Origin of the sequence: Nocardioides sp. CFH 31398, assembly GCF_022436705.1 — a bacterium.
Lineage (GTDB): Bacteria > Actinomycetota > Actinomycetes > Propionibacteriales > Nocardioidaceae > Nocardioides.
This window is the reverse complement of record NZ_JAKUHT010000002.1, coordinates 56192-112409: the sequence shown is the minus strand read 5'-3', so window position 1 is coordinate 112409 and position 56218 is coordinate 56192. Positions and strand designations below refer to the sequence as shown.

At 74.5% G+C, this 56218-nt stretch carries 50 protein-coding genes (2 of these 50 cut by a window edge); 19 read left to right on the top strand and 31 right to left on the bottom strand.

What is annotated here, in order from left to right; genetic code table 11:
- Positions 1–263: the 3' portion of a hypothetical protein gene (locus tag MJ876_RS02295; protein ID WP_240234430.1), read on the top strand. It extends 844 nt beyond the left edge of the window; only the last 263 of its 1107 coding nucleotides appear in the window; its start codon lies beyond the left edge, outside the window; it ends in the stop codon at positions 261–263.
- An 84-nt stretch (positions 264–347) separates the two neighbouring features.
- Here MJ876_RS02295 and rsmI read toward each other — a convergent pair whose 3' ends face one another.
- Positions 348–1193, bottom strand: a complete 846-nt coding sequence (gene rsmI, locus MJ876_RS02290) for a 16S rRNA (cytidine(1402)-2'-O)-methyltransferase (protein ID WP_240234429.1) — start codon at positions 1191–1193, stop codon at positions 348–350.
- Positions 1194–1248: 55 nt separating this feature from the next.
- Between rsmI and MJ876_RS02285 the strand changes: the two genes are divergently transcribed.
- A complete protein-coding gene (locus MJ876_RS02285) occupies positions 1249–2949 on the top strand; it encodes a dolichyl-phosphate-mannose--protein mannosyltransferase (RefSeq protein ID WP_240234428.1) in 1701 nt (566 codons plus the stop codon).
- Positions 2950–3017: 68 nt separating this feature from the next.
- Here MJ876_RS02285 and MJ876_RS02280 read toward each other — a convergent pair whose 3' ends face one another.
- Positions 3018–3977, bottom strand: coding sequence for an SDR family NAD(P)-dependent oxidoreductase (locus tag MJ876_RS02280; RefSeq protein WP_240234427.1), 960 nt, complete (start codon positions 3975–3977; stop codon positions 3018–3020).
- Between the two features lie 76 nt (positions 3978–4053).
- Between MJ876_RS02280 and MJ876_RS02275 the strand changes: the two genes are divergently transcribed.
- From MJ876_RS02275 to MJ876_RS02265, 3 genes are read left to right on the top strand one after another with little or no spacing between them, the layout of a single operon-like run.
- A complete protein-coding gene (locus tag MJ876_RS02275; RefSeq protein ID WP_240234426.1) occupies positions 4054–4878 on the top strand; it encodes a TspO/MBR family protein in 825 nt (274 codons plus the stop codon).
- A 38-nt stretch (positions 4879–4916) separates the two neighbouring features.
- Positions 4917–5327, top strand: a complete 411-nt coding sequence (locus MJ876_RS02270) for a TIGR03618 family F420-dependent PPOX class oxidoreductase (RefSeq protein WP_240234442.1) — start codon at positions 4917–4919, stop codon at positions 5325–5327.
- Between the two features lie 4 nt (positions 5328–5331).
- On the top strand, positions 5332–5862 hold the full coding sequence (locus MJ876_RS02265) for a VanZ family protein (protein ID WP_240234425.1): 531 nt from the start codon (positions 5332–5334) through the stop codon (positions 5860–5862).
- Here MJ876_RS02265 and MJ876_RS02260 read toward each other — a convergent pair.
- Positions 5835–7283, bottom strand: coding sequence for a zinc-dependent metalloprotease family protein (locus MJ876_RS02260; protein WP_240234424.1), 1449 nt, complete (start codon positions 7281–7283; stop codon positions 5835–5837). The genes MJ876_RS02265 and MJ876_RS02260 overlap by 28 nt on opposite strands.
- A 159-nt stretch (positions 7284–7442) precedes the next feature.
- Positions 7443–7967 carry a Dps family protein gene (locus MJ876_RS02255; RefSeq protein ID WP_240234423.1) on the bottom strand — a complete coding sequence of 175 codons (525 nt, stop codon included), beginning with the start codon at positions 7965–7967 and terminating at the stop codon, positions 7443–7445.
- Between the two features lie 207 nt (positions 7968–8174).
- Here MJ876_RS02255 and MJ876_RS02250 point away from each other — a divergent pair, with 207 nt between their 5' ends.
- Positions 8175–9437, top strand: coding sequence for an MFS transporter (locus tag MJ876_RS02250; RefSeq protein ID WP_240234422.1), 1263 nt, complete (start codon positions 8175–8177; stop codon positions 9435–9437).
- 107 nt (positions 9438–9544) lie between these two features.
- On the opposite strand, the gene MJ876_RS02245 is transcribed toward MJ876_RS02250, so the two are convergent.
- The 6 genes from MJ876_RS02245 to MJ876_RS02220 all read right to left on the bottom strand — a co-directional run bounded on the left by MJ876_RS02245 (position 9545) and on the right by MJ876_RS02220 (position 18020).
- Positions 9545–10999, bottom strand: a complete 1455-nt coding sequence (locus MJ876_RS02245; protein ID WP_240234421.1) for a hypothetical protein — start codon at positions 10997–10999, stop codon at positions 9545–9547.
- A gap of 91 nt (positions 11000–11090) precedes the next feature.
- Positions 11091–12590, bottom strand: coding sequence for an aldehyde dehydrogenase (locus MJ876_RS02240; protein ID WP_240234420.1), 1500 nt, complete (start codon positions 12588–12590; stop codon positions 11091–11093).
- A gap of 66 nt (positions 12591–12656) precedes the next feature.
- Entirely contained in the window at positions 12657–13394 is a 738-nt protein-coding gene (locus MJ876_RS02235) for a helix-turn-helix transcriptional regulator (RefSeq protein WP_240234419.1), read from the bottom strand.
- A 131-nt stretch (positions 13395–13525) separates the two neighbouring features.
- Complete coding sequence (locus MJ876_RS02230) at positions 13526–15904, bottom strand: pyruvate dehydrogenase (RefSeq protein ID WP_240234418.1); 2379 nt, start codon at positions 15902–15904, stop codon at positions 13526–13528.
- The gene (locus tag MJ876_RS02225; protein ID WP_240234417.1) at positions 15901–17115 is read right to left on the bottom strand and encodes a CaiB/BaiF CoA-transferase family protein; all 1215 of its coding nucleotides are present in this window, start codon (positions 17113–17115) and stop codon (positions 15901–15903) included. The genes MJ876_RS02230 and MJ876_RS02225 overlap by 4 nt, the downstream gene beginning before the upstream one ends.
- Positions 17112–18020 carry a hydroxymethylglutaryl-CoA lyase gene (locus MJ876_RS02220; RefSeq protein WP_240234416.1) on the bottom strand — a complete coding sequence of 303 codons (909 nt, stop codon included), beginning with the start codon at positions 18018–18020 and terminating at the stop codon, positions 17112–17114. The genes MJ876_RS02225 and MJ876_RS02220 overlap by 4 nt, the downstream gene beginning before the upstream one ends.
- Before the next feature lie 123 nt (positions 18021–18143).
- Between MJ876_RS02220 and MJ876_RS02215 the strand changes: the two genes are divergently transcribed.
- Both MJ876_RS02215 and MJ876_RS02210 read left to right on the top strand, forming a co-directional pair.
- Positions 18144–19046 carry a MarR family transcriptional regulator gene (locus MJ876_RS02215; protein ID WP_240234415.1) on the top strand — a complete coding sequence of 301 codons (903 nt, stop codon included), beginning with the start codon at positions 18144–18146 and terminating at the stop codon, positions 19044–19046.
- Positions 19047–19158: 112 nt separating this feature from the next.
- Complete coding sequence (locus tag MJ876_RS02210; protein WP_240234414.1) at positions 19159–20121, top strand: type IV toxin-antitoxin system AbiEi family antitoxin domain-containing protein; 963 nt, start codon at positions 19159–19161, stop codon at positions 20119–20121.
- A gap of 3 nt (positions 20122–20124) precedes the next feature.
- Here MJ876_RS02210 and MJ876_RS02205 read toward each other — a convergent pair whose 3' ends face one another.
- Together MJ876_RS02205 and MJ876_RS02200 are read right to left on the bottom strand one after the other, a co-directional pair.
- Positions 20125–21150: a zinc-binding dehydrogenase gene (locus MJ876_RS02205; protein ID WP_240234413.1), complete on the bottom strand. Its 1026-nt coding sequence runs from the start codon at positions 21148–21150 to the stop codon at positions 20125–20127.
- Positions 21147–21659 (bottom strand): DinB family protein, encoded by a 513-nt coding sequence (locus tag MJ876_RS02200; protein ID WP_240234412.1) that lies wholly within the window; start codon positions 21657–21659, stop codon positions 21147–21149. Before MJ876_RS02200 ends, MJ876_RS02205 begins: the two co-directional genes overlap by 4 nt.
- 147 nt (positions 21660–21806) lie before the next feature.
- Between MJ876_RS02200 and MJ876_RS02195 the strand changes: the two genes are divergently transcribed.
- The 3 genes from MJ876_RS02195 to MJ876_RS02185 all read left to right on the top strand — a co-directional run bounded on the left by MJ876_RS02195 (position 21807) and on the right by MJ876_RS02185 (position 26101).
- Positions 21807–23711: a penicillin-binding transpeptidase domain-containing protein gene (locus MJ876_RS02195; protein WP_240234411.1), complete on the top strand. Its 1905-nt coding sequence runs from the start codon at positions 21807–21809 to the stop codon at positions 23709–23711.
- Between the two features lie 144 nt (positions 23712–23855).
- Entirely contained in the window at positions 23856–25427 is a 1572-nt protein-coding gene (locus MJ876_RS02190; RefSeq protein ID WP_240234410.1) for an NAD(P)/FAD-dependent oxidoreductase, read from the top strand.
- A 47-nt stretch (positions 25428–25474) separates the two neighbouring features.
- Complete coding sequence (locus MJ876_RS02185; RefSeq protein WP_240234409.1) at positions 25475–26101, top strand: isochorismatase family protein; 627 nt, start codon at positions 25475–25477, stop codon at positions 26099–26101.
- On the opposite strand, the gene MJ876_RS02180 is transcribed toward MJ876_RS02185, so the two are convergent.
- Positions 26076–27575 carry a GAF domain-containing sensor histidine kinase gene (locus MJ876_RS02180; protein ID WP_240234408.1) on the bottom strand — a complete coding sequence of 500 codons (1500 nt, stop codon included), beginning with the start codon at positions 27573–27575 and terminating at the stop codon, positions 26076–26078. The genes MJ876_RS02185 and MJ876_RS02180 overlap by 26 nt on opposite strands.
- A gap of 191 nt (positions 27576–27766) precedes the next feature.
- Entirely contained in the window at positions 27767–29515 is a 1749-nt protein-coding gene (locus MJ876_RS02175; RefSeq protein WP_240234407.1) for a GAF domain-containing sensor histidine kinase, read from the bottom strand.
- 328 nt (positions 29516–29843) lie between these two features.
- On the opposite strand from MJ876_RS02175, the gene MJ876_RS02170 reads away from it, so the two are divergent.
- Genes MJ876_RS02170 through MJ876_RS02160 form a run of 3 tightly spaced genes read left to right on the top strand, consistent with a single transcriptional unit; the run spans position 29844 to position 32578 of the window.
- Positions 29844–30971, top strand: coding sequence for a hypothetical protein (locus MJ876_RS02170; RefSeq protein ID WP_240234406.1), 1128 nt, complete (start codon positions 29844–29846; stop codon positions 30969–30971).
- A gap of 37 nt (positions 30972–31008) precedes the next feature.
- Positions 31009–31416, top strand: a complete 408-nt coding sequence (locus MJ876_RS02165) for a YciI family protein (RefSeq protein ID WP_240234405.1) — start codon at positions 31009–31011, stop codon at positions 31414–31416.
- 16 nt (positions 31417–31432) lie between these two features.
- Positions 31433–32578, top strand: coding sequence for an RNA polymerase sigma factor (locus MJ876_RS02160; RefSeq protein ID WP_240234441.1), 1146 nt, complete (start codon positions 31433–31435; stop codon positions 32576–32578).
- Here the strand turns inward: MJ876_RS02160 and MJ876_RS02155 are convergent.
- Positions 32541–32843, bottom strand: coding sequence for a WhiB family transcriptional regulator (locus tag MJ876_RS02155; protein WP_275694269.1), 303 nt, complete (start codon positions 32841–32843; stop codon positions 32541–32543). The two genes, MJ876_RS02160 and MJ876_RS02155, sit on opposite strands and share 38 nt — an antisense overlap.
- Positions 32844–32987: 144 nt before the next feature.
- Here MJ876_RS02155 and MJ876_RS02150 point away from each other — a divergent pair, with 144 nt between their 5' ends.
- A complete protein-coding gene (locus MJ876_RS02150) occupies positions 32988–35984 on the top strand; it encodes a BTAD domain-containing putative transcriptional regulator (protein ID WP_240234404.1) in 2997 nt (998 codons plus the stop codon).
- On the opposite strand, the gene MJ876_RS02145 is transcribed toward MJ876_RS02150, so the two are convergent.
- Both MJ876_RS02145 and fgd read right to left on the bottom strand, forming a co-directional pair.
- Positions 35961–36368: a hypothetical protein gene (locus MJ876_RS02145; protein ID WP_240234403.1), complete on the bottom strand. Its 408-nt coding sequence runs from the start codon at positions 36366–36368 to the stop codon at positions 35961–35963. The two genes, MJ876_RS02150 and MJ876_RS02145, sit on opposite strands and share 24 nt — an antisense overlap.
- A gap of 137 nt (positions 36369–36505) precedes the next feature.
- Positions 36506–37552, bottom strand: coding sequence for a glucose-6-phosphate dehydrogenase (coenzyme-F420) (fgd, locus tag MJ876_RS02140; RefSeq protein WP_240234402.1), 1047 nt, complete (start codon positions 37550–37552; stop codon positions 36506–36508).
- 56 nt (positions 37553–37608) lie between these two features.
- On the opposite strand from fgd, the gene MJ876_RS02135 reads away from it, so the two are divergent.
- Positions 37609–38586, top strand: a complete 978-nt coding sequence (locus MJ876_RS02135; RefSeq protein ID WP_240234401.1) for a TIGR03619 family F420-dependent LLM class oxidoreductase — start codon at positions 37609–37611, stop codon at positions 38584–38586.
- 4 nt (positions 38587–38590) lie between these two features.
- Here the strand turns inward: MJ876_RS02135 and MJ876_RS02130 are convergent, their stop codons facing one another.
- Positions 38591–39580 carry an LLM class flavin-dependent oxidoreductase gene (locus MJ876_RS02130; protein WP_240234400.1) on the bottom strand — a complete coding sequence of 330 codons (990 nt, stop codon included), beginning with the start codon at positions 39578–39580 and terminating at the stop codon, positions 38591–38593.
- A 139-nt stretch (positions 39581–39719) separates the two neighbouring features.
- The gene (locus MJ876_RS02125) at positions 39720–41261 is read right to left on the bottom strand and encodes an AMP-binding protein (protein ID WP_240234399.1); all 1542 of its coding nucleotides are present in this window, start codon (positions 41259–41261) and stop codon (positions 39720–39722) included.
- A gap of 112 nt (positions 41262–41373) precedes the next feature.
- Between MJ876_RS02125 and MJ876_RS02120 the strand changes: the two genes are divergently transcribed.
- Positions 41374–41805 (top strand): pyridoxamine 5'-phosphate oxidase family protein, encoded by a 432-nt coding sequence (locus tag MJ876_RS02120; protein ID WP_240234398.1) that lies wholly within the window; start codon positions 41374–41376, stop codon positions 41803–41805.
- A 29-nt stretch (positions 41806–41834) separates the two neighbouring features.
- Here the strand turns inward: MJ876_RS02120 and MJ876_RS02115 are convergent, their stop codons facing one another.
- From MJ876_RS02115 to MJ876_RS02105, 3 genes are read right to left on the bottom strand one after another with little or no spacing between them, the layout of a single operon-like run.
- On the bottom strand, positions 41835–42149 hold the full coding sequence (locus MJ876_RS02115; RefSeq protein ID WP_240234397.1) for an EthD family reductase: 315 nt from the start codon (positions 42147–42149) through the stop codon (positions 41835–41837).
- Positions 42146–44011: an ATP-binding protein gene (locus MJ876_RS02110; protein WP_240234396.1), complete on the bottom strand. Its 1866-nt coding sequence runs from the start codon at positions 44009–44011 to the stop codon at positions 42146–42148. Before MJ876_RS02110 ends, MJ876_RS02115 begins: the two co-directional genes overlap by 4 nt.
- Positions 44008–44739 carry a response regulator gene (locus tag MJ876_RS02105; RefSeq protein ID WP_240234395.1) on the bottom strand — a complete coding sequence of 244 codons (732 nt, stop codon included), beginning with the start codon at positions 44737–44739 and terminating at the stop codon, positions 44008–44010. Before MJ876_RS02105 ends, MJ876_RS02110 begins: the two co-directional genes overlap by 4 nt.
- Positions 44740–44853: 114 nt before the next feature.
- Here MJ876_RS02105 and MJ876_RS02100 point away from each other — a divergent pair, with 114 nt between their 5' ends.
- Together MJ876_RS02100 and MJ876_RS02095 are read left to right on the top strand one after the other, a co-directional pair.
- A complete protein-coding gene (locus MJ876_RS02100; protein ID WP_240234394.1) occupies positions 44854–47229 on the top strand; it encodes a bifunctional FO biosynthesis protein CofGH in 2376 nt (791 codons plus the stop codon).
- 97 nt (positions 47230–47326) lie between these two features.
- Positions 47327–47584 carry a hypothetical protein gene (locus MJ876_RS02095; RefSeq protein WP_240234393.1) on the top strand — a complete coding sequence of 86 codons (258 nt, stop codon included), beginning with the start codon at positions 47327–47329 and terminating at the stop codon, positions 47582–47584.
- A 204-nt stretch (positions 47585–47788) separates the two neighbouring features.
- Here the strand turns inward: MJ876_RS02095 and MJ876_RS02090 are convergent, their stop codons facing one another.
- The 9 genes from MJ876_RS02090 to MJ876_RS02050 all read right to left on the bottom strand — a co-directional run.
- A complete protein-coding gene (locus tag MJ876_RS02090; RefSeq protein WP_240234392.1) occupies positions 47789–48034 on the bottom strand; it encodes a hypothetical protein in 246 nt (81 codons plus the stop codon).
- A 304-nt stretch (positions 48035–48338) separates the two neighbouring features.
- A complete protein-coding gene (locus MJ876_RS02085) occupies positions 48339–48896 on the bottom strand; it encodes a GNAT family N-acetyltransferase (RefSeq protein WP_240234391.1) in 558 nt (185 codons plus the stop codon).
- A 723-nt stretch (positions 48897–49619) separates the two neighbouring features.
- Positions 49620–51503, bottom strand: a complete 1884-nt coding sequence (locus tag MJ876_RS22070; protein ID WP_240234390.1) for an AAA family ATPase — start codon at positions 51501–51503, stop codon at positions 49620–49622.
- Between the two features lie 203 nt (positions 51504–51706).
- Positions 51707–52075 carry a helix-turn-helix transcriptional regulator gene (locus tag MJ876_RS02075; RefSeq protein ID WP_240234389.1) on the bottom strand — a complete coding sequence of 123 codons (369 nt, stop codon included), beginning with the start codon at positions 52073–52075 and terminating at the stop codon, positions 51707–51709.
- Between the two features lie 160 nt (positions 52076–52235).
- Complete coding sequence (locus MJ876_RS02070) at positions 52236–53057, bottom strand: alpha/beta fold hydrolase (RefSeq protein WP_240234388.1); 822 nt, start codon at positions 53055–53057, stop codon at positions 52236–52238.
- 1 nt (position 53058) lies between these two features.
- Positions 53059–54201, bottom strand: coding sequence for an aminotransferase class I/II-fold pyridoxal phosphate-dependent enzyme (locus tag MJ876_RS02065; RefSeq protein WP_240234387.1), 1143 nt, complete (start codon positions 54199–54201; stop codon positions 53059–53061).
- Positions 54194–54736: an RraA family protein gene (locus MJ876_RS02060; RefSeq protein ID WP_240234386.1), complete on the bottom strand. Its 543-nt coding sequence runs from the start codon at positions 54734–54736 to the stop codon at positions 54194–54196. The genes MJ876_RS02065 and MJ876_RS02060 overlap by 8 nt, the downstream gene beginning before the upstream one ends.
- Positions 54737–54849: 113 nt before the next feature.
- Entirely contained in the window at positions 54850–55560 is a 711-nt protein-coding gene (locus MJ876_RS02055; RefSeq protein WP_240234385.1) for an RraA family protein, read from the bottom strand.
- Positions 55557–56218: the 3' portion of an RraA family protein gene (locus tag MJ876_RS02050; protein ID WP_240234384.1), read on the bottom strand. It continues 94 nt past the right edge of the window; 662 of the gene's 756 nt are visible here — the last part of the coding sequence; its start codon lies off the right edge, out of view — the gene reads right to left on this strand; the stop codon is at positions 55557–55559. Before MJ876_RS02050 ends, MJ876_RS02055 begins: the two co-directional genes overlap by 4 nt.

Below are 56218 nucleotides of genomic sequence, written 5' to 3'. Positions count from 1 at the left end.
AGCAGGTCCTCGACGCGGCGACAGGCGCCGACGTCACGCCGGCCTTCGACTACGACTTCCAGGCCGTCGTCGGGTGGCTCGACACCGACCGCTACCAGGCGCTGGCCCTCGACGTCGTCGAGACCCAGGACGGCGAGGCGGACGGCCCGATCGACTTCCTCGTCTGCTCCGTGTCGGCCGGTGACTGCGAGCTGGTCGCCGACGACGCCGTCACGCCCGACGACGAGGCGTTCGCCCTCCCCGTCGGAGAATCCTTCGGCTGAGCCTTCCGCCCTCCGGTCCGGTCGCCGAGGCCGGAGGCGGAGCGCGGAGGATCCCAGCGCCCCTGGCGCTGAGATCCTCCGCGCTCATCCGTCAGTGCGGTGGACCAGGTCGTACAGGTCCCGCCGACCGACGCCGGTGGCGGCGGCGACGGCCTTGATGGCGTCCTTGCGGGACGACCCCGCGGCCTCCTGGTCGGCGACGGCGGCGCGGAGGGCGTCGGCGTCGTCCGCGATGTCGGCGGGGCCGGGCGGGGTGGCGCCGGCGACGACGAGGGTCACCTCGCCGCGGACGCCGTCCTCGGCCCACGCGGCCAGCTCGGCGAGGCCGCCGCGCCGGATCTCCTCGTAGGTCTTCGTCAGCTCCCGGCAGACCGCACCGGGCCGGTCGGCGCCGAGGGCGTCGGCCATGGCGGCGAGGGTCGCGGCGGTGCGGTGGGGGGCCTCGAAGAAGACCATCGTCCGCTCCTCGGCGGCGAGGCCCTCGAGGCGGCGGGCCCGCTCCCCCGCCTTGCGCGGCAGGAAGCCCTCGAAGCAGAAGCGGTCCACCGGCAGCCCCGAGACGGCCAGCGCGGTCAGCACGGCGGACGGCCCGGGGACGGCGGTCACCCGGATGCCCGCCTCGACGGCCGCGGCGACGAGCCGGTAGCCGGGGTCCGAGACGCCCGGCATGCCCGCGTCGGTCACGAGCAACACGCGGGCGCCACCGAGGAGCTCCTCCAGCAGCACCGGGGTGCGGGCGGCCTCGTTGCCCTCGAAGTACGACGTCACGCGGCCGGTGGTCTCGACCCCGAGGTCGGTCAGCAGCCGCTTGAGGCGGCGGGTGTCCTCGGCGGCGACGACGTCCGCGCCGGCCAGCTCGGCCGCGAGGCGGGGCGGCGCGTCGCCGACCTGCCCGATCGGCGTGGCGGCCAGGACCAGGACACCGCTCATGCGCCGATCCTGTCAGTCACCGGGCACGGTGGGTGGCCGCCGTACCCTCGCCCACGTGACGAGCACCCTCTCGCAGGAGACCGCGGCCCCGGCGCCACCGCCGCGGCCGCCGGCCCCGCGGGGACGACGCGCGCTGCTCGCCGCCCGGACCGGCCGCCAGCGGGCCGCCGACTGGGGCGCAGCGCTCGCCGTCACGGCGCTGGCCCTCCTGCTGCGGCTCTACCACCTCGGCCGCCCCGACGACTTCGCCTTCGACGAGACCTACTACGCCAAGGACGCGTGGTCGCTGCTGAACTTCGGCTACGTCCGCGACCACAAGCAGAACGCCGACCAGCTGATCCTCGACGGCCGGGTCGACGACGTGTGGACCGACGGGCCGTCGATGATCGTCCACCCCGAGGTCGGCAAGTGGCTCATCGCCGCCGGTGAGTGGGCCTTCGGGATGGACCCGTTCGGCTGGCGGATCTCCGCCGTGGTCGCCGGGTCGCTGATGGTGCTCGCGATGTGCCGGCTGGCCCGGCGCCTGACCGGGTCGACCCTCCTCGGGTGCGTCGCCGGCCTGCTGCTCTGCCTCGACGGGATGCAGCTCGTGCTGTCCCGGCTGGGGCTGCTCGACATCTTCCTGGCCCTGTTCCTGCTGGTGGCGGTGGCGTGCGTCGTCGCCGACCGGGACGCCGCCCGCACCCGTCTCGAGCGCCGCGGGCTCGACGTCCCCGTCACCCGCGGCTGGGGACCCGTCCGGGCGCTGCTGTGGCGGCCCTGGCTGCTCGCCGCGGGCGTCGCCTTCGGGCTCGCGGTGGGGACCAAGTGGACCGCGCTCTACCCGATGGCGCTCCTCGGCGTCCTCGTCTGGCTGTGGGGCGCCGCGCTGCGCCGCGGGCTCGGCGTCCGGTGGGCCACGCTGCGCTCCGCCGTCGTGGACGGGCTGCCCGCGTTCGCCTACCTCGTCCTCGTCGCGTCCGTCGTGTACGTCGCCAGCTGGACCGGCTGGTTGATGAACGCCGCCGAGTACGAGGAGTCGCTGTCGAGCACCCAGTACACCCAGTACGTCGCCCCGGCCGCGGACTGCGACTCCGAGCCGGAGTCCGACCCCGACGCCCGGTGGGCGACGGCGACGGAACCCGACGCCTCGGGGCTCGGCGAGGTCACCCAGTCGCTGCGCTCGCTGGCGATCTACCACCGCGACGTCTACGTCTTCCACACGCAGTTCCTGGACTGCTCGGACCACACCTACGAGTCGAGCCCGTGGGGCTGGCCGCTGCTGGGCCGTCCGGTGGGGGTCGACGCGCAGCTCGACATCAAGCCCGGGGAGCAGGGCTGCGACGCCGCCCCGGACAGCGACTGCCTGCGTCAGGTCCTCATCCTCGGCACCCCCGTGCTGTGGTGGGGCGGCGCGGTCGCGCTGCTCGCCTCCGCCGCGCTCTGGGTCGGCCGCCGCGACTGGCGCTACGGGCTGCCGGTGCTCGGCGCCCTCTCGACGTGGCTGCCGTGGCTGGCGAACTCCGACCGCCCGATCTTCCTGTTCTACGCGGTCGCCATGCTGCCCTTCACCGTCCTGGCGCTGACCATGGTCATGGGCGCCCTCATCGGGCCGGGTCGCGGCTCCTCGCCCCGTCGTACGGCGGGGGTCGTGGTCGCCGGGTCGTTCGTGCTGCTGGTGCTCGTGAACTTCGCGTGGTTCTGGCCGATCTGGACCGACGGCCTGCTCACGAACTCCGAGTGGCTCGACCGCATCTGGTTCTCACGGTGGATCTAGACCCCGTCGCCGCCGGTTAAGGTGCGAGGGCCCCTGGGCCCGAGCCTCGAGACCAGAGGGGCGACGACTCAGGGCAGCTGCGTCGCCCGCTTGACGAAGTCCCACAGCAGCTGGCGCTGCGCGGTGGTGGGGCGGGTGGACGGCAGCAGGCTCGTCGGCCGCGGACGGCGGTCGTGCCACAGCAGACCCGACTCCGGCACGGGCGTCGTCGCGGCCAGCCACACCGCCGTCTCGATGCCGCTCCCCGGGGTGCGCAGCACCGGTCGGAGGACCTTGTCGAACGTCGGCAGCGACTCGGTGACCCCGGGCGTCGCGGCCCAGCCGGGGTGCATCGCGGCCACCATCGTCCGCTGCGCCTGCCAGCGCTGCGCCAGCACGGGCAGAAGCTCGACCTGGGCCCGCTTGGAGCGGGCGTAGGCGGTGGTCGGCGAGTAGTCGCCGTCGAGGTAGCCGGGGTCGTCGGCGCGGAGCTTCTGCGGGTACATCCCGCCGGACGTCACGAACACCACCCGGGTGTCGCTCATCCGCGGCGCGAGCAGCTCGCTCATCAGCACCGGCCCGAGCACGTGGACGGCCATCGACAGCTCGTGGCCCTGCGGCGACTCGGTCCGCTCGGGCGGCATGACGCCCGCGTTGTGGACGAGGACGTCGACCGCGTCCCCGTCGTACGCCTCGACGAAGCGGCGGACGTCGTCCAGGTCGCCGACGTCGCACCGCTCGACCCGCAGGTCGGCGCCGGGGACGGCGCGGCGGACCTCGTCGGCCGCCTGCTCGCCCTTCTGCGGGTTGCGGACGACGAGCCGCACCTGCGCGCCGAGCCTCGCCAGTCCCTCGGCCGCCGCGATGCCCAGTCCGGACGACGCCCCGGTGACCAGGGCCGTCCTCCCGTTCAACGCGGTCGGTGGCGGGTCGCTCGGCCAGGTGCCCAGCCGGCGGCGGACAGCGGGGCCGATCTTGGTGTAGCCCGGGACGACGCTGCGGTCCAGGACGGTGTCGACACCACGGGCCAGGGCGGGGGGCAGCCTCATGCGGCGACGGTACCGGGGCCGAGACCCGAATTCCCGACCGACTTGAAAGTCCTTCAGTTAGTGAAACACTAGGCGCATGAGCAGTTCCGCCACCGGTCTGGACCGGGCCCGTCAGGTCACCGTCACCGTCGCCGAGGTCGCCTGCGTCCTCGGGACCCTCGTCGGGGTGGGGGTGCTGGGCACCGAGGTCTCCGCCGTCTCGGGCGGCGCGCTGTCCGCCGACTCCACGCTCGTCGCCCCGGCCGGCCCGGCGTTCTCGATCTGGTCGGTGATCTACGCCGGCCTGGCGGCCTACACCGTCCACCAGTGGCTGCCCGGCCAAGCGACGTCGGAGCGGCAGCGCAGCATCGGGTGGCTGGCCGCGGCCTCCATGGTCCTCAACGCCGCGTGGCTGCTCGTCGTCCAGCAGGGCTGGATCTGGGGCAGCGTGGTCGTGATCGTCGCCCTCCTCGCGACCCTCGTCGCGATCGGGCGGCGCCTGACGGCGCAGCGCCACGACAGCGTCGTCGACCTCGTCGTGGTCGACGGCACCTTCGGCCTCTACCTCGGCTGGGTCGCCGTCGCGACCGGCGCCAACCTCACCGCCGCCCTGGTCGGCACGGGCATGGCGGCCACCGGTCCGGTCGGGTACGTCGTGTCGCTGCTGATCCTGGCCGGGGTCACCGTCGGCGGGGTCGCGCTCGCCCGCGGCCTCGGCGGTCGGGTCACCGTCGCCGCCGCGACCGTCTGGGGCCTCGGCTGGCTGGCCTGGGGCCGCCTGACGGACTCCCCGGAGAGCGTCCTGGTCGCCGTCGCGGCCGTCCTCGCCGCCCTGGTGCTCGCCGCGGCCGTCGTCCGGGTCCGCCTCGACGGCGCGCGGAGCAGTCGCACCCGGCGCGGGAGGTCCGCGGTCGTCGCCTGAGCCGTTCCACGGCGACCTGGCATCCTCGGGGGGTGAGCATGAGCTGGCGCCCCGGGTGGGGCGACTTCCCGCCGGGGCTGCTGGAGTTCTGGACCGAGCGCCAGCTCTGCACCCTGACCACGCTGTACGCCGACGGTCGGCCCCACGTGGTCGCCGTCGGCGTCGCCCTCGACCACGAGCAGCAGTGCGGCTGGGTCATCACCCGGGGCGGGTCGGTGAAGGCGAAGCACGCCGCCCGGGACCCCCGGGTGGCCGCAGGGTCGGTGGACGGCGGGCGCTGGTCCTCGCTCGAGGGCCGCGCCGAGGTGGTGACCGACCGCGAGGGCGTGGCGCGGGCCGAGCGGATGTACGCCGCCCGCTACCGGACCCCGAGCGAGAACCCCGAGCGGGTCGCGCTGCGGATCACGGTCGACAGGTTCCTGGCCTCGCGCAGCCTGCTCGAGCGTTGAGCCCGTGATCTCCACGGTGCTCGTCGAGCACTCCGTGTGGGTGCGCCCCGGTCTCGCCGTGCTCGTGGCGCTCATGCTCGTCGTCGGCGCCCTCCTCGTCCGGAACGAGGCCCGGCGGGCGAGCGCCCTGCTCGCGACCGTCGCCGGCGTCGCCGGCCTCGCCCTGACCGCGTGGCCGGAGCCGGCGGCCGCGACCGAGGGGGTCCGGTGCGCCGCCCAGCTCTCGGTCCCCTTCCAGGGCCTCGACACCCTGGCCAACATCGCGCTCTTCGTCCCGGCGACGTACGCCGCCGTCCTCGCCTGCCGCCGACCGCTGGTCGTCGCGGTGGCCGCGTCGGGCCTCTCCGCCCTGATCGAGGTCGTGCAGGCGCTCGTGCCGGCCACGGGCCGCGTCTGCGACACGAACGACTGGTTCATGAACACCGTGGGGGCGGCGCTGGGTGTGCTGCTGGGGCTCCTGACCGTGGCGGTCGTGCCCCCTCGTCCCCGACCGCGACGCCGCCGGCCTCAGCCCGAGGTCACCGCCACCCGGTAGGCGCCGAGCGAGCCGTAGCCGGACCACCCGGTCCGGCGCGGGTCGCCGTACCCCACCCCGTCGACGACGACGGTGTAACGACGGCCGCCGGCGACCTCGCCGGACCAGGACGCCCGCAGCCACGCGGGCGAGGGGCGCACCTCGTCGCCGGACGGCGGCGGGTTCACCTGGGCGACGACCTGACCGGCGGCGTCGAGCAGCGTCAGCTGGACGTCGAGGTTGCTCGCCGTCCCCGCCGGGTCGACCGCGACCGTCACCGGTCCGTCGGCGGCCGGCGTGAACGAGAACGCGTCCTTGTCGACCGACGTCGAGATCACCCCGGCGCCGGCGCGGCGGGACGCCGTCCCCTGCAGGGCCGTGGCACCCGAGGGGGCGTCCGCGTGGTCGTCGCGGCGCGGCGCGATGCCGTTGCGGGTCATGACCCCGAGGTCGTTCTCCTTGTTGGTGGCGCCGGCGTACTCGCCCTTCGAGAACTGGCTGAGCTTCCCGTAGCTCGCGCCCATGATGGGCGCCCAGCGCTCCGAGCCGAAGTGGTACGGCTGCCCGTTCAGCCCGTCGTGGTCGAGGCCCAGGTTGTGGCCGGCCTCGTGGCTCGCGGCCTCCGCGAAGTACCAACCCTCGGGGCTGACGCCGTTCGTGAAGACGAAGGTCGGCTGGTAGCGGGGCGACTGCGGCCCGGCCGCGTCGAACGTGCCCAGGTAGGCGATGCCGCCGCACCCGCAGCGGGCGTACAGCGGACCTCCCGCCGTGATCACGACCCGGCTGCCGAACGCCTTGTCCGAGGTCGACGACCGCGTCAGGGCCGCCTGCCCGGGGTCCTTCGTCGTCACGTTGACGTCGAAGGGCGCGTAGTCCTCCGCGACGGTCTGCCACGCGCGACGGATCTGCTCCTGCTCGCGGGCGGTGAAGCGCGTCGAGGCGTCGCCGTCGAGCTGGTACGGCGGGGACGTGAACGCGTTGACCCTGAAGTCGCGGTTCCACTGCGTGTTCGCGGTGCGATGACCGGTGAAGTCGAGGTAGACGGTCCGGTTCGACGACGGCCGCGAGGACAGCGCCAGCACGTCGGCGGCGGCGGGCACGGCGGTCTCCCGGCGAGCGGTCGGCTCGACGTGGGGGCCGACGTGCAGCAGCTCCCTGACGTAGGGGCGACCGCACGTGTCGAGCCACACGGTCGGGTCGTCGGTCCCGACCTCCAGCCCGTTGGGCAGCTCGGGGAGGTCGACGCCGCGGGCGGCGGCCGAGTCCGCCCGGACCGGGGCCTCGAACAGCGGGTCGGCGCAGCCCTTCCGGGCGCCGGCGTCGTCCTCGTCGCGCTCGGCACCCGACGCGGGCGGCGAGGACGACGCGAGCGCGCCGGCCAGCAGCAGCCCGGCGAGCAGGCCCGCCAAGGAGTAGGGCAGGACAGCAGGACGACGGTTCACGGTGACCTCCGGCGCTGACTCCCGCCCCCCGGCGAATGCGCACCTGCGGCCAGTCTCCGCCCGAGACACCTGGGTCGTACAGACGAATCCGCCGGGTGGTCTAGACCACCCGGCGGACGTGTCGTGGGGCTCCGGCGAGCCCTGCGGTGAGCCGCTGGCTCAGCGGTGCACCGGGCGCGGCAGGCTCCGGTTCGCGACGCGGTTCTCGGCGTCGATCATCCAGGCGAGCTGCTCGAGGCGCTCGAGGATCGAGTGGATGATGTCGGCGGACGTCGGGTCCTCGGCGTCGACCTCGTCGTGGATGCGGCGACCGGTGCCGGCGACGGCGTAGATCGCGGCGACGATGCGGTCGACGGTCTCGGCGGTGTCCACCTCGGTCTGCGGGAACTCGGGGAGGCTGGACTGCTCGCCGACCGTCTTCGCGCGGGCGTCCGGGGTCACGTAGAGGGCGCGCATGCGCTCGGCGACGGTGTCGGAGAAGGTGCGGGCGTCGTCCACGACCTCGTCGAGCTGCAGGTGCAGGTCGCGGAAGTTCGGGCCGACGACGTTCCAGTGGGCCTGCTTGCCGACCAGGTGCAGGTCGGTGAGGTCGACCAGGAGCGCCTGGAGGTGGGTGGCGAGCTTCTCGGAGGCCTGGAACGGCGGGTGCGCGACGTGCTGCTCGGTGCTGAGGGTGTCGACCACGGGGGTCTCCTTCCTGGCGCCGGTGGCGCCTGTCGTCGGTGGGTTGACCCCACCCTCCCACCTTTTCTGGAACGATTCCAGAAAGGGAAGGCATGCCTCACTTCCTGGCACACTGGAGGGAGCACAGGGTTCGTCCGCGTTCTGGAGGTGGGTCGGCGCGGCTGTCAGCCGTACCCCCGCACCCTGCGCACACCTGGAGCCGCTCCCGTGTCACCCCTGCGTTCCTACGGACGCCTCGTCCGCCTCGCCGGACCGGCGTACGTCGTCGTCGCCTTCCTCGGTCGGCTGCCGCTGGCCATGAGCCAGCTCGGCACACTGCTGCTGGTCGCCGGCGCCACCGACTCCTACGGCCTCGGCGGTCTCGCGGCCGGCTCGTTGGCCGTCGCCAACGCCGTCGGCGCCCCGGTCGCCGGCGCGGTCGCCGACCGCTCCGGCCAGCGCCCCGTCGTCCTGCTGCAGTCGCTGGCGGGCGCCGTGGCGCTGGTCGCCCTGGTCCTCGCCACCCGTGCGGACGCCGACCCGGCCGCGCTGGTCGGGCTGGCCGCGCTGGCCGGTCTCGTCCTGCCCCAGGTCGGGCCGCTCGCCCGCGTGCGGTGGCGCCCCGTGACGGCCGGCACCGGGGCCGACCAGCGCCGCCTCGTCGACGCCGCGTTCTCCTACGAGGGCGCCGCCGACGAGGCCTCCTTCGTCCTCGGCCCGGCCCTCGTCGGCGCCGTCGCCGTCGCGGTGTCCCCCGGCGGCTCACTGGTCGTGGCCGCCGGCCTGCTCGCCGTCTTCGGCACGGCGTTCGCGCTGCACCGGACGGCGAGCCTCACCGGCGGCGCCTCCCGCGGCGCCACGGGCGGTCGCCTCGTGACCGGCGTCTTCCTCACCCTCATGGCCGCGCAGGCCCTCATCGGCACCGTGTTCGGCTCCGTCCAGACCGGCGCGACCGCCCTCGCGACCGCCGCGGGCCAGCCCGGCGCCGCGGGGATGATCCACGCGACGCTCGGCGTCGGCAGCGTCTTCGCCGGCCTCGCGACGGCGTACCTGCCCGAGCACGTCGGTCACGACCGCCGCGTCCGCTGGGCCGCAGCCGGCCTGCTCGTGCTGTCGCTGCCCCTGCTGCTCGTCTCCTCGGTGCCCACCGGGGTCGCCGCCGTCGCGCTGCTCGGGCTCGCCGTGGCGCCGTACATGATCGCGGTGTTCAGCCTCGGCGAGCGGATCGTGCCGCCGGCCCGCGTCGGCGCCGCCATGACCCTGCTCGCCGCCGCCACCGGGGTCGGGTACGCCGCCGGGTCCGGCACCGCCGGGCGCCTCGCGGACCTCGCCCCCGTGGGCGCCGGGCACACCGCGGCCTTCACGGTCACCGTGACCGCCACGACGCTCGCCCTGACCCTCGCCGTCGCCTGCCGCCGCCGCTGGGCGCGGGCGCTGGCGCCGGCTCCGGCGGCGTCACGTGAGTCGCAGGTTTCACCAGCCGGCTGGTGACGTGCCGACCTGGCCCACGAAGTTTCGCCAGCCGCGGTCGTCGATCTCGGTCCAGTCCAGCTGGGGCCCCGTCGCCGACCGCTCGACCGCGACCCCGGGACCGACCGTCAGCCCAGCGGCGCGACCGAGACCCGGTAGCCGCCGAGCGAGGCGTAGTCCGACCACCCCGGCCGCGACGCCCCGCCGGCCCGCATCCCCTCGACCAGGAGGGTGTACCGCCCCGCCGGCAGAGGTCCGGCCGTGTCGGCCGCCAGCCACGCCGGCGAGGGCTGCTTCTCGGTGTCGTCGCCGGCCGGCACGGGCGGGTTGACCCGGGCCACACGCTTCCCGGCGGCGTCCAGCACCGTGAGGCGGACGTCGAGGTTGCTCGCCTGGCCGGTCGGCAGGACGGTGATGCGGCGGGTGCCGGCCCGCCGCAGGGCGAACGAGAAGGCGTCGACGTCGGCCGACGTCCCGACCACGCCGTCCGCGACCTTCGACCCGCCGCGCTTCGCCAGCGGGGTGGGGTCGTCGGCCCCACCGTGGTCGTCGACCCGCGGTGCGACGCCGCCGCGCGCCATGACCGCCAGGTCGTCCTCGGTGTTGCTCGCCGCGGGGTAGTCACCGCGCGACCACTGGGTCACGGTCCGTCCGTACCCGGCACCCATGATCGGCGCCCACCGGCCGTGCCCGGAGTAGTACTCGAGGCCGTCCAGCCCGTCGTGCTGCAGGTCCAGCGTGTGTCCGACCTCGTGCGAGGCCGCCTCCGCCACGATCCGGCCGTCCCGACCGCCCCCGAGGAGGTCGGTGAACACCCAGGCCGGCTGCAGGTCGTCGTGGATGCCCTCGCCCACCTCGTCGAAGACCCCGAGGAACGCGACGCCGCCGCACGGCCCGCAGGCGCCGATCCCGCTCGGGCTCGCCCCGATCGCGACCCTCGTCCCGTACTCACGGTCACTCGTGGAGCTGCGGGTGAGGGCCGCCGGGCCGGGGTCGGCGGTGGTGACGTCCACGTCGAAGGGCGCGAAGTCCTCCGCGACGGCCTCCCACAGGGCGAACACCTCGGCGCGCTCGGCCTCCGTGAAGTCGGTGGTCAGGTCGCCCTCGAAGTCGTAGACCGCCGTGTCGACCTCGTCGATCCCCCACACGGCGTTCCAGTGCGTCCCGGTGGCGACGTGGCCGTCGAGGTCCAGGTAGATCGTCCGGTCGGAGCCGGGCGACGAGTGCAGGGCGAGGACGTCGACGTCCTCGCCGACGGCGGCCGCCGCGGGCGTCCCGGGGAGGTCGTCGGGGGCGAGGTCGCGGTAGAACGCCCGACCGCACCGGTCGAGCCAGAGCGTCCGGTCACCCGCCGCCGCGGCGACCGTCCCCGCCGACCCGGGCTCCCGGGCGAGGGCCGTGCGGAACCCTGCGGGGTCCTCCCGGCGCGCGTCACCCGCCCGGACCGGGGCGTCGAAGAGCGGCGTGGCGCACCCGGCGTCCGCTCCCGCGGAACGGGTGGTGGGGGCGGCCACGGAGGTCGCGGGCACGGCAGCGCCGATCCCGACGACGGCACCGAGCAGGAGCAGGGCAGGGGTTCGCATGGGCGGAGCATGGCGGCCGCCGTCCGCGAAGACCACGGGCCGGGGCAAGCGGTCTGGACCGCAGAGCGGGCCTGGCCGGGCCCCGTCCGGATCAGCCCAGCGTGAAGGGGTCCCGGGTGCCGCCGGTCAGCTCGACGAACACCGACTTGTTCTCCAGGTACTCGTTCACCGCCTCCTGGCCGTTCTCGCGCCCGATGCCGGACATGCCGTAGCCGCCGAACGGCATGTTCGGCGCGACCGCGCGGTAGGCGTTGATCCACACGGTGCCCGCGCGCAGCTTCCCGGCGACGCGGTGGGCGCGGTGGACGTCCTTCGTCCACACCGCCCCCGCCAGCCCGTACGGCGTGTCGTTGGCCAGGCGGAGGGCCTCGTCCTCGTCGGTGAAGGTGTACGCCGCCAGCACCGGCCCGAAGACCTCCTCGCGGACGATGGTCGAGCCGGGCTCGGCGACGACGACAGTCGGCTTCACGAACAGCCCGCCGAGCTCGTCGTTCGCCCCGCCGCCGGCGACCACCTCCGCGCCCTCGGAGCGCGCGGTCTCGAGGTAGCCGAGCACCTTCTCGTACTGCGGCGCGTTGGCGACCGGGCCCATCTCGGTGTCCGCGTCGGTGGGGTCGCCCTGGACGATGGTGCGGGCGCGCTCGGCGATCTTGGTGACGAGCTCGTCCTTCACCGACTCGTGGACGATCAGGCGCGAGCCCGCCATGCAGGTCTGGCCGGTGGCGGCGAAGACGCCCGCGACGACACCGTTGGCGGCGGCGTCCAGGTCGGCGTCCGCGAACACGACCTGCGGCGACTTGCCGCCCAGCTCCAGGGTGACCTTGTTGATGTTCGACACCGCGGCGCGGGCGACGGCCGCACCGGTCGCGGTCGAGCCGGTGAAGGCGACCTTGTCGATGCCCGTGTGACTCGCGAGCGCCTCGCCGGTCTCGCGGTTCCACCCCGTCACCACGTTGAGGACGCCCGCGGGCAGGCCCGCCTCGTGCAGCACCTGCGCGAAGGCGACGGTGGAGGCCGGCGCGTGCTCGCTGGGCTTGACCACACACGTGCAGCCGGCGGCGAGCAGCGGCGCGAGCTTGAAGGTGAGCAGCAGCAGCGGCGAGTTCCAGGGGGTGATCGCGCCGACGACGCCGACCGGCTCCTTGAGCGTGTAGCCGAAGTAGGTCTGCGGGGCGAGCTGCGGGACCGTGCGGCCCTCGAGCTTGTCGGCGAGGCCGGAGAAGTAGAGGTACCAGTTGCCGAGGCCGTTCAGCTGGCCGCGCATCTCGCGCATCAGCTTGCCGGAGTCACGCACCTCGAGCAGCGCCAGCCGCTCGGCGTTGTCCGTGATGGCCTGGGCGACCTGGCGCAGGATGCGCGCGCGGTCGAACCCGGACATGGCGCCCCACTCGCCCTCGAACGCCGCGCGGCTGCTCGCCACGGCGCGGTCGACGTCCTCCGGGCCGCCGTCGGCGAGCACCGCCCACGACTGGCCGGTGTAGGGATTGGTCGACTCGAAGGTGGCCCCCGAGGCCGCGTCGACGGACTCGCCGCCGATGAACAGCCGGAAGGTCTCGAGCTGGGTCTGCGGGGTCTGCTCCGTCGCGGTCACCCGACTGACGCTAGGTCCGTCGTGCGCCGTCCGCTATCCGCTCGCTGCCGTCCGATGCCCCCTCGCTCAGCGCGCCAGGGTCTGGCTGGGGAGCTCCCCGAAGCGCTCGCGGTACTGCTGGGCGAACCGGGACTGGTGGAAGAACCCCCAGCGGGTGGCGACGTCGGTGACGCGGACGCCGTCGGGGTCGCCCGCGAGCAGCTCGGCGCGGACCCTCGCGAGCCTGACGGTCCGCACGTACGCCATCGGCGGGACCCCCAGCCGCTCCGCGAACGCGGCGTGCAGGGTGCGGACGCTGACGCAGCCGACCCGCGCCAGCAGCTCGGGGGTGAGCTCGGCGTCGGCGTGCTCCTCGACGTACGCCACCACCGGGGCGAGGCGACCCAGCCGGGAGCGGTCGTCGTGGTCGGCGAGGGCCTCCGCCCACCGGTGGCGCCCGCCGAGCAGCACCCGGGTGAGGACGTAGCGCTCGAGCTCGGCCCGCGCGACGGCACAGGTCGCCAGCCCGCCGGGACGGTCGAGCTCGGCGAGCAGGAACTCCGCGGCCCGCACCACCCCCTGACCCGCCTCGCTGGCGACGTCGACGTCGACCTCGAGGCCCGCGCCGACCGGGGCCCGGCAGGTGGGCAGCAGCTCGGCCAGCAGCACCTCGACCGCCGCCGCCGGCGCCTCGAGCACGACCCCCGGCACCCGCGCCCGCAGTCCCAGCGGCCCGGCCCGCCGCGCGGCGTCCCGGCGGGCGCTGCAGGCGAGCACGAGCACTCGCTCCGCGAACGGCAGGGTGGGGACGGCGGCGAGGGACATCGGAGGACCTCCGGGGGCGGGAGAACCGTTGTGACGACGACCACAGCGTAGGAAGCCGTCCCCGGCATTCCGGCCGTCTCGCCCTCCGGGATCGCCTGGGTGGTGCAGGCAGCGACCCGGCGCCGGCCCCGCTACCGCCCCAGGAGGTCGAGCGCGGCGCCCGCGACGGAGCCTGCGTCGAGCCCGTGGTGGGCGTAGGCGTCGGTGAGGCTCGAGGACTGGCCGAACTCGGTGACGCCCAGGCAGCGGATCCGGTCGCCCCGGGCGCCGGCGAGGAACGACAACGTGTGCGGGTGGCCGTCGAGCACGGTGACGATCGGCGCCCGGTGCTGCGGGGGCAGGAGCAGGTCGAGGATCCCCGACCCGACGCCGGCGTCGCGACTCCCCCGCTGCTGGAAGGACCGGAACACGAGGTCGGCGCTGGTCAGGCAGACCACACCGGCGACCAGCCCGCGCTCGGCCAGCAGGTCGGCCGCCGCGAGCACCTCGGGCATCACCGCCCCGGCGCCGACCAGGACGACGTCCTCGGTGGCCGGGTCGTGGTCGGTGAGGCGGTAGCCGCCCGCCACCGACTGGCGACGTCGACGCTCGCGCAGCGCGGCGTCCTCGGGCACCCGGGCCAGCGCCGGGTCGAGCGGACGGGTCGACAGGCGGAAGTACGCCGACGTCCCGCCCGGCACCCCGACGGAGCGCATGGCGTGGAGGAAGGTCCACTCGAGGTCCTGCGCGAACGCCGGCTCCCAGGCCACGCAGCCCGGCTGCTCGAGCCCGATCGACGGGGTCGAGACCGACTGGTGCGCGCCCCCCTCGGAGGCCAGGGTCACCCCGGACGGCGTCCCCACGAGGATCGACTGCCCGCCCGCGTAGATCCCGAACGACCACGGCTCCAGCGCGCGGGCCAGGAACGGGTCGTAGAGGGTGGCGATCGGGATCAGCCGCTCGCCCCACCGCGACCACGTGGCGCCGAGCTCGGCGAGCAGGCCGACGAGGTTGACCTCGGCGATGCCCAGCTCGATGTGCTGCCCGCCCTGCGCCTCGGACCAGCGCAGCACCCGCTCGGCGTCGTCCGCGAACCAGTCGCGGCGCTCCGAGGAGGCCCAGACGCCGGTCTTGTTGATCCAGCCGCCCAGGTTCGTGGACGACGCCACGTCGGGGCTGCACGTGACCACGCGCTGCGCCACCTGCGGGGCGTCGCGGACGAGGTCGGCGAGCATCCGCCCGAGCACCGCCTGCGTGGAGATGGCCTTGCGGTGCGGGTGCCCCAGCTCGAGCGGGACGTCGACCCGCTCCCCCGGCACGTGCGGCGTCCGGGCGAGCGCCGTCCGACGCCGCGCGCAGAGCGCCCCGGGGGCGCTGTCGTCGGCGAAGCCCGCCCACGGGTCCTCGAGCGACGTCCCGCAGGCGTCGGCCAGCGCCCGCATCTGCGCCTCGGTCAGCAGCGCCGAGTGGTTGTTCGGGTGGCCCTCGGTCGGCAGACCGCGGCCCTTGACCGTGTAGGCGAACACCACCGTGGGCCGGGTGGTGTCGATGCTGCCGAAGGTGTCGACGAGCAGCCCGAGGTCGTGCCCGCCGAGGTCGCGGACGGCGGCCGCGAGGTGCGCGGTCGGCACGGACTGCAGCAGCGCCCACAGCTCGTCGGACCCGGTCGCCTCGTCGCCGCCCATGATCCGCTCGGCGACCTCGGTCGAGTCGGCGCGCAGGATCCGCTGGTACTCCTCGTTCGGCATCGCCTCGAGCCGCCGGCGCAGCTCGTCGCCGCCCGGGCGCTCGAACAGCGCCGAGATCAGCCGGCCCCACTTCAGGGTGACGACCTGCCAGCCCGCGGCCGAGAACATCGCCTGGAGCCGCTCGATCTGGATGTCGGGGACGACGCGGTCCAGCGACTGCCGGTTCATGTCGACGACCCACAGCAGCTCGCCGAGCCCGGCGACCTGGCTGTCGGCGACGGCCTCCCAGATGGCGCCCTCGTCCAGCTCGGCGTCCCCCAGCAGGCTGACGAAGCGGCCGGGGTGCTCAGGAGACCCCTCGTCCGAGTGGACCGCGGGGAACTGCGAGCGCACGTAGCGGTGCGCGATCGCCGCCCACAGCGTCGCCGTCGCGCCGATGCCGACCGAGCCGGTGGAGAAGTCGACGGTGTCGGGGTCCTTCGACCGAGACGGGTAGGCCTGCAGCCCGCCCTTCTCGCGCAGCGTCGTCAGGTACGACGCGTCGAGGTCGCCGAGCAGGTAGTTCATGGCGTGCAGGACCGGCGAGGCGTGCGGCTTGACCGACACCCGGTCGCGCGCCGTCAGCTCGTGGAACCACAGCGCCACGCAGATGTCGACCATCGACGCGGACGACGCCTGGTGGCCGCCGACCTTCACGCCGGTGTCGTTGGGCCGCTGGCGGTTGGCGGCGTCCACGATCGCCGACGACAGCCACAGCACCCGGCGCGAGATCGCCCGCAGCGTCTCGAGGTCGGGGCCGTCGCCGCTCGACGTGGCCGCTGATCGCTCGGTGGTCTCGGTCATCGCTCGTCCTCCAGCTCGGCCAGCACGGCCTCGGTGTCGGCCCCGAGGTCCGGGCCGGGGTCGTTCACGGGCAGGGACCGCTCGCCCAGCAGCGGCACGACGCCGGGGAACGCGACCTCGCGGTCGGAGCCCCCCACGTCGACGGAGCGGTACTGGACCATGTCACGGGCGGCGTACTGCGGGTCGTCGAGGATGTCCGGCGCCACATAGATCGGGCCCGACGGGACGCCGGCCTCCTCCAGCGCGGCGAGCACCTCGGCGCGGGTGCGGGCGTGGGTCCACGACTCGATGGCCGCGTCCAGCTCGTCGCGGCGCGCCCACCGGCCGGCGTTGCGCGCCAGGTCGGGGTCGTCGGCGAGGTCGTCGCGGCCGATGGTCCGCATGAAGGTGCCGAAGATGTTGTCGGCGTTGCCCGCGACGACCACCGAGACGTCGTCGCCGCACTGGTAGGCGTTGGACGGCGCGATGCCCTCCATCCGTCCGCCGGTGCGCTCGCGGAGCACGTCGTACGCCGAGTAGTCGGGCACCAACGACTCCATCATCGAGAACACCGCCTCATGCAGCGCGACGTCGACGTGGCGCTCGTCGGGCCCGACGGCGGGCTGCGACAGCCGGCGGCGCTGCTCGCGGTCGAAGAGCCCCATGACGATCCCGAACGCGGCGTACAGGCCCGCGATCGAGTCGCCGATGCTCACCCCGACCCGCGCGGGCGGCCGGTCGGCCTCGCCGACGAGCTCCCGCATGCCGCCGAAGGCCTCGGCCACCGCCGCGAACCCCGGACGCCGCGACATCGGCCCGGTCTGGCCGTACGCCGACACCCGCGCCACCACGAGCTCCGGGTTGACGCGGGTCAGCGTCGCCGCGTCGAGGCCCCAGCGGTCGAGCGTGCCGGGGCGGAAGTTCTCCAGCAGCGCGTCGGAGCGCGCCAGCAGCGCGAGGACGGCGTCGCGGCCCTCCGGCTCCTTGAGGTCGAGCGCGACGGAGCGCTTGCCGCGGTTGATGGTGCGGAACAGCATCGAGGTGTCCCCGGCGTACAGGCGCCAGTTGCGGAGCTCGTCGCCGGTGCGCGGCCGCTCGATCTTGACGACCTCGGCGCCGAAGTCGGCCAGCAGGCGGCCGGCCGTGGGCGCGGCGATGAAGTTGCCGAGCTCGACGACGCGCAGGCCGGCGAGGGGGCGGTCGCGGTCCAGCCGCACGTCGGGGTCGCTCACGCGGGCTCCCCGGCCTTGCCGAGCAGCGCCTGGACCCCGCTGTCGAGCTCCTTCGACAGCCACCCCGCGGTGTCCACGAGGGCGCCCCGGTCGACGGGCGTGACGGCGACGCCGGCGCGCTCGAGCATGTAGTGGAGGTCCTCCGAGGCGATGTTGCCGGTCGCCGCCGGCGCGAACGGGCACCCGCCGAACCCCCCGACGGAGGCGTCGAGCGCGACCCGCCGTCCGAGCGCGACGGCCGCCCAGGCGTTCGCGTACCCGGTGTTGCGGGTGTTGTGGAAGTGGAAGCGCAGCCGGGGCGCGTCGGGCAGCCGCGGCAGCAGGTCGGCCAGCGCGGCGACCTGCGTGGGGACGCCGACCCCGACGGTGTCGGCGAAGGCGAGCTCGTCGACGCCGAGCGCCAGGACCCGGTCGACGACGCCGGCGACGTGCTCGGTGCTCACGGTGCCGGCGAAGGGGCAGCCGAACGCGACGGCGAGCGTCACCGACGTCCCGACGCCGGCGCCGCGGGCGACCTCGACCGCGGCGGCCGCGTGGTCGAGCATCCCGTCGACCGTCGTCCCCTGGTTGCGGGTGCAGAACTCGTCGGTGACCGGGACGACCACGTTGATCTCCCCCACCGCCGTCTCGACCGCACGGCGCGCGCCCCGCTCGTTCAGGACCAGCCCCACGTGGGTGAGCGGCGTGCCGTCGGGCGCCGTGGTCGGCACCGCGGCCATCACCTCCTCCGCCCCCGCCATCTGGGGCACCCGGTCGGGGCGCACGAAGCTCACCGTCTCCAGGCGTCGTACGCCGGCCGCGACCAGGCGCTCGACCAGCGCCACGCGGGTCTCGGGGGGCAGGGCTCGGTCCTCGTTCTGGAGTCCGTCGCGCGGACCCACCTCGACGAGCTCGACGGCACTCACCCGGTCGATCCTCCCGGTGCCGTCCAGCGGGCAGTAGCCGCCCGGTGCGAAGCCGTGTCCCGTCGCCGCGAACCACGCCCGCGGCCCTTCTCGTCACCGGCCCGGCGGGGGCATCCTGCCGCCATGGACTACGCCGACGCCCGCGCCGCCTTCTTCGCCCCCCGGGAGGGCGAGGCCCACGAGCTGGACTGGCACACGCCGGCCCGCCGCCTCCGCGACGCCATGGAGGCCGTCGCCATGTGCTGCTACTGGGGGGAGCCGGCGTACGACGCCCTCGCGGCGCACGGCCTCGACTTCCTCACCGGCTACGTGTGGGGGCGCGGCAGCCAGCTCGGCGAGCCCGAGGGCGAGGTCGTCGCCGCGGCGTTCGGCGTCTTCGAGCCCGGCCTGGTCAGGGGCGTGTGGGACGACGCCCGCTCCCGCTGCTCGCTGGCCGAGATCCGCGCCGCCCGCGTCGAGGGCGTCACCGCGACCCTCACCGCCGCCTGCGGCGAGCCCGGGCCGGAGGTCCGCGAGACGGCCGACGCGCTGCTGGCCGCGGGTGCGGGCCACTCGATGCTGGGCCGCCCGTTCTACGCCGGGCTGCACGCCCTCGACGTCCCCGACGAGCCGTGGGCGCGGCTGTGGCACGCCTGCACCGTCCTGCGCGAGCACCGCGGCGACGCCCACCTCACCGCCTGCGTCGGCGCCGGCCTCGACGGCGTCACCGCCAACATGCTCACCGAGCTCTGGGTCGGCTGGGAGCCCGACGCCTACACCGGCACCCGCGGCTGGTCCCCCGAGGTCATGGCCGCCGGACGCCGCTCCCTCGAGGAGCGCGGCCTCGCCGACGGCGACACCATCACCCCCGCCGGCCGCACCCTGCGCGACGGCCTCGAGGCCACCACCGACGCCTCCGAGCAGCCCGTCGTCGACCGGCTCGGCTCCGACCTCGACCCCCTCGCCGCCCGCGTCCGGGCCTGGTCCGACCAGGTCGTCGCCGCCGGCTGGTTCCCGCCCGACCCGTACAAGCACGCCGCGGGGTGATCCGTGGCGGATATGACCCCGATCCCGGGGTCGTATCCGCCACACATCGCGTCGTCCACAGGTCGTTGCCGCGCGCGCGACGCTCGAGGGCGATCTCGGGCAGCCTTCGGGCGTGCCCAGCCCGACCAGCGTTCGCGAGGTCCGGGAGCTCCTCGACCGCCAGGACGGGGTGATCTCCCGGCGGCAGGCCGTGGCCGCGGGCGTCCGACCCAAGGACCTCTGCCGCATGGTCGACACCGGGCGGTGGTCGCGGCCGACGACCGGAGTCCTCGTCGACCACTGCGGGCCGCTGACCGGGCCACAGCGCGCCTGGGTCGCCGTGCTCTCGTGCTGGCCGGCGGGCCTCTACGGGGCGTCGGTCCTGCGTCCACCCTCCGCGAGCGGCCCCGTGCACGTGGCGATCGAGCGTCGCCGCTCGCGCCCACGGACACCGCCCTGGGTGGTCGTCAAGCGGCTCACCCGCTTCGACGAGACGGTGCGCCTGACCACCTCGCCTCCCCGCCAGCGTCTCGAGGACGCCGTCCTGTGCCTCGCCGCCGACGCCCGTGACGACCTCGCCGCCGTCGGCGTGCTCGCCCAGGCCTGCGGTGACCGGCGGACGACTCCCGAGCGGCTGCTCGCCGCGCTCGAGCTCCGTCCACGCCTCACCCGCCGCACCTGGATCGCAGCCGTCCCGACCGACCTGCGGGCCGGGACGACCTCCGTCCTCGAGCACGGCTACCTCGTCCGCGTCGAGCGCGCGCACGGTCTGCCCCGTGCCAGCTGGCAGGACCGGGTGGTGACCTCGTCCGGCACCCGCTACCGCGACGCGTCGTACGACGGGCAGGCCGTGGTCGAGCTCGACGGTCGGGCGCACCACGCCTCGGCCACCCAGCGCGAGGACGACCTGCAGCGCGACCTCGAGCTGGCGGCCCAGGGCGGCGCCACCGTTCGTCTCGGCTACCGGCAGGTGTTCGGGGCGACCTGTCGCACCACGGTGCTCGTGGTGCGGTTCCTCCGCTCCCGCGGGGTGCGGGTCGAGCCTCACCCCTGCGGGAGCGGCTGTCCCGTGGCGACGCTCGCCGACGCTGCCTGAGCCCTACGGCTCGACGATCACCTTGATCGCGCCGTCCCGCTTGGAGGACGCCACGGCGAAGGCCTCGGCGACGTCGTCGAGGCCGAAGCGGTGGGTGACGAGCGGGCCCATGTCGAAGCGGCCCGTGCGGACCAGCTCCTGGGCGCGCTCGTACTGGCCGCGGCCGCCGTTGCCGCCGATCCCGAACACCGTCAGCGTCTTCGCCATGATCGGGACGACGGGGAGCGGCGGGAGGTCGTTGGCCCAGCCGATGTGGGCGAGCTTGCCCTCCTTGCGGACCAGGTCCAGGCACATCGCGGACGACGCGGGGAAGCCGCTGGTCTCGATGACGATGTCGGCGCCCGCGCCCTTCTCGGTCAGGTCGAGGATCGCCTGCTTCGGGTCGTCGGTCTCCGCGACGTTCACGCAGTCGGTGGCGCCGTAGGACCGCGCGATCTCGAACGGCGCCTCGCGGGCGTCGGTCACGATCAGCTTGCCCGCGCCCGACAGCGCGCACAGCCGGGTCAGCGCCAGCCCGATCGGGCCCTGCCCGAGGACGACGACGGTCTCGCCGAGCAGGATCCGCAGCCGGTCGACCGTGTTGAGGCCGACCGCCAGCGGCTCGAGCAGCGACGCCTGCCAGGCCTCGACGCCGTCCGGGCGAGGGATGAGGTTGACCGACGGGACGGTGACCTTCTCGGTCATGCAGCCGTCGGACCACAGCCCGATCAGCTTCTTGCGCGGGCAGTCGGCGGGCTTGCCCTTGCCGCACTGCTCGCACTCCCGGCACGGCAGCGACGGTTTGACCGCCACCTTCGTGCCGAGCAGCGCCTCGTCGACGCCCTCGCCGACGCTCTCGACGACGCCGGCGAAGTCGTGGCCCGGCACCCGCGGGAAGGGGGTGTCGATGCGGCCGTCGTACTGGTGGACGTCGGTGCCGCACAGCGACGCCGACTCGACCTTCACCACGACCCAGCCGGGGTCGGCGGTGGGCTCCGGGCGCTCCTGCAGCTCGACGGTCTCCAGCCCGGTGAGGACGGCGGCCCTCACGACGCGCTGCCGGCGGTCGAGGCGTACGGGCCGAAGCCGCGGTTCTCCATCACCGTCAGCGCCTGCCCGACGTGCATGGCGGCGTGGCCGACGATCAGCGGCGTCCACTCCTCGACGGTCATCGTGCCCAGGTCGGGGATCTCGACGACGCGCGCCGCGAGCTCGCCGGTGAGGACGCCGCCGGCGGTGGCCATCGTGCGGCGGGTGGTCTCCAGCTGGCCGCGGGCCTCCGCGACCGTGGGCGGCGGGAAACCGGTCAGGTCGTGGCCGATGGCCTCGCGGTAGAAGAAGCGCAGGTCCGGGTCGCACTCCAGCCGGCGCAGGTTGCCGAGCCACATGATCACGCAGACGTGGATGTGGGAGACCACCTCGGCCGGCGTCCACCCGCCGTCGAAGTGCCCGCGGTGCAGGTCGCCGTCCGAGCACAGCGCGAGGGCGTCGTCCAGCCTCGCGAACTCGGCGTCCGCGTCGGCGAGCGCCTTCTCGATCTCGGGTGGGGTGTCGCTCACGGGGTGCTCCTGTCGGGACGGGTGGGGAGGTCGGCTCGATCCTGCGACCGGGTCCGCAGGAGCCACAAGGCCGCTGAGCGCGACACCGGAGCCCGTCGCGGCAGTCGTGACCGCCCCGTGCCGGTCGTGCCTGCGAGGATCGTCGGCATGTCTCGGAGCCCCGGTCGCCTCGCCGCCTGCGCCGTCCTGGCCCTCGCCCTCGCCGCCTGCTCCGGCCAGCCGGCCGAGGAGGAGGACCCGACCGCCGAGGCCGCCGAGGTCGCCGACCTGCTCGCGGAGCAGCTGTCGGACCACACCCTCGACGGGGTGCCGCTCGTCGACTTCGCCTCCCAGGAGGACTTCGCCGAGCTGGTCGAGCCCCTCGACGACCAGCAGGTCGTGGTCGAGGCGGGCGAGGTGGAGGCCGAAGGCGCCACCGCGAGGGCACCGCTCGCCTGGACCTGGGAGATCGCCGGCCAGGAGTGGGCCTACGAGACCACGGCCAACCTCACCGAGGTCGAGGGCGCGTGGCTGGTCGACTGGCGTCCCGGCACCCTCGCCGCCGGACTGCGGCCCCAGGACCGACTCGGGCTGTTCTCGACCACCGGCGAGCGGGGCCGGATCCTCGGCGCCGGGCGGCAGCCGATCGTCGTCGACCGTGAGGTCCGGCGCTACGGGCTCGACAAGACCCGGGTCGGCGGAGCCCGGCAGACCACCGACAGCGCGCGCCGCATCGCGCGGGGCCTGGGCATCGAGGTGGCGCCGTACGTCGACGAGGTCCGACGCTCGGGCGACGAGGCCTTCGTCGAGGCCCTGGTCCTGCGCCCCGAGGACGCCCGTGAGCTCGTGCCGGGCGACTTCGGCGACATCCCCGGCTCGGCGGCCGTCGTCGACACGCTGCCCCTCGCGCCGACCCGTGAGTTCGCGGCCCCGATCCTCGGTCGGGTCGGCGAGGCGACCGCCGAGGTCGTCGAGTCCTCGGACGGGGAGATCGAGGCCGGTGACGTCGTCGGCCTGTCCGGCCTCCAGCTCCGGTACGACGAGCAGCTGCGCTCGATCGACGGCGCCGAGGTCGTGGCCGCCGGCAGCTCGGACGAGCGCCGGGAGCTGTTCGTCGCCCGGGCCACCGACGGGGAGGACCTGCGCACGACCCTCGACCTCGACGCGCAGCGCGCCGCCGAGCGAGTGCTCGCCGACGGCGTCCCCGCCGACGTCCCGTCGGCCCTGGTCGCGCTGCGCCCCTCGGACGGCGCCGTCCTGGCTGCGGCCAGCGGGCCCGGGAGCGAGGGCTTCAGCACGGCCACCGAGGGTCGCTACGCGCCCGGCTCGACCATGAAGGTCGTCACGGCCCTCGCGCTGCTGCGCTCGGGCCTCACCCCGCAGGACACGGTCGCCTGCCCGCCCGGCATCGACGTCGACGGCCGGACGTTCACCAACTACGACGACTACCCCGCCGCCGGCCTCGGCGACGTCACGCTGACCCGCGCGCTGGCCGACTCCTGCAACACCGCCTTCATCGGCGCCGGCGTCGAGCGGCTCGGCGGCCGCGACCTCGCCGAGGCCGCGGCGGCCCTCGGCCTGGGCGAGGACGCCGACGTCGGCTTCACGTCGTTCTTCGGCGAGGTGCCGCAGCCCGAGGGCGCGACGGACGAGGCCGCGTCGATGATCGGCCAGGGCCGGGTGCTCGCCAGTCCGCTCGCGATGGCCGCGGTCGCGGCGTCGGTCGCGGCCGGCGAGCGCGTCGTCCCCAGCCTGGTCCCCGAGGTCGAGGCGGAGGCCACCGACCCGGCCGAGCCCCTCACCGCCGCGGAGGCGCGCAGCCTGCGCACGATGATGCGCACCGTGGTCACGGACGGCTCGGGCAGCGTGCTGGCCGGGCTCCCGGGCGAGGTGGGGGCCAAGACCGGCACCGCCGAGTACGGCGAGGCCGGCGGCGACGGGGACCTGCCGACCCACGCCTGGATGATCGCCACGCGGGGCGACCTGGCGGTGGCGGTATTCGTCGAGACGGGGACGTCGGGGTCGGTGACCGCGGGGCCGCTGGTGGAGCGGTTCCTCTCCGCGGTGAGGTGATTCTGCTCGCTCGTCGGCAGAAGTTCCCCCACGCGCGCGGGATTTCGGCCTAACATCGCCTCACCCGAGGTTTCGGATGGACATGCAGGGTCCGTCCGGGTCTCGCGGTGCATCCTCGTCACCCCCCGCGACGGAAGCCCGAGCATGACGACAGACGGCACCACCCTCCCTGCCCCGACCACCGGACGGCACCGCCCGCGTCCGGTGCTGTCCACCTCCACCTACGACGCCGTCGTCGTCGGGACGAGCCTCAACGGACTCCTCGCCGCCGCCGAGCTCGCCGGCAACGGGTGGGCGGTGGCCGTGCTGGGCGAGTTCACCGGCAGCACCGAGGTCGGTCTCGACCACCTGACGCTGCCGGGCCACGTGCACGACGCGTTCACGCTGTGGCACCTCCACTTCCTGTCCGGACCCGCCCACGCCGGCCTCGCCGACGACCTGCGCCGCCACGGGCTCGACTACCTCTCCACACCCGGCCCGCTCACGGCCACCGTCGGCGACGCCGGCACCCTGGTCGCCCACCGGGACCCCGGCGCGACCGCTGCCGCCTTCGCGGACCCCCGGGACGCCGCGGCGTACGTCGGCCTGCTGCGGGGCGTCGAGCGGCTCGCCCCGGGCGCCCGTCGCGGCCTGGGCGCCGGCGTCGGCCGCCGGGAGATGTTCGCCGTGGACGGCGTCGGCCTGCGCGTCGCCGCGTACAGCGGTGAGCCGGAGGTCGGCCGGGCGGCCGCGCTCAGCGCCGCCGAGCTGCTCGCCGACCGGTTCCGCGGCGACGAGGTCGCCCGCCTCTGGCTGCCCTGGCTCCCCGCCCTCGGCCTGCGGTCCGACGACGTCCTGGGAGGACTCGCCCTCCCCGCCACCGTGCTCGCGCTGCACGAGACCGGGATGCCGGCCGTCCGTGGCGGGGCCGCCCGCTTCAGCAGCGCGTTGCTGGGCCTGCTGCTCGAGCGCGGGGTGCACCTGCTCCTCGACCGGACGGCCGAGCGGATCGAGGTCGACCGGGGGCGCGCCGTGGCCGTCATCTCCGAGGGCCGGCGCTTCGAGGCGCTCGGCACCGTGCTCGCCGCCACGGACGCCGCCCGCCTGCACGAGGAGCTGCTGGGCGAGGGCCCGGCGCCGCACGAGCCCGGCAGGGGGGCTGCCGCCTTCCCGGACCCGGAGAGGCTGCGGGCGGAGCGGACGGTCCAGCTCGAGGCGCACCTCGCACTGCGGCGGCCGGTCCCCTGGGCCGACCCCGACCTGCGCGCCTCCCCCGTCGTCCACGTCGAGCGGCTCGACCAGACCCCCATCGCCGTCGGCCAGCCGTCGGTGGTCGACCCGGCCCGCGCCCCGCGCGGTCGCGCGACCGCCTGGCTGCGGGCCGAGGTGCCGGTGACGGCCGCGGCGGAGCCCGCGGCCGCTCTGCGTCACGCCCTCGACCAGGTCGACCGCCACGCCCCCGGGCTCGACCGCACCGTCGCCGCCTGGCGGGTCGGGACCCGACCGATCCGCGGGGGCGACCCCGGCCTGGTCCCCGGCGGGAGCGACCACCCCGCGACCGGGCGCTACCGGGTCGTCGACGACTGGGAGCCCGGCGTGGGCTCGGTGTACGCGACCGGCGTGAAGGGCCTCTACCACCTCGGCGCCTACCGCCACCCCACGCTGCGGCTCGGGGACGAGGCCCTGACCGGCGGCGCCCGGAGGTTGCCCGTCGGCGTCCGCGTGCCGACCGGCTGACGGCCCCGGCACGGCCCGGGCGTCGGCGCGGGCGGGATGATGGGGCCATGACCGCGAACCAGGAAGCGGGCGGCCCGGCGCGGGCCCTGCTCGTCGTCGACGTCCAGAACGACTTCTGCGAGGGCGGCTCGCTCGCCGTCCAGGGCGGCCACGCCGTCGCCGAGGCCATCTCCCGCCACCTCGTCGAGCACGGCGACGAGTACGTCGCCGTGGTCGCGACCCGCGACGACCACGACAGCCACTCGACGAACGGCGGGCACTTCGCCGCGCCCGGCGAGGAGCCCGACTTCGCGACCACCTGGCCGCCCCACTGCGTCGACGGCTCCCCCGGCCACGACTACGCCCCCGGCCTCGAGGTGGACCGGATCACCCACCACGTCCGCAAGGGCCGCGGCGTCCCCGCCTACTCCGGCTTCGAGGGGCGCGTCGACGGCGGGGACCACAGCGGGTCGACCCTGGCCGAGCTCCTCGCGGGGCTCGGCGTCCGGGCCGTCGACGTCGCCGGGCTCGCCACCGACTACTGCGTGCGCGCCACCGTGCTCGACGCCCGGCGCCACGGCCTCGACGTCACGCTGCTCGACGGCCTGCACGCCGGGGTGGCGCCGGCGACCTCGGACGCCGCGCTCGAGGAGATGTCCGCCGCCGGGGTCAGGCGGGCACCCGCGGGAGCGTGAGCGTCACGGTGGTGCCCCGCCCCGGACGGCTCTCCATCCGCACGCTCCCCCGGTGCTCGCTCGCGATCTCGCGGACCAGCGGCAGCCCGATGCCGCTGCCCGGGACGTCGGCCGTCCGCGCGCTGTCGGCGCGCCAGTAGAGCTCGAAGGCGCGCTCGACCTCCTCCGGGGTCAGGCCGCGGCCCTCGTCGGCGACGACCACCTCGACCCGGTCGGTGCCGCGGCGGACCTCGACGTCGACCGCACCGCCCTCCGGGCCGTACTTGATCGCGTTGGACAGCAGGTTCTCCACCGCTCGCTCGACGCGGCCCGGGTCCAGCGTCGCCCAGGTCTCCTCCCCCGCCACCCGTAGCGTGGCCCCCCGCTGGGCCGCCGGGGAGGCGAGCGTCTCCGCCGCCCGGGTGACCAGGGCGTGCAGGTCGGTGGCCCGCAGGTCCAGGCGACCGCGTCGCCCGGCGTCGGCGAGGATGTCCGTCACCCGGTCCTGCAGGGTGGTCGCGCTGCCGCGGATCCGCTGCACCAGTCGGGCCGCGGAGCCGTCGACCTCGTCGGCGAGCATCTCGGTGAACCCGAGGATGGCCGTCAGGGGCGTCCGCAGCTCGTGCGACACCGTCGCGGAGAACCGCTCGCGGACCTCCAGCGAGTGGGCGAGCTCGGTGACGTCGTGCGCCACGAGCAGGGTGGCCTCCCGGCCGTCCGGCAGGGTGAGGGCGTGGCCGCTGGCCACGACCGCGACCTGCCCGTCCCCGGCGCCCAGCCACTGCACCTCCGGGTGCCGCAGCGCCCCCCGCAGGGCCCGCGGCACCATCTGCTCCTCCGCGGGCACCGCCTCACGGCGGTCGGCGCGCACCACCCGCGTCCCGGCGTGGGGCGCGACGTCGAGGTCGAAGCCTGCCGCGACGGCCAGCGCCTCGGCGCGGGCGTTGGCGAGGAGGAGCCGCCCGCCGTCGTCGTACAGCGCGAGGGCGACCTCGGCGGCGTCGACCATCGCGCGGGCGAGGTCCACGCCGGCCGCCGCCTGCGCGCTCACGTGCTGGATCTCCGCGGAGCAGGCCTGCGCCAGGTCCTCCAGGCCGGCGAGGTCGCTGGCGCTCCACTCGCGCGGCTCGGGGCCGATGGCGCACAGCGAGCCCACCACCTGGCCGGCGGCGTTCGTCAGGGGCCACCCGGCGTACGCGACGACACCCAGGTCGTCGATCGCGAGGTTGTCGAGCAGTCGCGGGTCGCGGCGGGCGTCGGACACCACGAGCGGCGCTCGCTCGGCGACCACGTGCTGGCAGAACGAGTGCGTCAGCGGTGTCTCGCGCCGCGAGGCCCACGGCTCGGGCAGGCCCAGCGAACCGGGGAACACCTGCCGGTCCGGCTCGACGATCGTGACGAGCGCGACCGGGACGTCGAGGAACCGCCGCACCAGCCGGCAGTAGTGGTCGAAGCTCACCCCGAGCAGAGGACTCCCGTCCACGTGGTGCTCCATGGTCCCCTTCCAGGCCAGGTCCGGGCAGCACGATCCGCCGCCACGCCCCCGGTCCCGGACGCCGCCTCGGCGGCACTGGAGAGCGGCACCACGGTAGGGCACGGCCCCGGGCGACGTCAGCGGTTCCCCGGTTCCGGCGCGCCGCCGCACGCCCGGGCCGGCCCGCCACGCACCCCGGGACGCGTGGCGCGTCAGCGGTCGAGCGGCAGCCGGACCTCGAAGGTCGACCCCTGCCCGAGGGTCGACTGCACGTCGATGCGGCCGCCGTGGCGCTCGACCACGCGGGCGGCGATGGCCAGGCCGAGGCCGGTGCCGGGGCGCGTGCGCGCGCGGGGGTTCGCCGACCGGAAGAACTCCCCGAAGATGCGCCCGCGCTCCTCCTCGGCGATGCCGATGCCCCGGTCGGTCACGGCCAGGACGGCGTCGCGGTCCTCGGCGCCGACACGGATCGCCACCTCCCCGCCGTCGTCGGAGTACTTCACGGCGTTGCTGACGAGGTTGACGACGAGGTGCTCGAGCTCCCCCGGCATGCCCCGGACCCGCGCGCCGGGGGCGGCGTCGACCGACACCGTCACCCCGCGCTGGCCGGCCTGCACGGTCACGACCTCGACGGCGTCGGCGACGAGGGCGGCCAGGTCGACCGACCGGCCGTCGCGGACGTCGGCGGCCTCGTCGACCGCCGAGAGCGTGAGCAGGTTGTCGACGAGCACCGCCAGCCGGTGGGTGGCGCGCCCGATCCTGTCGGAGAGCATCGTGGCGGCCGGCTGCTCGGCGACCTCGTCCTGCAGCAGCTCCAGGTTCCCGCGCACCGCCGTCAGCGGGTTCTTCAGCTCGTGGGCGATGGTCGCGATCAGCTGCTGCTTGTACGCCGCGTGGCCGCGCTCGCGCTCGAAGAACCGAGCGGTCTGCAGCGCGGAGCCGAGGTCACGGCCGAGGTCCTGGGCGGCGAGGATCTCCAGGTCGCTCCACTCGGCGGCGCCGGAGCGGCGGACGCCGACGACGGCGCCGAGGCACTGCACGCCGGCTCCCACCGGCACCAGCAGCATCGACTCCAGCCCGACGCCGTGGAGGAACCCCAGCACCTCCTCCCACCCGTCGCTGCCCGAGCCCTCGGGCAGGACCCGCTCGTCCTCGACGACCACCGCGAGCTGGCCGCGCCACGCGCGGTCCGCCATGACGCGGATGCGCTCGACGATCTCGGACGGCGGGTCCGTCCCCGCCCCGGCGGGGTGCCGCAGCAGACGGCGGGGGTCCTCGGTGTGGAACCAGACCTCGTCGGCGCGCAGGCAGTCCGCGAGGTCGGCGCCGGCGGCGTCGAGGAGGTCGCTCTCGTCGAGGCGGGTGATGGCGGACCGCACCACCCGACGGGCCTGGGCGGCGATCCGCAGCTGCTCGTCGCTGCGGTGGAGGCTGTCGGCGTGCAGGAGGACGGGCACCATCCGCTCGACGTACGCCTCGAGCTGGGAGCGCATGGTCACCGTCGGGACCCGCCCGCCGGGCGGGTGGTCGACGGCCACGTGCCCGCGGACCGAGCCCGTCTGGTCGACGAACATCACGAACAGCTCGTCGTCGGGCGACCACACCTCCGGGTCCCCCGTCCGGGGGGCGTCGGAGGCCCAGCGCGGCCCGTTGTCGGGCAACCGCCCCCGGGGCACGTAGTGGACCCGCCCGTGGACGTCGGCGGCCGCGATCGCGCGGTCGAGCTGCTCGCCGGCCAGGTGGGTGCCGAGCAGGTAGTCCCGGGCGTCGGGCGGCCCCACGACCGCGACGAACTCGTACTCGCCGGTGCCCCGCAGCAGCGAGACGGCGACCACCCCGTAGCCGAGCACGTCGCGGACGCCCTCGGCCGCGTGCTGGAGGTCGAGGTCGGCGGCCTCGTGGAGGTCGCGCAGGTCGTCCGCAGGCGCACGGACATGGCGTCGCGCTCCCTGCTCCGACATCGGCGCCCCCGCCCGAGGAGAAGCACCGGCGTTCGGTGCCGCCCCCGATCCTAGGAAGAACCGGGGCGTCGCGTCTCCCCCGGCAAGCGGACCCGCGGCAGCCACGCGCGCCGGACGACGTCCCGAGGGTCTCGCGCGCCTCCCCCGGATCGCAGCGCGCGAGACGACACCACTACAGCGACCCCGGTCCGCCGGCGTCAGCGGGCGGCCCTGCTCCCGGACGGTCCCGGACAGCCGACACGGGCCGCGGGGCGTCCCGCGCTAGGGTCCGGGCCGGACCCTGCCGGTGCTACGACGACGGGGGCCGCGACGACATGGGGGTGTCGGTGTGGACGAGACGCACAGCACGGAGACCGGCGAGGCACGGTGGACGCCGATCGCGAGCGAGCTGCGCCGGCTGCGCTCGGAGGCCGGGGACCCGTCGTTCCAGACCATCGCCTCCCGGGTGCGTGACGCCCGGCTGGCGGCCGGGGTGCCCCCCGCGGTCGCCCGGGTCGCCCGCTCGACGGTCTACGACTGCTTCCGCGACGGCCGGACCCGGATGAGCCTGCCCCTGGTGCGGGAGATCGCCCTCGCGCTCGGCGTCCCCGAGGAGGGGGTGGACGACTGGGTGGCCGCCGCCCGCTCCCCCGCCGCCCCGGCACCGGGGCGCCCCGAGGAGCCCCCGGCGACCCTCCCGCCAGCGGCGGACGCAGCGCCCGCCGAGGTGCCCGCCGAGGTGCCCGCCGAGGTGCCCGCCGAGGTGCCCGCCGAGGGGCCCGCCGAGGGGCCCGCCGAGGGGGTGCCAGCGCCGGTCCCACCGGCCGCGACCACCCACCCCGGACCGCCGGCCGAACCGGGCCCGCCCGCACCCGCGACCGTGCTCGCCGTGATCGTGGGCTGCGTGGCGCTCAACCTGGCCGGGTTGTCGTTCGTCGCGCTGACCGAGGTCCCCTTCTTCCTCGACATGACCGGCACCGCCGTCGCCGCCATCGCCCTCGGCCCGTGGCGCGGCGTGCTCGTCGCGGTCGTGTCCTCCGTCGTGGGCCTCGGCGTCGCCGCTCCCGAGGAGCTCGGGTTCGTCGCCGTCAACGTGGTGGGCGCCCTCCTGTGGGGCCACGGAGTCCGGTCCTGGGGCCTCGGCCGCACGCTGCCGCGGTTCCTGGCCCTGAACCTCGGGGTCGGCGTCGCGTGCACGGCCCTGGCGGTCCCCGTGCTGCTCCTCGTGGCCGGCACGGAGCCGCGGGGACCGCAGGACCAGCTCACGGTGACGTTCGCGGCGCTCCTCGGCACGTACGTCGTGGGGCTGGTCGTCGCGAACCTCGTCGCCTCCGTCGTGGACAAGCTCGTGGCGGGGTTCGTGGCGCTGGTCGCGGTCTCGGTCCTGCCCGCGTCCGTCCGGCACGGGTGCGGACTCCTCATCGCCGAGCACCGGGGAGACGTCGAGAAGCGGCGGTCGGCTCCGTCCTCGGGGTGAGGCGGCCAGGATGGGCCGCACGAGAGGAGACACGACGATGGCCAAGTACCTGCTGCTCAAGCACTACCGCGGCGCCCCGGCGGCGACCCACGACGTCCCGATGGACCGGTGGACGCCCGCGGAGGTCGACGCGCACCTGCGCTACATGGACGACTTCGCCGACCGGCTGCGCGACTCCGGCGAGTTCGTGGACGGCCAGGCACTGCTGCCCGAGGGCCTGTGGGTCCGGTACGACGGGGAGGGCCGTCCGCCGGCGACGGACGGGCCGTTCCCGGAGACCAAGGACCTGATCGCCGGCTGGATGATCATCGACGTCACCGACCGCGACCGGGCGATCGAGCTCGCCGGCGAGCTGTCCGCCGCCCCCGGTGCCGACGGCCTGCCGATCGGCGAGTGGCTGGAGGTCCGCCCCCTCTACGGGGAGACCCCCACGGTCACCGACTGAGGGCCCGACCGTGGAGGTGGACGAGGGCCTGCTGCGCCGGCTGGCGCCGCAGGTCACGGCCGTCCTCGTCGGCCGCGGCGCCGACTTCGCGACGGCCGAGGACGCCGTGCAGGAGGCCCTGCTCGAGGCGACCCAGCGCTGGTCCGACGACCCCCCGCGCGACCCGCGCGGCTGGCTGGTCACCGTGGCGTGGCGCCGCTTCCTGGACGCCGCCCGCTCCGAGACCGCGCGACGGCGCCGGGAGGAGCGGGTCGCGGAGGAGCCGCCGCCGGGCCCCGCGGCCTCGGACGACGACACGCTGGCGCTGTACGTCCTGTGCGCCCACCCCGCGCTGACCCCGGCGTCGGCGGTGGCCCTCACCCTGCGGGCCGTGGGGGGCCTGACCACCCGACAGGTCGCGGAGGCGTACCTGGTGCCCGAGTCGACGATGGCCCAGCGGATCTCGCGGGCGAAGGCGACGGTGGCCCGGGAGGGTCTCGACCGGCGCGCGCCGGGGGACGTGGCGACGGTGCTCCGCGTGCTCTACCTCGTCTTCAACGAGGGCCACGCGGGCGACGTCGACCTCGCCGAGGAGGCCATCCGGCTGACCCGTCAGCTCGCGGGGCTCGTCGACCACCCGGAGGTGCACGGGCTGCTGGCGCTGATGCTGCTCCACCACGCACGCCGGGCGGCCCGCACCCGCGCCGACTCCTCGCTCGTCCCGCTCGCCGAGCAGGACCGGTCGCGGTGGGACACCGACCTCGTCGCCGAGGGCGTCGACCTCCTGCAGGCGGCGCTGGCCCGCGACCGGCTCGGGCCGATGCAGGCGCAGGCCGCGGTGGCGGCCCTGCACGCCGACGCACCCAGCGCCGAGGAGACCGACTGGGTGCAGGTCGTCGAGTGGTACGACGAGCTGCTGGCGCTCGGCGAGGACCCGGTGGCCCGGCTCGCCCGGGCCGTGGCCGTCGGTGAGGCCGACGGACCGCGAGCCGGCCTGCGGGCGCTCGCGGAGGTCGACCCCGCCGTCCCCCGGTGGACGGCGGCGTCGGCCCACCTGCACGAGCGCAGCGGCGACATCGAGCGGGCGGCGACGCTGTACGCGGAGGCTGCGGCGCTCGCGACCTCGACGGCCGAGCGCGACCACCTCACCCGGCAGGCTGCTCGGCTGCGGTCACCGGGGTGACGTACGACGAGCGGGGCGGGCGGCCGCGACCGCGCTTGACCGCCACCACCTCGCCGTCCACGAAGATGCGGCCACCCCACACGCCCCAGGGCTCGCGGCGCTCGAGCGCCCCCTCGAGGCACTGCTCGACGAGGGCGCAGCCGCCGCAGAGGGCCTGCGCGACCTTGAGCTTCTCCGGTTTCTCCGCGAACCACAGGTCGAGGTCGTCGCGGCACGGGGTGAGTGCCGACCCCTCGTACGAGGGGGCGATCGGGGCGAGCGTCATGGCGGTCCTCCGGGTCGTCGTCAGGTGCCTGGTGACGACCCTGGGGCGCCGTCCTTGCGAACGACTGGCACCTGACTTGAGCGCCCGTGCAAGGCGCTGACAACACTTGCCTCGACCACCGGTCCGGTCCCTAGGATCGGGGCCGTGGTCGCCGCTGCCGCTGCACCCTCGTCCCCCACCCTCGGCGTGCTCGGCCCCACGCTGCTCACGGTGGACGGCACGGACGTCGAGCTGATGCCGGCGCTGCGCGCGCTCCTCGCGGCCCTCGTCGTCGACGCGCCCCGCGTCGTGGGGGTGGACACGCTGCTGGCCCGGGTGTGGGACTCCCCCGAGGAGGGGTCCCTCGCGACGCTGCACAGCTACGTCTCCCGACTGCGGCGCCGCCTCGGCCCGGACGTGCTCCTCACCCGGTCGCCCGGCTACCGCCTCGCGCTCGCCCCGGACGCGGTGGACGCCGTCCGCTTCACCTCCCTCGTGCGGACCGCCCGGGAGGAGCCCGACCCGTCCCGCGCCCGCGACCTGGTCGCCGAGGCGCTGGCCCTGTGGCGCGGCGAGGCCTACGCCGACGTCCCCCAGCAGTTCGCCCGTCTCGAGGCCGACCGGCTCGCCGCCCGCCACCTCGAGGCCCACGAGCTCGCGGCCGACCTCGACCTCCGGCTCGGCCGGCCCGAGGACGTCGTCGAGCGGCTGGCGCCGCTCGTCGCCCGCGAGCCCCTACACGAGGGCCTGCGTGCCGTGCTGATGGTGGCTCTGTACCGCTCGGGTCGCCAGGCCGCCGCGCTGGAGGTCTACGAGTCCGGCCGGCACCGCCTCGCCGAGGACCTCGGTGTCGACCCCGGGCCGCAGCTGCGGCGCCTCCACGAGCAGGTGCTGCTCCAGGACCCGGCCCTCGACCGACCCCCGGCACCCAGCCGACCCAGCCCACCCAGCACACCGTCCCGCCCACCCGCCGCACCCACCCCCTCGCCGACCGGGGCGACCCCGCCCACCTCGTCGCCGTCCCCGGCCGAGCCCGTCGCCCCCACCGGTGGTGGGCTGGTCGAGCCGCCGACCGCCCTCGTCGGGCGCGACTGCGACCTCGAGCGGGTGGTGGCGGCCCTGCGGGACGACACCCGGCTCCTGACGCTGACCGGCACCGGCGGTGTGGGCAAGACCCGGCTCGCCCTCGCCGTGGCGGGCCGGCTGCGCCAGGAGGTCGCCGACGGCGTCGTCCTCGTCCCCCTCGCGACCGTCACCGACCCGGCGCTGGTGCTGCCGACCGTCGTCCACGCGCTCCGCCAGGCCCTGCCGGCGCCGGCCGACGGTCCGGCCGCCGCGGGCGACGCCGACCCGGGTGACGCCGCCGTCGCGCTGCTCCGGGGTCGGGACGTGCTGCTGGTGCTGGACAACGTCGAGCACCTGCTGGACGCCGCCCCCCGGGTGTCGTGGCTCGTCGGCGCCGCGCCGGGGCTCCGGGTGCTGGTCACGAGCCGGGCCCCGCTGCGGGTCAACGGCGAGCACGAGCACCTGGTCGAGCCGCTCGCGGTGCCGCGGGGCGGCGCCGACGTCGCCGAGGTCGCGTCCTCGCCGGCGGTCTCGCTGTTCATGACCCGGGCCCGGGCGGTGAGCCGTGGCTTCGTGCTCGACGACCTCACCGTGGGCCCGGTGGCGGAGATCTGCCAGCGGCTCGCCGGCATCCCGCTGGCGCTCGAGCTGGCCGCCTCCCGCGTGCGGGTCCTGACCCTCCAGGTCCTGCTCCAACGGCTGGACGAGGCCCTCTCGTCCGGTCTCCGCGACCTGCCCGCCCGCCAGCGCACCATGCAGGCCACCCTCGACTGGAGCTACCGGCTGCTGCCCGAGGCGGCCCAGCGGCTCTTCCGCGACCTCGCGGTCTTCTCCGGCGGCTGGTCCTACGACCTCTTCGCGGACGTGGTCGGCGCCGACCGGATCGGTGACCTCGAGGAGCTGGTCGAGCACTCGCTGGTCACGGTGTCGTGGTCGTCCGACGGGCGGCCCCGCTACGGGATGCTCGAACCGGTCGCCCAGCACGCCCAGCGACTCTCACGACCCGACGAGCTCGCGTCCGTGACCCGCGCCCACGCCCGCGCCTGCGTGGAGCTCGCCGAGCGGGCCGCCGTCGGCTACCTCGGCCGCGAGCAGGTGACCTGGCTCCGCGTCGTCGACGACGAGCACGCCAACCTGCTCGCGGCCGTCGAGCGCAGCCTCCGGGCGGGCGACCACACCACCCCGGGGCGCCTCGCCTGGTCGCTGTGGCTCTACTGGTGGCTCCGCGGGCTGTCCGACCTCGGTCGGCGGACGGCGGCCGCGGCGGCCGCGCTGCCGGGCGCCCCGCCGGAGGTCAGGACCCGGGCGACGATCGCGCTCGCCTGCATGGCCTACGCGCAGGGCGACCACACGGCTGCCGGCGAGGCCTGGGGGCGCGCGCTGGAGGACGCCGTCGTCCTCGGCGACACCGAGGCGGAGGCGAACAGCCGGGCGGGCCTGGGCATCGCCGCGCTCGCGCGCGGGGACCTCGCGGAGGCACGCACGCGGCTCGAGCAGGCGCTCGCGCTGACCGGGACCCTGCCCGCCGACTCCTACGGCCCCTGGCTGGAGGTGCTCGCGCAGGTGTGGCTCGGCACCGCGCTCCTCGAGACCGGCCACCCCGACGAGGCCCGCTCGCGGGTCACCCGCGCCCACGCCCTGGCCACGGCCCGAGGGGACCGGCTCGGGGCCTTCTCGGCCCTGTGGAGCCTGGCCCGCCTGGAGTCCGGGTCGGACGACGCCGCGGCCCGTCGCCACCTGCGCGAGGGGATCCGGCTGTCGCAGGAGATGGGCGACCTGTCGAACCTGTCCTACTTCCTCGACCTGCTCGTCGTGATCGAGCTGCGCCTGGTCGGCGACGAGGCCTCCGTCGAGCGGCTCGCCACCCTGCTCGGTGCCGCCGAGTCGTGCCGCGAGCTGGGCAACGGCCAGGCCTACGGCGGGTACTACCTGCCCGACGACGACGCCCGTGACGCCGCCGCCGCGACCGTCCGGGACCGCCTCGGCGGGGCGTCGTACGACCGCTGCCGACGGTCCGGACGGGTGCTCGGCCTCGACGCGACCGTCGCGCTCGCGCTGGAGGGCCCGGAGCCCTCAGCGCCGCACGACGTGCGGTGACGTCCACGGCCAGCTGCGCGCCAGCCAGTCCGGCAGCGCCGCCAGCAGGGCCTCCGCGAGCGACGTGCCGACCTGGTCGGGCGTGAGCGCCCACCCGACCTCGACGTCGTGCGGCGGGGTCCCGGGGTCGAGCGTCACCCAGGCCAGCAGGCGCCGCTCCTCGTCGTCGAACGCGCCGTAGACGAAGGCGGAGCGCGCGACGCAGGCCGCGGCGACCGCCTCGGTGTCGAGGCCGGCGGGCAGTCCGGGCAGGCCGGCGTCCGCGGCCCGCAGGGGGCGCAGGTGGTGCCCGGTCGCGAGCTCGCTGCGCGCGGGTGGGGTGAACCACGGCGCCAGCCAGGCGGCCGGGACCGGAGGGGGACGGACGTCGTCGACAGGGGGCATGACGACCACGGTCCACCGGCACCCCGTCACCGGGCTTGCGATCCGCTGGCAGTCACCGCGGCCGACCCACCGGTGGTCGAGCCGGTGGTCGGGGCCGCGACGGGGTCCGGGGGTCGTCGGAGGGGTCGCCCCGCCCGTCACGCGCGGGGCAGCGACCCCTGCAGCTCGCGCAGGCCGGGCAGGACCTCGGCGGAGAACTGCGCGAGGAACCCCTCCTGGTCGTGGCCGGGCGCGTGGATCACGAGGTGCTCGAAGCCGGCCTCGACGTAGGGCCGGACCGCGTCGACGACCCCCTCGGGGGTGGTCTCGACGATCCAGCGCGAGGCGATCTGCTCGATCGGCAGCTCGTCGGCGGCGCGGGCCATCTCGACCGGGTCGTCCAGCTGGTGCTTCTGCTCGGCGCTCAGCGACAGCGGCGCCCAGAAACGACAGTTCTCCAGCGCCTCCTCGCGGGTGTGGGCGTAGGAGAGCTTGATCTCGATCATCCGGGCGATGCCGTCCGACGGGCGCTCCGCCTTCTCCAGGCCCTCCTCGACGGCGGGCAGCAGCTTCTCGGTGTAGAGGTCCATGCCCTTGCCGCTGGTGCAGATGAAGCCGTCGCCGACGCGGCCGGCGTACCGCGCCATCTGGGGCCCACCGGCCGCGACGTAGATCGGCACCCCGCCCTCGGGACGGTCGTAGATCGTGGCGTCGACGGTGGAGTAGTAGTCGCCGTCGAAGCTGACGCGCTCGCCGTCCCACAGCGCGCGCATCAGGCGGACGGACTCCCGCAGCCTGGCCCACCTCTCCTTGAACTCCGGCCACTCCGGCAGGCCGACGGAGATCTCGTTGAGCGCCTCCCCCGTGCCGACGCCGAGGATGATCCGCTCGGGGTTGAGCAGCGTCAGCGTCGCGAGGTGCTGGGCGAGCACGGCCGGGTTGTAGCGGAAGGTGGGGGTGAGCACGCTCGTGCCGAGGACGACCCGCTCGGTGCGCTCACCGATGGCCGCCAGGCACGCCAGCGCGTACGGCGCGTGGCCGCCCTCGTGCCGCCACGGCTGCAGGTGGTCGGAGACCCAGACGCTGTCGAGACCGACCTCCTCCGCGCGGACGCCGAGCTCGACGAGCTCGCGGGGGCCGAACTGCTCCGCGGAGGCCTTGTAGCCGATGCGGAGGGTCCCGCCGTGCTGAGTGGTGCCGGTCATGTCGCGCTGTCCTTCCGGAGGGGTCGGGCGGGGGTGGGGGCTGGCATCCTGAGCCGGTGAGCGCACCGATGCCGCTGCTGGGGTTCGGGCTGCCCGTCTCGGGCGCGTGGGCCACCGCAGACAGGATGATCCACGTCGCGCGCCGCGCCGAGGACCGGGGCTACGCCGCGCTGTGGACCTTCCAACGGCTGCTGTACCCGGTCGAGGGCGGCCTGGACCCCGCGTTCGACCGTCGGGAGAACCCGGGCACGCGGGCCGCCGACGACCCGTCGTACCAGCAGGTCCACGACCCGCTGCTGCCGCTGGCGCACGTCGCGTCGCACACCGAGCGGATCGGGCTGGGGACGGCCACGATCTGCGCGCCCTTCCTCGCCCCCGTCGTGCTGGCGAAGGCGACGGCGACGCTGGACCACCTCTGCGGCGGCCGGCTGTCCGTCGGCCTCGGCATCGGCTGGATGCCGCACGAGTACGAGGCGACGGGCGTGCCGTTCGCGCGCCGCGGCGCGCGGATGGAGGAGTACCTCCGCTGCCTGGTCGCCCTGTGGACCGAGGACCCCGTGCGCTTCGAGGGCGAGTTCTACTCCGTGCCGGCGTCCCACACCGGCCTCGCGCCGGTGCAGCGCCCGCACCCGCCGCTGCTGGTGGGCGGGTCCGCGCCGGCCGCGCTGCGGCGGGCGGGCCGGCTCGCCCAGGGCTGGATCGGCAGCAGCAAGCAGGACCTGCGCACGATCGGCGAGGCCGTCGGCCACGTGCGGGACGGCGCCCGCGAGGCGGGGCGCGACCCGGACGCCGTCCGGACCCTGGTGCGCGGGATCGTCGAGCTGACCGAGACCGACGCCGGCTCGGGCCGTCGTCCGCTCCAGGGCTCGGCGGACCAGGTCCGCGACGACCTCGCCGCGCTCGCCGCCCGGGGCGTCACCGAGGTGTTCGTCGACCTGAACTTCGACGCCCGCGTCGGCGGGCCCGCGGTGGACCCGGACGCGGCGACGGCCGAGGCGGAGCGCGTGCTCGACGCGCTCGCGCCCCGGCCGTGACACCTCAGGAGGCCTCGACCTTCGGCATGATGTCGTTCTTCAGGCGCTTCAGGTCGTCGAGCGTCTTCGACACCGGGACGTCCGCGAACGGCGGCCAGATCAACGGCATGGTCATGCCCGCCTCCTGGTAGGCCTTCAGCCGGTCGGTGATCTGCTGCTCGGTGCCGACCAGCAGGTTCGTCAGCTTGCCGTTGTCGGTCTGGTCGACCTCGGTGTCGGTGATGACGAACCAGATCATGCTGCTCATCTCGACGCTGTCGATGGACGTCGTCCCGATGGCGTCCAGCTCGTCGGAGATGGCCTGGCGCCACTTGCCGAGCTCGTCGGGGGTGTCCTGGATGCCGATCCACCCGGCCAGCCCGTACTTGCTGATGCGGCGCGCGGAGCGCTTCGGGTCCTTGAGACCGCTGAACCAGATCGGCGGGCCGCCGGGCTGGACGGGCTTGTGCCCGAAGCCCGAGGGGCCGAAGTCCGCGAACTCGCCGTGGTACTCGAACAGCTCGTTGTTCCAGATCCCCTGGCAGATCTCGATCGTCTCCCGCACGTGGCCGTGACGACGGGGGAACGTGTCGGCCACGCTGGCGGCCGCGAACTCCTCGGGCATCCACCCGGACCCCACGCCCACGTTGAGGCGGCCGTTCGAGATGTGGTCGATGGTCGCGCACTCGGCGGCGAAGACACCGGGGTTACGGAACGGGGTGACGGTGATGCTCATCCCGATGCGCACCTTCTCGGTGCGCGCGGCCAGCCAGGGCAGCAGCGGCCAGCCCTGGAACCACTGGCCGCGCGAGCTCACCGGCATCTGCAGCGGCATCTGCTCCATCATCCCGAAGGGGTACTGCATCTCGCCCCGGTCGGAGGCCTCCGGGACGATGACCCGGTCGAGGGTCCACACCGAGTCGAACTCCAGCTCCTCGGCGAGGTCGGTGAGGTCGGCGAGCTCCTGGATCGTCACGTGGTCGCGGAACGTGGGGAGGTAGAGGGCGATCTTCATCGGGCGGACATCTCCTCGCGAGGGGGCGTCGGCCGGCGCCCGGGCGGACCACCGGCCCTTGTGATGCACCTAACATTCCGCCGCAGGCGACCCGCAAGGGTCGCCTGCCTCATCGTTTGATCAACGCTGTGCGCCCACCTCAGGTGGCGTCCGCCAGCCGCTCCCGCAGCTCGCGCTTGAGCACCTTGCCGTAGTTGTTCGTCGGCAGGGCGTCGACGACGTGGTACTCCTTCGGTCGCTTGAAGCGGGCGATCCGGTCGAGGCACAGGCGGTCGAGCTCCGTCTCCAGGTCCGCGGGCGGGTCGCCGTCCGGGACGACGAACGCGACGACGGACTCGCCCCACTCCGGGTCCGGGCGGCCGACGACCGCGGCGCCCGCGACCTGCGGGTGGGTGAGCAGCACCTCCTCCACCTCGCGGGGGTAGATGTTCATGCCGCCGGAGATGATCAGGTCCTTGCTGCGGTCCCTCAGGGTCAGGAAGCCGTCGTCGTCCATGCTGCCGACGTCGCCGGTGTGCAGCCACCCGCCGCGCAGCGTCTCGGCGGTCGCCTCCTCAGCCCGCCAGTAGCCGGCCATGACGACCCCGCCGCGCACCACGACCTCGCCGACATCCCCCGACGGCAGGGGCCGGTCCTCGGGGTCGACGACGCGGACGTCCACGTCGGTGCGGGGGAAGCCCACGCTCTGCATCCGCTCGCGCCAGCGCGGGTGGTCGGTCTCGGCGTGGTCGGCCTTCGACAGGCCGGTGATCGTCATCGGGGTCTCGCCCTGGCCGTAGATCTGCGCCAGCCGGGGCCCGAACGTCGCGAGCGCCGCCTCGAGGTCCGCGAGGTACATCGGCGCGCCGCCGTAGATGATCGTCCTGAGCCCCGCCAGGTCGTTCTCGTCGGCCCCGCGCAGCGCGTCGTCGGCAGCGAGGCGCCGGACCATGATCGGCGCGGCGAAGAAGGACAGGCCCGGCCACCGCCGGGTCAGGGCCAGCAGCCGACCGCCGTCCAGCGTGCCCTCGCCGAAGACGCTCACCGCCCCCTTCGCGACGTGCGGCAGGCCGTACAGGCCGGAGCCGTGGGACAGCGGCGCGGCGTGCAGCACGCTGTCGGTCGACGCGACGGGGTCGATGTCGGCGAAGTAGCTCAGCGAGGCCATGAGCAGGTTACCGTGGGTGAGGGTCGCGCCCTTCGGCCGACCCGTCGTCCCGCTCGTGTAGAAGAGCCACGCCGCGTCGTCGCCGGCGCGGTCCACCAGGCCGATCGGGTCCGCCGACCGCAGGGAGTCCCACTCGGACCCCGGCGCACGGACGACCGCGTCGAGGGTGCCGACGCGCTCCAGGAGGGCCTCGACGTCGTCGGCGTGCTCGTCGTCGGTCACCGCGACCCGCGCGCCGGAGTGCTCGAGGACGTACGCGACCTCGTCGCGGTGCAGCCGCGCGTTGACCGGGACGGCGACCAGGCCGGCGTGCCACGCGGCGTACTGCACCTCGAGGTACTCGGGCCGGTTGCCCATGACGATCGCGACGCGGTCCCCGGTGGCGAGCCCGAGCCGGGTCCGCAGGCCGCCGGCGCCGCCGGCGACACGGGCCGCCATCTCGGCCCAGGTGGCGTGGACGTCGTCGCCCACCGCCAGCGCCGGGCGGTCGCGCAACCGGCGTCCGTGCCGTTCGACCCAGGAGGCGAGGTTCACGGGGTCAACTTCACGCGCGGCTCCGCCCCGGTCAAGGGTCGATGGGCGGGCACCGGGCAGCGTTGTGCGGACGGTGATGGTCCGGCGTGCCCGGCTCCGCGAGGCTGGCGGCATGAAGCTGGAGCAGGAGGCCGCGCGGGCCCGCCTCGACGCCCACGTCCACGGCGTGCTCTGCACGCTCCACCCCGAGCGCGGCCCGGACCCGATGCCGGTCGTCTACGCCGTCAGCGACGACGGCCACGTCGGGGTCCCGATCGACTCGGTGAAGCCGAAGGCACGCTCGCGCCTGCAGCGCGAGGACAACCTGGACGCCGACCCCCGCGGCTCGCTCCTCGTCGACCACTGGGACGCCGAGGACTGGTCCCGCCTGTGGTGGGTCCGGGCGCAGCTCGAGCACGTCCCGGAGCCGCCGGCCGCGCTGACCGAGGAGCTGGCCGACAAGCTCGCCCGCACGGTCCCGCAGTACGCCGACAAGCCCTTCCACCGCGTGCTCGTCTGCCGCATCGTGAGGCTCACCGGCTGGGCGGCCGGCGAGGACGCCTGACCCCGGTCGGGACCGACCGGCCGGCTCCCTCAGACGTACGTCGTCGTGCTCCCCGTGACGAGGTGGACGCCGGCGCCGGCGAAGTTCTTCAGGTCGGCGACGGCCGCCTGGCCCTCCGTCCCGGACAGCGAGGCGCCCATGGTCTCGGCGTCGGGGAAGGTCAGCTGCGCGATGAAGTAGTACGGCGCGGGCTCGCCGTCGGGGCCCGGCTGGGTGTGGGTGCCGGTGAACGACTGCAGGCCGGGCAGCGCGCGCCCGAGGTCGGCGTGGACGTCGGCGTAGTGCTCGTCGAAGGCGGCGGGGTCCTCGGGGTGGTGGTAGCAGGCGAACAGCGTGGCGGTCATGGGCGGTGTCCTCTCGTCGGGTCGGTCGTGGCGGTCGAACCTGTCGTGCCCGGCGCGTGCGCGCCGGCGAGCGTGGTGACGGGGGCCGTGGCCCCGGTCGGGGGTGCGGCGTCGTGCCCGTCGTCGGCGCGAGGGACCCGGAGCGTCATCGTCGTCCCCCCGGGGCCGGTGCCGGAGACCCGCAGGTCGCCGCCCATGGCGTGGAGCAGGCCGTGCGCCAGGCCGAGGCCGAGCCCGAGGCTCTCGTCCTGGGCGGCCCCGGCGGCGGGCGCCGACGCGCCGCTCGCGAACGGGGTGAAGAGGCGGGGCAGCACCTCCAGAGCGATGCCGGGCCCGTCGTCGGTGACCGTGACCACGACGAGGTCCTTCTCGCCCCCGGTGGCGGTGTCGTCGGGCAGCACCGAGCGGACGACGACCCGCCCACCGACCCGGCCGTGACGGATCGCGTTCACGAGCAGGTTGAGCAGCACCTGGCGCAGCCGCCGCCGGTCGGCGAGGACGACCTGCGGGCCGACGTCCGCGACGACCGTGAAGCTCCGCGCCGACGCCTTCGTCGTCAGCAGGGCCACCGCCTCCCGCACGACCTCGCGCAGCTCCACCCGCTCCAGCGCCAGTGGCAGCACCTGGGTCTCCAGGCGGCTCAGGTCCAGGACGTCGGTCAGGAGGTCCATCACGTGCCCCGCGGCCGCGTCGATGTGCTCCAGCGCCTCCCGGCGCCGGGCCGGCTCGAGGTCGAGCGTGCCCAGCAGCTCGGTGAAGCCCACGATGGCCTGGATCGGCGTCCGGGCCTCGTGACCCACGGCGGCGAGCAGGGCGGACTTCGCGCGGGTCAGCTCCTCGGCGGTCCGCCGGGCCGTCTCCGCCTCGCTCCGTGCCCGGCGGTCGCGCTCCGCGGCCCGTCGCTCCGTCAGGTCGAGCACGTTGACGACGTGCCGGGCGGGGCCGTCCTCGGCCGCGCACAGCAGGGAGACGGTGACCTCCACCTCGACGTCCACCTCGAGGTCCGCGGCCTGCGGGCGGCCCGGGCCGGCCGGGCTCACGACGCCCTCGAACCTCACCGGGCCGGGCCGGTCGGGTCCGAGCTCGTCGAGGCGGTCCGCCAGCCGCCCCTCGACCGGCGCGAGGAGGTCGGCCAACCGTCGTCCCACGAGGGAGCCGCCGCAGCCGGCCAGGGCGCTGAAGGCGCGGTTGCTGCGGTCGATGGTGCCGTCCGGCCGCAGGAGCACCATGCCCAGGGGGTTGTCGTCGAACGTGCGGCGGAACCGTTCCTCGCTGCTCACGAGGTCACCGAGCACGCGGGCGTGGTCGATGGCGACCGACGCCAGGTGGGTGAACCGGTCGACGAGGAGCTGCTCGCGGGCGGTCGGGCGGTGCGGCCGGGCGTGGTAGACCGCGAACGTCCCGACCGGGTGACCGTCGTGGCCCGCGATCGGGGTCGACCAGCAGCTGCGCAGACCGGCGTCCAGCGCGAGCCCGCGGAAGCCGGCCCACCGCGCGTCCGAGCGGACGTCGGTGGCGACGACGGGAGCGTTGACGGCGGCGGCCGTCCCGCACGAGCCCTGCCCGTCCCCGATGTGGAGCCCGTCGATCGCGGCCACGTAGGCGGCCGGCAGGGTCGGCGCCGCGCCGTGGTGGAGGGTCCCGTGCTCGCGGTCGAGCAGGAGCACCGAGCAGCGGGCGCCGTCCATGAGCGTCTCGAGCGACGCGAGCAGCTGGGTGAGCACGTCCTGGAGCGGCGCGGCTCGGGCGATCATCTCGAGGATGCCCCGCTGGCGGGTGAGCATCACGCGGGCGTCGTCCGGCGCCAGCCCGACCTCGGGGGCGGGCCGGGCGGTGGGCTGGGCGGTCGGCTGGGCGGTCATGCGTCGTCCACCAGCTGGTAGCCCACGCCGCGGACCGTCCGCAGCAGGCGGGGCCGGGAGGGGTCGGGCTCGACCTTCGTGCGCAGGCGGTGCACGTGCTCGGTCACGGTGGCCTCGCCGAGCCACTCCGCGGAGGAGCTCCAGACCCGGTCCAGCAGCTGCACGCGGGTGAAGACGTGGCGCGGGTGGGCGGCCAGGAAGGCGAGGAGGTCGAACTCCTTCGGGGTCAGCTCGACGTCGGTCTCGGCGCCGTCGTCGTCGGCCAGGACGACGCGGCGGCTCGCCGGCTCGATGCGCACGCCCCCGACGGTGATGGTCTCGCCGGCGGCGTCGGCGCCGCTGCGCCGCAGCACGGAGCGGACCCGGGCGGCGAGCTCGCCCGGCGAGAACGGCTTGACCAGGTAGTCGTCGGCGCCGAGGTCGAGGCCGACGATGCGGTCGGTCTCCCCGCTGCGGCCCGACAGCACGATCACCGGGGTGTCGGAGCGGCCGCACCGCCCGCCGCGGAGCGCGCGGAGGACGTCGAGCCCACCCAGCCCGGGCAGGGACAGGTCGAGGACGACGAGCGCGGGGTGGTCCTCGCGGATCGCACGCAGCGCCACCTGCCCGTCGTCCGCCTCGACGACACGGAACCCCTCGTCGTCCAGCTGCCAGCGGACGACGGTGCGGATCGCGGCGTCGTCGTCCACGACGAGGACCAGGGGCGAGCGTGCGTCACCCTGGCTCATGAGTGATGGGTACCACACCGCACCGTCGCGGGTCACCGGTCGCGAGGGCCTCGTCAGGGTCGCGTTGAGCCCCCGTTGACGGTCGGGCTGGGCCCCCACCCGGATACTTCACCCATGACGGCGCTCACGTCCCCCGAGCTCAGCGCCCTGGTCGGGCTCCCCACCTCCGAGCTGCTCGCCCGAGCCGCGGAGCGTCGCGACGCGCTGTTCGGGACCCGGGTGACCTACTCCCCGAAGGTCTTCATCCCGCTGACGAAGCTGTGCCGCGACCGCTGCGGCTACTGCACCTTCGCGGAGTCGCCGCGCACCGCGCACACGCCGTACCTGGAGCCCGCCGAGGTCCTGGCGATCGCCGAGCAGGGGGCGGCGGCCGGCTGCCACGAGGCGCTGTTCACGCTCGGCGAGGCGCCCGAGCTGCGCTACCCCGCGGCGGCCGAGTGGCTCGCGGCACGCGGCCACGCGACGACGGTGGACTACCTCGCCGAGGCCACCGCGCTGGTCCTCGCCGAGACCGGCCTGCTCCCCCACGCCAACGCCGGCGCGCTGGACGCCGCCGACCTCGCGACCCTGCGCCGCTCGAGCGCGTCGCAGGGGATGATGCTCGAGAGCCTGCGCGGCGACCTCGCCGCGCACCGCGGCGCGCCCGACAAGGTGCCCGCCCGCCGCCTGGCGACGCTGGACGCCGCCGGGGAGCTCGCGATCCCCTTCACCACCGGCATCCTCGTCGGCATCGGCGAGACGGAGGCCGACCGCCTCGAGGCCCTCCGCGCGATCGCCGAGTCGCACGACGCGCACGGCCACGTGCAGGAGGTGATCGTCCAGAACTTCCTGCCCAAGCCCGGCACGGCGATGCGGGACGCCGCACCGTGCCCCCCGGAGGACCACCTGCGGGCCGTCGCGCTCGCCCGCCTCGTGCTGCCGGACGACGTCCACGTGCAGGCGCCGCCGAACCTGTCCGAGCCCGAGGACCTGGCCGGGCTGCTCGGCGCGGGCATCGACGACTGGGGCGGGGTCTCCCCCGTCACCGCCGACCACGTGAACCCCGAGCGGCCGTGGCCCTCGCTCGACGTCCTGCGCGACGCCACCGAGGCCGCGGGGCACGAGCTCGCGCCCCGCCTGACGATCTACCCGGCGTACGCCGCCCGGCCCGATCGCTGGCTCGACCCGGCCCTGCGGTTCCCGGTGCTCGACCGCGCGGACGCCGACCTGCTCGGCCGCGACGACCCGGGTGCCCTGTGGCCGGAGAAGCACGCCGACGCGGCCAACGTCGGCACCGGCGCCGAGGTCATCCAGGTCGGACGCCGCTCCACCGCCTGGTTCTCCGGCTCCGGGTCGGACCCGGTCGCGCTGCGTCCCGCACGCCCCGGCGGGGTCCGGGGCCCGGTCGCCGAGGTGCTCGACGGCGTCCGCGCCGGCCAGGAGGTCGGCGCCGCGGAGCTCGAGACCCTCTTCACCGCCCGCGGCACCGAGGTCGCCGCCGTCGCGGAGGTGGCCGACGGGATCCGTCGCCGCGTCGTGGGCGACGAGGTGACGTTCGTGGTGAACCGCAACATCAACTACACGAACGTCTGCACCTTCAAGTGCACCTTCTGCGGCTTCTCGAAGGGGCCGCTGTCGCTGAACCTGCGCGGCGCGCCGTACCTGCTGACCCTCGACGAGGTCGCCGACCGCAGCGAGGAGGCGTGGGGCCTCGGCGCCACCGAGGTGTGCCTGCAGGGCGGCATCCACCCGAAGTTCGACGGCGACTTCTACGTCGACGTCGCCCGCGCCGTCCACGAGCGGGTGCCGGGCATGCACATCCACGGCTTCACCGCCCTCGAGGTGCTGGAGGGCTCGCGGAGGCTCGAGGAGTCGCTGGAGAGCTACCTGCTGCGCCTGAAGGACGCCGGCCTGCGGTCGCTCCCCGGGACGGCCGCCGAGATCCTGGACGACGAGGTCCGCGCCGTGCTGTGCCCCGACAAGATCACCACCGAGGAGTGGCTCGAGGTCCACCGCGTCGCCCACTCGGTGGGGCTGAGGTCGAACGTGACCATGATGTTCGGCTCCGTCGAGCGGCCGCACCACTGGGTGCGCCACCTGCTCCGGACGCGGGAGGTCCAGCGCGAGACCGGCGGCTTCACCGAGTTCGTCGGCCTGCCCTTCGTGCACATGGCGGCCCCGATCTACCTCAAGCGCGGCGCCCGGCGCGGCCCGACGTGGCGCGAGGTGGTGCTCGTGCACGCCGTCGCCCGCATCGCGTACGCCGACGACATCCGCCACGTGCAGGCGTCGTGGGTGAAGCTCGGGAAGGTGGGCACCCGGCAGCTGCTCGCCGCCGGCGTGGACGACCTCGGCGGCACGCTGATGGACGAGAACATCAGCCGCGCCGCGGGCGCGAGCCACGGCCAGGGCCTCACCCCGGACGACCTCGCCGCCATCGCGGCCGAGGCCGGCAGGCCGTTGCGCCAGCGCACGACGCTGTACGGCGACGTGCCGGCGACGGTGGGCTGACCGAGTTCTGGCGAGCTGCTGTCGGCGGCCGGTCCCTGGCCCTATCCTGAGAGGGCGTGGACGGGGGGTCCGCGCACCACGGATCCGGGGGGAACCGATGATCAGCACGTCCAGCCGCCTTCTCGCGCGCCGCGCCGGCGAGGCCGCAGCCGCCGCCTACGACGGTGCGACCGCCATCCACGGTGACGCGAGCCTGCGGTCCGCCGCGCTCGACGAGGCCATCGGCGCCGACGACGCCGCCGTCCTCGCGCTCGGCGCCGTCCGCGGCGCCCGGGACACCCTCGAGGGCCACGTCCGCGCCGCCCTGGCCCACGCCGACGCCGTCCTCGCCCTCCGCGCCCGCGCCGCCTCCTGACGTCGGCCCTCCGCCCCATGTAACGCGGGGTTACGGCTTGGTCACACGCCACGGGCGGGGGTCCGCGGCACCACAGCCCCGCGGCAGATGCCGGTCGAGACGGTTCCGCCCCCGCTCGGGCCGAGGCCTGAGCAGGGGCGGTCCCGGTGTCCACGGTGGCGTGTCGTCACCGGCCCGGCGTCCGGTCCCGGGCGCCGGCACGGCCTACGCGTCGTAGGGGTCGCGGCTCCCGGACTTGGCCAGGCCGCGCGCGACCATGTAGCCGATGGTCAGGTAGGTGATGTACCGCAGCGCCTCACTGGCGCCGAACGGGTCGCCGTCACCCTCCCCGTCGACCACGAGCGCGGTGATGACGACGGCGAGCACGACGAGCACGTAGGCGGCGAGCTCGGTCGTCTTCGTCGAGGCCTTGGTCTCCGTACTCAGTCGGCGGGGACGTTCTCGGTCCACGTCCCGTCCCGGGCCACCGGCGGGCGGGGTGAACGTCGACGAGTGCCCGGGCCCACCGGGACCGCCAGGGGCGTGAACGGGGTTCGGGCGGGCCATCGACGGACCGCCGCCGGCGGGGGGCATGGGGCTGCTGGGGGTGCTCATGGCGTGCTCCTGGTCTCCGCCAATGACCCGTCGCGCTGTGGCGACGGTGGAAATCATCGCCGGGGAGCTTCGTGCCCGACGCCCGAGGGGCCCATGCACACCCGTGCACTCGCGGGACCGACGGAAGGCGCCGGGCTGCCCCGCGGCGTCGGTGGTGCGCCTAGGCCCCACCTCGGCCGTCGAGATCGCCCGCGCCGTGGATGACGGCCGGGGCCTCGCCGGTGCCCACCAGTCGCTGCGACCACTGCACGTCGTGCCAGCGCCCGTGCTTCCATCCGACCGCGCGGAAGACGCCGATGGGCGTGAACCCCAGGGCGCGGTGCAGTCCCAGGCTCGCGTCGTTCGGCAGAGCCGTGCCCGCGAGCAGGTTGCGATAACCCATCGCGGTCAACCGGTCGACGAGGTGCTGGTGGAGGAGGCGCCCGACGCCCTGGCCACGAGACTCCGGCGCCAGGTAGATGCTGACCTCGCACGCCCACCGGTAGGCCGGCCTCGCCCGATGCCTGGACCCGTAGGCGTAGCCCTTCACCAGACCGTCGTCCTCGGCGACCAGCCAGGCGTGGTCCTCTCGCGCCGCTCGGATCCGGGCGGCGACCTCGGCGTCGCTCGGCGGCTCGAGCTCGAAGGTGACGGCGGTGTCGGTCACGTAGGGCGCGTAGATCGCGGCGCACGCGGCACCGTCCGCCTCCTCCGCGTCACGGATGGTCGGCGTCGCCATGACCGCGATCGTAGGGTCGACCCGCTCCCCGGGCCCACACCGTGCGGCGCCTGGGGCCGGCCGCCGGCGCTGCGCTGCGAGCGCTCGTCCACCTCCGTGGCCACCCGGAGGGGCATGCCCACCGACGACGAAGGGCCCGCGCGCAACGTCTTCGCTGCTCACGGGCCCTCGAGGTGGTGGTGGGCCGTTTGTGAAACCGGCTGACCTGCGGCGAGGCGGGCGGCCACGGGCGCTGTTCCCACACCGGTTCCACGAAAAATCCCATGGGCCCAACCCAGCGCCCGGGCGTCGCGTGTGAGTGTGGGACGCGTGAGCACGTATGGCTACAGGCCCGAGTTGGTCCTGGCGGCGTGGACGGTCTGCGTGGTCGGATGCGGGGCGACTGTCTCGCTGTGGAGTGTCGGCCTCGGCTCGTATCTCGCAGACTTCTGCGTCACCAGGGGACTGGTGGCCAAGTTGGGCCCGTTCTCTGGTCCCACCCCCGCAGGCCCGACCACGTGGGCCTGCGAGAGCGCCTCGGGCCAAGTGCTCTACGCACATGACTGGCGCCCGCTGGCCTGGACCGTGGGCTTGGGCGCGGTCGTCCTCTGTCTCATCGCGGCGGCCGCGCTGTTCTCGCGCCGCGTTAGTCGGCGCTGGTTGAAGTGACCGCCGCCGCCACGAACCTCAGGCGTCGCAGAGGTGACGACAAACTGCTCGTCGTGCTGCGGCAGCGCCGGGCGGCTATCTGCCGCTAGATTGGGCTGTCGCGTTAGCGCGAAGCGACGCCTCGAAGTCGCCGTGCAGTTCCCGCAGCACCTGTGCCGCGTTCTTGTCGAGGACGATCTCCTGCTGATCGAGCACGGCGTAGGCCATCGCGACCTTGCCGGGCAACTTGACCTTCGGCTTCTGCGCCGCCGCCCACTGCTGGAGCGATCGCGAGATGGTCTGATCGGCGCTAATCGCGGAAGTGTCGGGAGTCGGGGAGTCGTCGGGGAGCATCTTGGCGAGGACTCCGAGGTAAAACTCGCGATCCAGGAGGTCTTCGAGGGCGGTCCCTGGAGGGAGTTGAAAGAGTCGTTGCTCATCCACCCCGCTCGACTTCAACTCGCGGAGGTACCGCTGGCCGTCGGCGTCGCCGTCGGCCAGGTAGACGACGCGTGCCGCCACCTCCTCTACCTCCATGCCGTACGCGCGGGCGTTCGAGAGGCCGGGGGCCACCTGGTACGGCAGGTCGTCTAGTCCGGTAGCGAGCCGCAGCAGGGTTGGGAGCAGGATCATCTCGGACGGTCCCTCGGCCAGGACGGCCCAGCGGCAGACCGAGAATGCCGCCGCTCCGGCGCCCATGGCGAACAGCAGTGGTCCGAAGCCGGGCGCCTCGTTGGTCCAGAAGTGGGAGTGGATCTCGCTGGCAGCGCCGTTGCGGCGCAGCAAGCGGATGCCGGTCCCAAGGTCGCCGGGCAGGCAGCCGGGTGAGTGGGTGGAGTAGAGGACTTGCGAGGCGTCGATCTGCTTCAGCAGCACACCGACGAGATCGGCTTGCGCGTCGAAGTGCAGATGCGTCTCGGCTTCGTCGATGAGGAGGACCGGGGGGATGTCGAGGTGCTGTGCCTCCAGGAAGACGGCCAGTGCGACGAAGGCCAGCAGGCCGTCGCTGCGCTCCTCGATGCGCGTAAATCGGCGGCTGTCGATCTCGTAGACGTGGGCGTGCAGGCCGGAGGCGTCGAGGTCAAGACGCACGGAGATGTTCGACTGGTTCCACGCCTGGCCGAAGAAGGTGTCCAGCAGGGCGTTTCCCTCGGCAAGGAGGGTCTGGACCTCTCCGGAGTCGCCTTCTGCATGCGCGGCCCACAGCGAGGAGGGGTCCACATCAGCGACGGCGAGCAGGTTGCGAACAGCCGGGCGCATGGCGCCGATCGCTTGCTCGTTGCTGATGGCGGTGACGGTGGGCATATCGCGGTCGTCCTCCCCGAAGAGCACGAACTTCGGCACCCGCGCCCTCATGAGGCGGAGCCCCGCCTCCCGGGGGTGCTCGACCGCCCCGACCGCCATCGCATCGCGCAGCAGACCGGCCGACTTGGCGTCACGCGGCCTCTTCCCGCTGTCTGGTGTCGTCTCCAGCCAGGTGACCAGATCGTCGGCAGCCTGCCGATCGTCGGCGTCCCAGACCTTCTCGGTGTCAGCGAGCAGCCCCGCGAGGGTCGCGAACCAGGTGGCGGGGCTGTCGTCTTCGTCGTGGTCGGGCGCAGCGCTCTCGATCTGGCGGGTCAGCCTCGTCCTGGATGCCTCCAGGGCGGCGAGGGCGGCGGCGAACGGGGCCGGGTCGCGGTTCGGCTCGCGCGGGTCCTCGAAGATGACGTGTAGTCGTCCGTCAGCCTGCTTCCACAGCGACATTCGCTGAGGAGTGGACTCGAAACCGAGCGGTTCGAGGACCGCGAGGTCCTCGTGGTCGAACTCGTAGTCCGCGCTGACGATCCACCCGGACGTCCGCTTGGGCTGCTTGGCGCGGCTGTAGTCGAAGGGGCTGAGCGGCGTCTCGTCGTCCTCGGTCAGCCACGCCAGGCCGGAGAGGACCGAGGACTTCCCGGACTCGTTCTGGCCGACGAAGGCCAGGATGCGCGGGTTCACGTCGCAGTCCGTCTTCGACAGACGCCGGTAGCCGTCGAACCGGATGCGGCGACATCTCACTAGGCCGACCCCCCTTCCCTCTCGTAGGTCGCGTCGGCCGGTGGCAGTACGCCGACTGATCTCAGGTCTGTGCGATACGACATCTTCCTATGCCCCGAAAGACGACCGCGGCAGCGCCATCAGCGGGTTTCGGCTCCCGCCCGTCACCCACGCCGCTCCCGGTCAGCCCTCTCGGCCAGCATCTGACGCGCCTCAGTCCCACCGACCAGTAGCGGTCCGAGTACCCGGCTTAGCCCGGCGGCGTGGCGCAGCGACAGGTGCGCCTGGCCGCGGAGCACCTTGGTCAACTGGTACGCCGACATACCGGTCTTGTCGGCGAGGTCCTTCCAGGGCCCGAGGCGCCGGTGCTGGCGGATCTGCCGAGCGAGGTAGGTGATGTCGTGCTGGGTGCGAGCGGCGTCGAGGCCGATCTGGTCGTCCAGGCGGTCCGCCTCGCGCCACTCGATCTGCGGGTAGCGGCCGAACAACTCCGGCTGCTTGGCCCAGTCGCGGGGCTCGGTCGAGCCGGGCACCGGAGAAACGTAGGCGCTTGCGGGTTTCTGATTCCGAAACGCGCCGGAGTGGATACCGGGAACTAGTTCTGTGGCCTATTCAGGCCGCCGTGCTCGCCCTGGTCTCCGGAACTGGACCGCCTCGGGCCACCGTTGCCGACGCGGCGGCGGACCGTTCTCTTCAGGCGTCTGACTGTTCCTCGTGGAGTGCGAGGAAGTCGGCGAGGGCGGCCCACATGGCAGGCGGGTTGGAGTACATGGGCCAGTGTCCGCTGTGTTCGATCTCGGCGATATTCACCCCGCTGCGGCGCAGACTGGTGAGGTAGGAGAGGTGGGCGTTCTGTTGACCGTGCATGAACATTCGCGGCATCGACAGACCTGTGAACGTATCGAGCAGGGTGCCGCTGTCTGACAGGGCGACCATGGACTCGAACACGGGCCGTACCACGTGCGGGTCGACGGTCGTGAGGACGCGTGAGCCGTACAGGGCGCTGGAGAACTCGACTGATCGTCGTGATCTCGCTGCGAACTGGGTGAGGAACGATGCGGGGTCGTTGGCGGGGTGGGTGGCGATCTGGCGGCTGAGGAAGCAGTCCTCGGGTGCGAGGTTGCCCTCGATGTCGGTGAAACTGAGCACTCTCTGGGGGACCCGGTCGGCGAGGAGTAGTGCTGTGAGGCCTCCCATGGAGTGGCCTACGACGTGGAACTGGTCGATGTGGGTGGCGTCGAGGATGGCGAGGGCGGCGTCGACGAGGAACGGGATGGACACCACTGAGTAGTCGGAGGCGGTGGAACCGCCGAAGCCCGGCGCGTCGTAGGCCAGGAACCCCGAGCCCGCGAGGCCCGGATAGTTCGCGAAGTCGGCGTACTCCTCCTTGGTGGAGCCGAAGCCGTGCAGGAACACCACTGGAGCCGGGCCAGCGGCCTGGATGGTGGAGATGTGCAGGTCGACACCGTCGACTCTGAGATCGAGCGTCTGCTGTGTCCAGGACGGCTGGGTCATCTCAGGTCGGTCCTTCGGTGAGTGCGCGGACGAGGCGCTCGGCTGCGTGGCTGAGGCGTTCATGGGCGACGGCGAAACTGATCCGCAGTCGGCCTTCGGCGTTGAACACCTCACTGGGGACGACGGCGACGTGGGCATCTTCCAGCAGCCGCGATGCGAGCGATGCGGACGAGGGGTGGCGGTCGTCGAGGAGTTCGCGGATGTCGGGGAAGGCGAACATGCCGCCCGCTGGGGTGGGGCACTCGACGCCAGGGATGGTGTTCAGTCGGCCGACGAGGAGGTCTCGGGCGGTCCGGTATCCCTCGATGGTCGTCGCGTGCACCGCGGTCGGAGTGCTCAACGCGGCGAGTGCCGCGTGCTGAGGGATGGTCGAGACGTGGGTGATGGTGGCCGAGACCTGGCGGCGCGCGTTCGCGACGACATGGGTCGGTCCTATCAGCCACCCGACGCGCCACCCTGTCATCGCGTGGACCTTCGACACGCCGTCGACCACGATCAGCCGCGAGGGATCCGTGACCACGTTGCTCGCTGAGAAGCGGTGGGTGTCGAAGGTCAGTCCGCCGTAGACCTCGTCGCTGATCAGCCAGATGTCGTGATCGACGCACCAGGCGGCGAGGTCGGCGAGCAGGCCTCGCTCGTGCAGCACGCCCGATGGGTTGGAGGGGTTCGCGATGACGACGGCGCGGGTCCGTGGTGTCCGTGCCGCCTCCAGCGCCGTGGTTGAGGCCAGGCCGTCCTGGTCCACGTCGACCTGCACAGCGGTCGCGCCGACGGAGTCGACGGCGCCGAGGTGTCCGGGCCAACTGGGGCGCAGCACGAGGACGTCGTCCCTGGGGCTCGTGAGCGCGTTCAGCGCGAGGTGCAGTGCGTGCTTGGTGCCCACCGTGACTTGGACGTTGTCGGCGGTGATGTGGTCGGGGTGGCCGTCGTCGGCGATGCGGCTGCGGAGGGCCGGAAGGCCGCCCGCGGGTCCGTAGCGGTGGTTCCGGGGGTCGCGGGCGGCGTCGACGGCGGCGTCGACGATGTGTGTTGCGGTCGGTAGGTCGGGTTCCCCGGCGGCGAGCGTGATGACGTCCACGCCTGTCGCGCGCAGCGCTGCCGCCCGGTCGGCGATCTGGAAGATGGGGTTGTCGGACTCAGTCACGCGCTGCCCCGGTGAGGCCGTAGATGTCGAGGGTGCTCTCACCGGCCCGCAGCCGCTTCATGATGTCGGCCTCCTTGGCCGCTCTCGCGTCGGCGGTGTCGAGGACGTTGACGACGGTGTCGTTTGCGATCGCGACGACGCCGTCGACGTCACCGACGATCAGATCACCGGCGTGCACAACGGTGTCGCCGACGTGGACCGGCACGCCCAGGACGCCTGGGAAGAGTTTGCGGGTGCCGCGCACGTTGATGTGCCGGGAGAAGACCGGGAAGTCCAGTTCGGCCATCTCGACGGTGTCGCGGACGCCGCCGTCGATGACGAGTCCAGCGATCCCGCGTGCTCGGGAGGCGACGGCGAGCACCTCGCCCCAATGCCCCCAGTCGGCGCCGCCGACGTCTGCGACCAGGACCGACCCGGGCGGTGCTGCGAGGATCGCCCGTTGCAGGGCGAGGTTGTCTCCTCCCGCGCCCTGGACGGTGAACGCTGGTCCGGCCACCCGTGCGCCGGGCCAGGCCTCTCTGATGCCGCTGTCCATCGCGTACCTGCCCGGCCCGGTGGCCGCGACCGCGGCCTCGTACAAGGTGGCCGCGGTGTGACCGCGTGCTGGCCCGGCTGACGTGGCCCGGGTAGGCCCGGGTGAGGGGGTCTTCACTGGGCCTCCCCGTCGCTGATGTCGCTGATGTCGCTGATGTCGCTGATGTGGCCGGTCGCGTTGGTCGTCTGGAGGGAGTGATAGCCGTGGCTGCGACGTGCGTCGTGAAGGCTCGACCCCTCACCGACGGCGGTGACGATGTCTGCTTCGACCTGTTCGATCTGCGCGGCGAGGGTCGCGACCTCGGCGCACCGCTCGATCGGCACGACGACAACTCCGTCGTCGTCGGCGCACACGATGTCGCCCGAACGGACCGTCACGCCGTCCACCCGTAGCGGTTGCTGGACCGCAGCCACCCGCACCCGATCCTTCCCGGTGCGCATGAAACGTCCCGCCGACCAGATCTGGTAGCCGGTGCTCGCGGTCACTGCGACGTCGCGGCACACCCCATGGACGACCGTCGCTGCTACACCGTTGTGAGCGGCTACCTGGGTCATGATCCCGCCCCACACGGTGCAGTCGACACGTCCCGCGTTGTCGATGAACACCACTGCCCCAGTCGGCACGTCGTCGAGGAAGTCCCCGACGGTGCCGCCGTCATCGTCGACGGGCTCGTAGGCGACGGTGAAAGCGGGCCCGCTGGCGCGCTGTCGGTCACGCAACCCCGCGAGGCCCTGGATGGAGCCGGGCAGCCCGAGGCGATCCAGGGCATCAGAGATCGACGCGGTGGGGATGGCCGCCAGCGGGCTGGCCTGTGTCTCGCTCATCGGTCGCGTCCTCCCTCGTGACAGGCGCCACTGACCGCGGCGCCAGTGGCCTTGGCGCCACTGATCGAGTCGCTGGCTTGCGACTGACCGGCGAGCCGCGCGTCGTGCATGACGTGGTCGATCGGGGTCCCGGCGCGTACGTCGGTGCAGATCGAGGCCTCCCGTTCGACGATGACCTCAGCGGCAGCGAGAACCCGATCGGCGTGGTCTGCGGGCACGAACACCACGCCGGAATCGTCGGCGAGCACCAGGTCGCCCTCGTGGACGGTCACGTCCTCGATCATCACGGGCACGCCCGTCGCCCGCTGCCGTAGCCGACCACGAGCCGTGCGAGGGCTGACACCCCGAGCGAAGACCGGCAACCCAACCTCCGCTGCCTCCGCGACGTCGCGGCAGGCCCCGTCGGCGATGACCCCGACGATGCCGCGCTGCACCGAGCCCAGCGACAAGATGCCGCCCCAGCAGGAAACATCGAGACGCCCGCCGTTCGCCATCACGATCACGTCACCGGCGCGGGCGGTCGCGATGGCGGACGTGGCCAGATGAGGGCCCGGCGGACCCCCCGCGTCCACTTCGAGCGCGACCGTGCGCGAGCGGCCTACGAAGCGTGGTGCGCCCCAGGTCGGACGAATACCACCCAGACCACCCGGCAGGCCGA

What these genes read in the sequence shown, in the direction of transcription:
- MJ876_RS02085 (WP_240234391.1), bottom strand. Translation starts at nt 48,896, where the DNA reads ATGGCGACGCCGACCATCCGTGACGCGGAGGAGGCGGACGGTGCCGCG.
- MJ876_RS02175 (WP_240234407.1), bottom strand. Translation starts at nt 29,515, where the DNA reads ATGTCGGAGCAGGGAGCGCGACGCCATGTCCGTGCGCCTGCGGACGAC.
- MJ876_RS02235 (WP_240234419.1), bottom strand. Translation starts at nt 13,394, where the DNA reads ATGTCCCTCGCCGCCGTCCCCACCCTGCCGTTCGCGGAGCGAGTGCTC.
- MJ876_RS02105 (WP_240234395.1), bottom strand. Translation starts at nt 44,739, where the DNA reads ATGAGCCAGGGTGACGCACGCTCGCCCCTGGTCCTCGTCGTGGACGAC.
- MJ876_RS02095 (WP_240234393.1), top strand. Translation starts at nt 47,327, where the DNA reads ATGATCAGCACGTCCAGCCGCCTTCTCGCGCGCCGCGCCGGCGAGGCC.
- MJ876_RS02270 (WP_240234442.1), top strand. Translation starts at nt 4,917, where the DNA reads ATGAGCTGGCGCCCCGGGTGGGGCGACTTCCCGCCGGGGCTGCTGGAG.
- MJ876_RS02195 (WP_240234411.1), top strand. Translation starts at nt 21,807, where the DNA reads ATGTCTCGGAGCCCCGGTCGCCTCGCCGCCTGCGCCGTCCTGGCCCTC.
- MJ876_RS02275 (WP_240234426.1), top strand. Translation starts at nt 4,054, where the DNA reads ATGAGCAGTTCCGCCACCGGTCTGGACCGGGCCCGTCAGGTCACCGTC.
- MJ876_RS02190 (WP_240234410.1), top strand. Translation starts at nt 23,856, where the DNA reads ATGACGACAGACGGCACCACCCTCCCTGCCCCGACCACCGGACGGCAC.
- MJ876_RS02145 (WP_240234403.1), bottom strand. Translation starts at nt 36,368, where the DNA reads ATGCCCCCTGTCGACGACGTCCGTCCCCCTCCGGTCCCGGCCGCCTGG.
- MJ876_RS02180 (WP_240234408.1), bottom strand. Translation starts at nt 27,575, where the DNA reads ATGGAGCACCACGTGGACGGGAGTCCTCTGCTCGGGGTGAGCTTCGAC.
- MJ876_RS02230 (WP_240234418.1), bottom strand. Translation starts at nt 15,904, where the DNA reads ATGACCGAGACCACCGAGCGATCAGCGGCCACGTCGAGCGGCGACGGC.
- MJ876_RS02215 (WP_240234415.1), top strand. Translation starts at nt 18,144, where the DNA reads ATGGACTACGCCGACGCCCGCGCCGCCTTCTTCGCCCCCCGGGAGGGC.
- MJ876_RS02055 (WP_240234385.1), bottom strand. Translation starts at nt 55,560, where the DNA reads ATGAGCGAGACACAGGCCAGCCCGCTGGCGGCCATCCCCACCGCGTCG.
- MJ876_RS02185 (WP_240234409.1), top strand. Translation starts at nt 25,475, where the DNA reads ATGACCGCGAACCAGGAAGCGGGCGGCCCGGCGCGGGCCCTGCTCGTC.
- fgd (WP_240234402.1), bottom strand. Translation starts at nt 37,552, where the DNA reads ATGACCGGCACCACTCAGCACGGCGGGACCCTCCGCATCGGCTACAAG.
- MJ876_RS02115 (WP_240234397.1), bottom strand. Translation starts at nt 42,149, where the DNA reads ATGACCGCCACGCTGTTCGCCTGCTACCACCACCCCGAGGACCCCGCC.
- rsmI (WP_240234429.1), bottom strand. Translation starts at nt 1,193, where the DNA reads ATGAGCGGTGTCCTGGTCCTGGCCGCCACGCCGATCGGGCAGGTCGGC.
- MJ876_RS02245 (WP_240234421.1), bottom strand. Translation starts at nt 10,999, where the DNA reads ATGCGAACCCCTGCCCTGCTCCTGCTCGGTGCCGTCGTCGGGATCGGC.
- MJ876_RS02060 (WP_240234386.1), bottom strand. Translation starts at nt 54,736, where the DNA reads ATGGACAGCGGCATCAGAGAGGCCTGGCCCGGCGCACGGGTGGCCGGA.
- MJ876_RS02280 (WP_240234427.1), bottom strand. Translation starts at nt 3,977, where the DNA reads ATGAGGCTGCCCCCCGCCCTGGCCCGTGGTGTCGACACCGTCCTGGAC.
- MJ876_RS02155 (WP_275694269.1), bottom strand. Translation starts at nt 32,843, where the DNA reads ATGACGCTCGCCCCGATCGCCCCCTCGTACGAGGGGTCGGCACTCACC.
- MJ876_RS02100 (WP_240234394.1), top strand. Translation starts at nt 44,854, where the DNA reads ATGACGGCGCTCACGTCCCCCGAGCTCAGCGCCCTGGTCGGGCTCCCC.
- MJ876_RS02120 (WP_240234398.1), top strand. Translation starts at nt 41,374, where the DNA reads ATGAAGCTGGAGCAGGAGGCCGCGCGGGCCCGCCTCGACGCCCACGTC.
- MJ876_RS02110 (WP_240234396.1), bottom strand. Translation starts at nt 44,011, where the DNA reads ATGACCGCCCAGCCGACCGCCCAGCCCACCGCCCGGCCCGCCCCCGAG.
- MJ876_RS02165 (WP_240234405.1), top strand. Translation starts at nt 31,009, where the DNA reads ATGGCCAAGTACCTGCTGCTCAAGCACTACCGCGGCGCCCCGGCGGCG.
- MJ876_RS02130 (WP_240234400.1), bottom strand. Translation starts at nt 39,580, where the DNA reads ATGAAGATCGCCCTCTACCTCCCCACGTTCCGCGACCACGTGACGATC.
- MJ876_RS02070 (WP_240234388.1), bottom strand. Translation starts at nt 53,057, where the DNA reads ATGACCCAGCCGTCCTGGACACAGCAGACGCTCGATCTCAGAGTCGAC.